This is a genomic window from Pseudomonas sp. SWRI68, from assembly GCF_014269165.1.
Classification (GTDB): Bacteria; Pseudomonadota; Gammaproteobacteria; order Pseudomonadales; family Pseudomonadaceae; genus Aquipseudomonas; species Aquipseudomonas capeferrum.
Window position 1 is genome coordinate 1 of the sequence record NZ_JABWRU010000029.1, and the last position, 56863, is coordinate 56863.

Genomic DNA, 56863 nt, shown 5'->3' on the forward strand with positions numbered 1-56863 from the left:
TCCACTACTACAACCATGACCGCATCAAGCTGAGGCTCAATGGCCTGAGCCCTGTCGAGTACAGGACCCAGGCGGCAGCATAGAACTGTCCAACTTTTTGGGGGCAGTCCAGATAGTGGTGGGCCTGTGGGAGCGGGCTTGCCCCGCGAAGACGCCCCCCCCAGATAAACTCGATTAAAAGCCTGACTAATAATCAGCATAAGGATTACTTCTTTGTCATCATCCCCATAAGTGGATAAAAATCGATCAAAGCACAATTACAAAAAATGCCTGGATCGATCAATGGCCAACCAACCTAGCTCCGCCCCCGCCCAGCTCCGCCGTGTCCTCGGCCTGCCCGCCCTGGTGTTTTTCGGCCTTGTCTACATGGTCCCGCTGACCATCTTCACCACCTACGGCATCGTCACCGAGCTCACCGGTGGCCGCACCGCTGGCGCCTACCTGGTCACGTTGCTGGCCATGTCGTTCACCGCCACGTCTTACAGCTTCATGGTCAAGCGCTTCCCGGTCGCGGGTTCGGCGTACTCCTACAGCAACATGGCGTTTGGCTCAAACGTGGGCTTTCTCGCCGGCTGGTCGCTGCTTCTCGATTACCTGTTCATCCCGATGATCAACTACCTGCTCATCGGCCTGTTCCTCAACATCGCCTTCCCCGCCATCCCAGCCTGGTCCCTCATCCTTGCCTCGATCGCACTGGTGACCGTACTCAACGTGATCGGTATCCACTCGGTGGCCAAGGCCAGCAACCTCATCGTCGGCGCGCAGATCGTGTTCATCGGGGTGTTCGTGGCGCTGTCTTGCCAGACCCTGGCCGGCCAGCCGGTGGACTTGCTGTCACCGCTGATGGGTGACGGCACCCAGCCTGGTTTTGGCCCGCTGATGGCCGGTGCTGCAGTACTGTGCCTGTCGTTCCTCGGTTTCGATGCTGTCTCGACCCTGGCCGAAGAATGCCGCGACGCCCGCCGCGACGTGCCACGGGCAATCATCCTGACCACGCTGTGTGCCGGCGTGCTGTTCACCGTACTGGCCTACGTCAGCCAACTGGTGTTCCCGGGCAGCACCTTCGTCAATGCCGATGCGGCGGCCAACGAGGTGATGTTCAAAGCGGGCGGGCAGTTCCTGGCCAACTTCTTCACGGCTGCGTTCGTTGCCGGCAGCCTGGGTTCGGCGCTGGCCTCGCAGGCGGCGGTGTCGCGCATCCTGTTCACCATGGGGCGTGACAAAGTGCTGCCACAGCGCACATTCGGGTATCTGTCGCCACGCTTCGGCACGCCAGTGTTCGCCATCCTGCTGGTGTCGGCGTTCTCGTTGCTGGCGCTGGTGATCGACCTGGCCACCCTCGCCTCGTTGATCAGCTTTGGCGCGCTGGTGGCGTTTTCGGCGGTTAACCTGGCAGTGGTGAAGACGCACCTGATGAACGACAGCGCGCAGCGTAACCTTAAAGGCTTGCTGTGCTATGGCGCGGTGCCGCTGGTGGGGTTGAGCCTGACATTGTGGCTGTGGACCAGCCTGTCGGCGCTGACGTTGGTGATTGGGCTGTGCTGGTTTGCGTTGGGGCTGGCGTATCTGGCGGTGCTGACGGCTGGCTTCCGCCGCCCGGTGCGCTTGGTGGATTTCACCGAAGCCACCTGACCTAAGCTGAACGTGCTCTTGTAGGAGCGGCCTTGCGTCGCGAAAGGGCTGCGCAGCGGCCCCCGGATTTCAGCGTCGCCGCTAATATCGATGGGGCCGCTACGCAGCCCTTTCGCGACGCAAGGCCGCTCCTACAGGCCGCGCCTGTCCTTCAGACCGATGGCTGGGTCAAGGGCGCCGGGGTAGTCCAAAGGCTACCCAGGTTCTGCAGCAACGACCCGGCAATCCCCTGCTGCCCCAGATACTGCAGAATCAACGGCGCAAACTGCCCGATCATCCCGGTATCCATCCCCAGCGCCTTGAACGCACTGTCCAGGTCGCTGCGGTTTTCCACGTTATTGCCCAGCGCATTGCTCAACGCCGACTGGCTTTCGCTGTTCTTGCCCAGCAGTTCACCCAGCCCGCTCAACCCGCCCAGCGCATTGGCACCCGACAGCAGGTCCAGCCCGGGCACGGCTTTGGTCAGTTGGCCGTAATCGTCAGAACTCAGGTTGTTGCGCGCCAACCCCAGCATCGCCCCTGCCCCGCCCACGGCCTGCTCCGGCGTGATGTTCAGTTCGCTGCCCAAAGTGTTGAGCAAATTGGCCTGCGCCTCGGGCGCCTGCACCTGGCCCTGTTGGTTCTGGTTCTGCATGGCCGACACGGCATTGGCGGCATCGCTGAGGTTGAAGGCGAACACCGGGCTTGCGGCCAGGGTCATCAGGGTTGCCAGGGTGAGAGCTTTCATCGGGAGGGACCTCGTAGGCCGGAATGGCCTGGGAAACGAGGCATTCGACTGAAAGATTGAAGGTTTGTTCCAGGCCGCAGATCGGGATCCTGTGGGAGCGGGCTTGCCCCGCGAAGGGCCGCACAGCGGCCCCCGCTAACAGACTGGCCCAGTCAGTGCCTTCTGTTCCGAGCAAGCTCGATGTCATCCATGATCGCCTTGGCAAACGCACTCAGGTAATCCGCAGCACCGAGCAGCTTGTGGTCATCCTCCATATCCCCTTCGTGCACCAGGTGCTTGATGTACCCCAGCAGTACCGAAACCTGCTCATAGGCATGCTCGAACGGCACACCAGGCATCACCCGGAACAGATGGCTGGGCTGTTCGCCAGCCTCGCAGAAGGTCTTGGCGCCAACCGTAACGTTTGCTTGTCTATCGTCGCTCATCGCACTACGCCCTCCTTCACATACGCGCCAGCGCGTGCTCGATCAACGCGTGGGCGGTATCGGCGGAATGGATTGCATTGGCCAGCATGTGCAGGCCCGGCTCACCGGTATGGATGCGGCGGTACTCGTCGACGGTTTCCGAGATGCCCAGCAGCATCTCGCTGGCGACAGACAAGGCGTCGAGCGGGAGCAGGTCGGGGTGGATGGAGGAATAGAGGGTGTTGAACAGTTTGAGGCGGGGTGGATCGGGGACGATTTTTTTCATGATTCAACTCGATGGTGATGGGAAAGCCACCAACCTCGTTTCCACACGAATGGAGGCAGCTGAACGCGGGGTGGAAAACCGGTCATCGAGCAACCCGGTAGGCCAAACGGCCTCCCGCGCACAGCCGCCATAACGGCATGTCGATCGATGACTACCAGGGTTTCCACACCCCCATCGCTGAACCGTTCAGCGACCCAACGAGCCTACGGACCGGGGTTCACAGGGGCAATCAGACGCGATTCGACAGACTGCGTAGGGTATTTCCTGCTGATTCGTAGAGTAAGCAGGAAATGGCCCATAGCCACGTAGGCAATTTCCGCATACCTATCATTTTTGCCAGTAGCCGACCACTCCATTCCTGACCAATATCCTGTTATAGGCCCATCAGCGGTGACTGATAACAGGAGCGCTTCATGAAAAACCAGGCGAACGCTACACAGTTCTTCTACCAGAACGGAAAGCTCATCACCGTCAGTCAGGGAGCGCAGAAGCGTGCCATCTTTGCTTACGACGACGTGCCACTTGCGGAGCTTCACACCGACTTGAAAGCAAGCGCGACCCGAGTGTTTACAGACAAAAGCGGCTCAGTACTAGGTATGAGTAGCGAAGTAGAAACTGCAGCACTGGCCTATGCGGCTTATGGGCATGATGCTGCCAAAACCAGAATGCTCTCCTTATTCTCCTTATTAAGATTTAACGGCCAGTACCGGACAGACGAGGGACACTATCTGCTCGGCAACGGTTACCGATCTTACAGCCCAGCCCTGATGCGATTTTATTCGCCAGACAATCTAAGTCCTTTTCAAGAGGGCGGCTTGAATAGCTACTGCTATTGCCTGGGAGATCCCGTCAACCAATCAGACCCAACAGGTCACTTCTCGTTATTTAAGCCATCCACTTGGATAAGCACAAGAAGCAGTCGAATTGATAAACGAAAACAACAAGTATCCGACCGCCGCGAGAAGCTCATGCTTGACAGGTCAGCGGTTATTCAACTGACCGAGGAACCAACGACCATAGAAAACCTGACAGCAATCAATAAACTACAAAACCAAATAAGCACCGATGCAAAATACGTCAAGAAAAAGCTCAAAAATCTAAAGAAGTATGGCCAAGCACCCACAGAATCTACCGACCAAATGGCCATTAGAGTCAGATATCTCGAATACAAAAAAAACAACGATCAACACATAAATCAAATGAAAATCCAATCAGCACGCAACGGTAGCCCGATGAACCTTTTCAACCATCGCGAAGGCAAAACAGACCCAGACCTATACTATCGCGCCGAAGAGCTACGAAAAGCCAAGATCTAAAAACAATTGGCAACTCGCTGATCTTGGGTTCTAGGAGGCCAACGCCATGATTAAGTCAGTGAATAAATCGTTCTTCTTCTACCAAGACAGTAGGCTCGTTACCGTGAAGCAGGGTAAACATCATCGCGCCATCTTCCGCAGCGCGGAGATGCCACTGGCCGAGCAGCAGACGGGTGAAATGTCAGGTAACGCGCTACTGGCAACCGATGACAAAGGCTCTGTTCTACAGGTGCAAAGCGAAAGTGACGAAGCCGCGCATAGCTATTCAGCTTATGGACACGCCCCCGCCCTGCTCCCCCGTCGTCACTCGCTCGGTTTCAATGGTGAGCGTATCGAGCCCCAAACCCTAGGCTATCTACTGGGTAACGGCTATCGGCTCTACAGCCCCGAGCTCATGCGCTTTCTTGCACCTGACAATCTCAGCCCTTTCGACGAAGGCGGCATGAACCCTTTCGCCTACTGCCATGGAGACCCCTTGAACTATACCGACCCTACCGGCCACGTCACAATTCAAGGAATTACTTCAGTATCCAGAAGAAAAATTGAAATTTTCAGCACAACGCCAAAAAAACAATGGCTCAACAATCAAGAAATTTTCAACCAAAGTGGCAACACAGCGAATTTAAGTTTACCACCTAAAACTGCCACCTACACATTGACTCGCACTCATCTTCATTCAATCAAACAACGGAATGGCACGCACCTGTTTCTTGTCGGGGATGACTATGGAAAATTCGCTAGCAACCTGAGTGAAATCAAAAGCCTTCAAGCCGCGCCCAAGCTGTTTGAAAAAATCGACCAACGCAAGCTCAACATTCAAATCAATATTTTGGAGCGTCAAAATTCCTTTATGCTCAAGGCTGGAAAAAGACGCCATGATCAGCTACACGATCTGAACGACCATTCAGTGCAGATCCGAAAAGACTATAAACCTATTCGGCCGCAGCTCTAACTGGCCTGCCGGTAAACGAAGCCCCAGGCACGGGGCTTCGTTTATATCCTTCACGCCGCACTAAACGTCTTGTGCGGATCAATCACAAACTTCTTCGGCACCCCAGCATCAAACTCGCCATACCCTTCCGGCGCCTGATCCAGGCTGATCACCTGCACGCCAACCACTTCAGCAATATTGATGCGATCCCACATGATCGCCTGCATCAGCTGTCGGTTGTACTTCATGGTGGGGGTCTGGCCGGTGTGGAAGCTGTGCGATTTCGCCCAGCCCAGGCCAAAGCGGATGCTCAGCGCGCCGATCTTGGCAGCGGCATCTACCGCGCCCGGGTCTTCGGTCACGTACAGCCCTGGGATACCGATGTTGCCGGCAACGCGGGTCACTTGCATCAGCGAGTTCAGCACAGTAGCCGGGGCTTCGTGCTTGGCACCTTCGTGGCCATGGCCGCGTGCCTCGAAGCCGACGGCGTCAACGGCGCAGTCCACTTCCGGCTCACCGAGGATATCGACGATCTGCTCGTGCAGCGGGGTGTCCTTGGACAGGTCGACCACTTCGAAGCCCTGCGACTTGGCGTGTGCCAGGCGCAATGGGTTGAGGTCGCCGACGATGACGCAGGCAGCGCCCAGCAGGCGGGCCGAGGCAGCAGCAGCCAGGCCGACCGGGCCGGCACCGGCAACATAAACGGTGCTGCCTGGGCCAACGCCGGCCGTCACAGCACCGTGGTAGCCAGTCGGCAGAATGTCGGACAGGCAGGTCAGGTCACGGATCTTTTCCATGGCCTTGTCGCGATCCGGCAGTTTCAGCAGGTTGAAGTCAGCGTACGGCACCAGCACGTATTCAGCCTGGCCGCCGGTCCAGTCGCCCATGTCGACATAGCCGTAGGCGCCACCGGCGCGGGCCGGGTTGACGGTGAGGCAGACGCCGGTGTGCATCTCTTTGCACGAGCGGCAGCGGCCGCAGGCGACGTTGAACGGTACCGACACCAGGTCGCCCTTTTTCAGGCGTTCGACGTCACGGCCCAACTCGACGATTTCACCGGTGATTTCGTGGCCCAGCACCAGGCCGACCTGGGCAGTGGTGCGGCCGCGGACCATGTGCTGGTCGGAGCCGCAGATGTTGGTGGAGACCACCTTGAGGATCACCCCGTGCTCGATCTTCTTGCCACGCGGGTCCTGCATTTTCGGGTAGTCGATATTGCGTACTTCGACCTTGCCGGCGCCGAGATATACCACTCCACGATTGCCAGACATGCTCTTACCTCGCTTGGTTTTTATTTATGCAGCGTTGGTTGAAGCGCCGCCATCCATGGGCGGCATGTGTTACTGGAATGCAGGGAATTGTGGGCCTGATGAGGCGCAAGGCACTGACTGGAAGCGACAGGGGGATGCCTTTTTACGGCAGACCAAATGCAGGGGGCCGCTTCGCGGCCCTTTCGCGACGCAAGGCCGCTCCTACAGGAGATCGCGTACCCCTGTAGGAGCGGCCTTGCGTCGCGAAAGGGCTGCAAAGCAGCCCCAAAATAGTCAGAGCACCACTGTCCGATTGGCGTTAAGGAACACCCGCCGTTCAATGTGATACCCCACCGCCCGCGCCAGCGTCAGGCATTCGATATCCCGTCCCTTGGCAATCAGGTCCTCGGGGTAATGGCTGTGGTCCACCACTTCGACGCCCTGGGCAATGATCGGCCCTTCGTCGAGGTCGTTGTTGATGTAGTGCGCCGTGGCGCCGACCATCTTCACGCCTTTGTTGTACGCCTGGTGGTAAGGCTTGGCGCCCTTGAACCCTGGCAACAGTGAGTGGTGAATATTGATCGCCCAGCCATCCAGGCGTCGGCACAGCTCGGGCGACAGCACCTGCATGTAGCGGGCAAGGATGACCAGCTCAGCGCCAGACTCCTCGATCACCTGCAACACCTTGCGCTCTTGCCCAGCCTTGTCGTTGGGGTCGAGTGCAAAGTGGTAATAGGGGATCTTGTGCCAGTGCGCCAGTGGCTCCAGGTCGGGGTGGTTGGACACCACCGCGACCACGTCCATGCTCAGTTGGCCAATGCGCTGGCGATACAGCAGGTCGTTCAGGCAGTGGTCGGCCTTGGACACCATGATCACCACCTTGGGGCGGTGGTTGGGCGCGGTCAGCTCGAAGGCCATGCCGAACGCTTCACTGCGCTCGGCGAGGCCGGCACGGAAACCGACCTCGTCAAAATCGTCCGGCTGGCGGAATTCGACGCGAATGAAGAAGCGCCCCGACTGCCGGTCATCGAAGGAGTGGTGCTCCGTCACGTAGCAGCGCTGCTCGAAGAGGTAACGCGTCACCACGTCGACGGTACCGAGCATGCTCGGGCAGTCGGCGGTGAGAATCCAGGTATCCGGTGCCCGACTCATGTCTTTCTCCTTAGGCTTCGATGCTCAGGCCGTATTCGGCCGAAGCGTCCTGCAGCCACAGCCACCAGTAATCGGCGAAGCTGCGGCGAATCACCAGTTCCCAGGTGTCTTCGGCGGTGCGGCGGATCACCAGTTGCGACTTGGCGAATACGGTGCCGACAGCCTTGCCCACCGGGAAGTTGTTCGGGTGCACATCATAGCTGGTGGACTTCATCAGCACTTCGCGCACATTCGGGCCGCGCAGTTCCAGCAGGCTCTGCCCACCGCTGACGTTGACCACCTGGATGTGCAGGCCTTCGAGGGCCGCGCGCAGTTTTTGCTCGACGGCGAACTCCTGGCCGCCCGGGACGATCAGCAGCCACTCGTCGGGGCCCATCCACTGCAGCGACATCTCGTTGTTGGCGACCACGGTCAGGGCCACCGGCAGCTCCAGGCCCAAGGCCTTGTGCACGCCTGCGGCAAAGGCCGGGTCATGGCCATTGCCGCGCAGGGTCAGGTGGCCGAGGAATTTCTTTTCACGCAGGGTCACACCTGCGTTCTTGCGGCCCTTGCCAACCAGGCTGGCCAGGTCGGCGTGGTGCAGCGGCGACTGGGCCTTGGCTTCGGCGCCGGGGTTTTGCTGGAAGACGTTGATAGCGCTCATTTCTTACCTGCCTTGAATTCTGTTGTCCGTAAGACCAGAGGTCAGATGCAATGCCCGAATGCTAATGGGGGCCCAGTGGGAGCGGGCTTGTCCCGCGAAGGGGGCGGTGAGGCCACCAGCGCATTCGCGGGGCAAGCCCGCTCCCACAAGGTTTGCATTCCAATTCAGGCCTACCGGTGGGCCTTAGACGTTCTGCCGCTCACCCTTCGGATCGAAGAACACCGAAGACACGATCTCCGCCTCGATCACGCTGCCGTCGGCCTGCGGCGAGAACACACGCTCGCCCATGCGCTTGAGGCCGCCCTTGACCACACCCATGGCGAACGAATAGCCCAGGGAGTTGGCTGCGTAGCTGGAGGTAACGTGGCCGACCATGTCCATCGGGATCGGTTGCTTGGGGTCGAACACCAGCTGAGCACCTTCCGGCAGCCACTGGGTCGGGTCCACAGGCTTGAGGCCGACCAGTTGCTTGCGGTTGTCGCGCAGGCAGTCCTCGCGGTTCATGCCACGCAGGCCGATCCACGAGAACGGCTTGTTGCGGCCCACGCACCAGCTCATGTTGAGGTCGTCCGGGTTCATCGAGCCGTCCGTGTCCTGGCCAACGATGATGAAGCCCTTCTCGGCACGCAGTACGTGCATGGTCTCGGTGCCATACGGGGTCAGGTTGTATTGCTTGCCTGCCTCGATGATCTTTTCCAGTACGCCCATGGCGTAGTTGGCCTGCACGTTGACTTCGTACGACAGCTCACCGGTGAACGAGATACGGAACACCCGGGCCGGTACGCCGCCAACAGTGCCTTCCTTCCAGGTCATGAACGGGAAGGCGTCCTTGTCCAGGTCGATGTCGTCGGTCAGCGCGCTCAGCAGCTTGCGGCTGTTGGGGCCGGACAGGGTCATGGTCGCCCAGTGGTCGGTGACCGAGGTGAAGTACACCTTCATCTCTGGCCATTCGGTCTGGTGGTACAGCTCCAGCCACTGCAGCACACGGGCGGCGCCGCCGGTGGTGGTGGTCATGTAGAAGTGGTTGTCGCCAACGCAGGCGGTGACGCCGTCGTCGAAGACCATACCGTCTTCCTTGCACATCAGGCCGTAACGGGCCTTGCCCACGTCGAGCTTGGTCCAGGCGTTGCTGTAGATGCGGTTGAGGAACTCGCGTGCATCCGGGCCCTGGATGTCGATCTTGCCCAGGGTCGAGGCGTCGAGCAGGCCCACGCTGTCGCGCACAGCCTTGCACTCGCGGGCCACGGCGGCGTGGATGTCTTCACCGGCTTTGGGGAAGTACCACGGGCGCTTCCACTGGCCGACGTCTTCGAACTCGGCGCCGTTCTTCACGTGCCAGCCATGCAGGGCGGTGAAGCGCACAGGCTCGAACAGGTGGCCACAGTGCCGGCCCGCTACCGCACCGAAGGTCACCGGCGTGTAGTTCGGGCGGAACATGGTGGTGCCCATTTCCGGAATGGTGATGCCGATCGAACGGGCGGCGATGGCCAGGCCGTTGATGTTGCCCAGCTTGCCCTGGTCGGTACCGAAGCCCAGCGCGGTGTAGCGCTTGACGTGCTCGACCGACTCGAAGCCTTCACGGGTGGCCAGTTCGATACCGGCGGCGGTCACGTCGTTCTGCTGGTCGACGAACTGCTTCGGCCCCTTGGTGCCCTTGTCGTGCGGCACCTGGAACAGCGCCACGGTGGCCTCTTCCTTGCGTGCCACTGTTTTCGGCAGGGTGCCGGCAGTGGCCTTGAAGCCGGCTTCGGTGGCTGCGCGCACGCCGCCTTCGAAGCCGTCGGCAATCACATCACCGAGGGCATAGATGCCGTGGATACCGCCGACGCACACGCGTTTCTGCGGTGCATCACCCGGCACGAAGCCGAGGATGTCTTCACGCCATACCGGGCGACCGCCCAGGTGCGAAGCCAGGTGGACGATCGGGCTGTAGCCGCCGGAGGTAGCGATCAGGTCGCACTCAAGGGTTTCGCCAGGGCTGGTGACTTTATGTGCCTGCACGTCGATGGCGGCCACGCGGGCGCCGGTCACGTGCTTGCTGCCCTTGGCCTCGACCACGGCGCTGGAGGTGAGGATGCGGATGCCCTTGGCACGTGCTTCCTCGACCAGCGAACCGCGCGGGTTGTGGCGGGCGTCGGCGATGGCGACCACTTGCAGGCCAGCGTCGTGCCAGTCCAGCGCGGCGCGGTAGGCGTGGTCGTTGTTGGTCGACAGCACCAGCTTGCGGCCCGGGGCCACGCCGTAGCGGCGCACGTAGGTGGAGACAGCACCGGCCAGCATGTTGCCCGGCACGTCGTTGTTGCCGTACACCAGCGGGCGCTCGTGTGCGCCAGCGGCCAGTACCACACGGCCGGCACGCACACGGTGCACGCGGTGACGCACCTGGCCGATCGGGGCGCGGTCACCGAGGTGGTCGGTGAGGCGCTCGTGGATGGTCAGGAAGTTGTGGTCGTGGTAGCCGTTGACCGTGGCGCGTGGCAGCAGGGTCACTTCCGGCAGGCTTTCCAGCTCTTTGACGATGCTGCTCACCCACTCGGCGGCAGGCTTGCCGTCGAGGGTCTCGCGGCTGTCGAGCAGGCTGCCACCGAACTCTTCCTGCTCGTCGGCGAGGATCACCCGCGCACCGCTGCGGGCAGCGGCCAGGGCGGCAGCCAGGCCAGCAGGGCCGGCACCGACGATCAGCACGTCGCAGTGCTGGTTCATGTAGTCGTAGCTGTCCGGGTCGTTCTGCAGCGGTGCACGGCCAAGGCCTGCCGCCTTGCGGATGTACTTCTCGTAAGTCATCCAGAACGATTTCGGGTACATGAAGGTTTTGTAGTAGAAGCCCGGCGGCATCATGCTGCCGCCGACCTTGCCGAGGATGCCCATGACGTCATTGTTGACGTTCGGCCAGCCGTTGGTGCTGGTGGCGACCAGGCCGGCGTACAGCGCCTGCTGGGTGGCACGCACGTTAGGGATCTGGGTGGCTTCGCTGGAGCCGATCTGCAGGATGGCGTTCGGCTCTTCGGTACCGGCGGCGATGATGCCGCGCGGGCGCGAGTACTTGAAGCTGCGACCGACGATATCGACGCCGTTGGCCAGCAGCGCGGCGGCCAGGCTGTCACCGGCATAACCCTGGTAGGTCTTGCCGTTGAAGGTGAAGTTCAGGACCTTGCTGCGGTCGATACGGCCGCCGCTGGCGAGGCGATAGGTCTGGCTCATACTTTTTCCCCTTGGCCTTTGACGGTCGACGGTGCGCTGTTCTGCTTGCCGTTGGCGGTCACCTGCGGCTTCTCGCCAATCTTGTAGGTTTCCAGAATCTCGTAGGTCACGGTGTCGCGGGTGACGTTGAAGTACTGACGGCAGCCGGCAACGTGGTCCCACAGTTCATGGTGAATACCGCGCGGGTTGTCGCGGAAGAACATGTAGGTGCCCCACTCTTCGTCGGAGCAGGCGGCAGGGTCCAGCGGGCGGGCGATGTGCGCCTGGCCGGAGGCGTGGAACTCTTCTTCGGAGCGCAGCTCGCCGCAGTGGGGACAGAAAATATGCAACATGACGGTGTCTCCGGTTAGTGGGCGACGGCGGCGGCGCCGTGTTCGTCGATCAGTGCGCCGTTGTAGAAACGGTCCATGGAGAACGGCGCAGCCAGCGGGTGCATCTCGCCTTTGGCCAGGCTTGCGGCAAAGACGTTGCCCGAACCCGGGGTCGCCTTGAAGCCGCCGGTGCCCCAGCCGCAGTTGAAGAACATGTTCTTGACCGGGGTCTTGGAGATGATCGGGCAGGCGTCCGGCGAGGTGTCGACGATGCCGCCCCACTGGCGGTTCATGCGTACGCGCGAGAGGTTGGGGAACATCTCGACGATCGCCTGCAGGGTGTGCTCGATCACCGGGTACGAACCGCGCTGGCCGTAGCCGACCCAGCCGTCGATACCGGCGCCGATCACCAGGTCGCCTTTGTCGGACTGGCTGATGTAGCCGTGCACCGCGTTGGACATGATCACGCTGTCGATGATCGGTTTGATCGGCTCGGACACCAGTGCTTGCAGCGGGTGCGATTCCAGCGGCAGACGGAAGCCGGCCAGCTTGGCCATGTGCCCGGAGTTACCGGCAGTGACCACACCGACGCGCTTGGCGCCGATGAAGCCTTTGTTGGTTTCCACGCCGATGACCGCGCCGTTTTCCTTGCGGAAACCGATCACTTCGGTCTGCTGGATCAGGTCGACGCCCAGGGCATCGGCGGCACGGGCGTAACCCCAGGCCACGGCGTCGTGACGGGCGACTCCACCACGGCGCTGAACGGTAGCGCCGAGGATCGGGTAGCGGGTGTTCTTGGAGCAGTCCAGGTACGGGATTTCGGCTGCGACCTGGGCGGTGTTCAGCAGTTCGCCATCGACACCGTTGAGGCGGTTGGCACTGACGCGGCGCTCGGAGTCACGAATGTCCTGCAGGGTGTGGCACAGGTTGTAGACGCCGCGCTGAGAGAACATCACGTTGTAGTTGATGTCCTGGGACAGGCCTTCCCACAGTTTCATGGCGTGCTCGTACAGCTGCGCCGACTCGTCCCACAGGTAGTTGGACCGCACGATGGTGGTGTTACGGGCGGTGTTGCCGCCGCCCAGGTAACCTTTCTCGATCACCGCGACGTTGGTGATGCCGTGTTCCTTGGCCAGGTAGTAGGCCGTGGCCAGACCATGGCCGCCACCGCCGACGATGACCACGTCGTAGACCTTTTTAGGGGTCGGCGTGCGCCACATGCGCTGCCAGTTTTCGTGGTGGCTGAGGGAGTGCTTGAAAAGGCCGAAGCCCGAGTAGCGTTGCATGGTCGTTTACTCCACTCAGCGGTAAACAGGGAAGTCTGCGCACAGGGCGGCGACGTTCTTCGCCACATCGGCTTCAACGTCGGCATCACCGAGGTTGTCGAGGATGTCGCAGATCCAGCCAGCCAGGGCCACACACTGGGCGACTTTGAAGCCGCGGGTGGTGACAGCCGGGGTGCCGATGCGCAGGCCCGAGGTGACGAACGGTGACTGCGGGTCGTTGGGCACGGCGTTCTTGTTGACGGTGATGTGCGCGCGGCCCAGGGCGGCGTCGGCATCTTTACCGGTGAGGCCCTGGCGGATCAGGCTGACCAGGAACAGGTGGTTGTCGGTGCCGCCGGACACCACGTCGTAGCCGCGGTCGATGAACACCTGGGCCATGGCCTGGGCGTTTTCGATGACCTGCTGCTGGTAGCGCTTGAACTCAGGCTCCAGCGCTTCCTTGAAGCACACGGCCTTGGCGGCGATGACGTGCATCAGCGGGCCACCCTGGGCGCCTGGGAATACGGCAGCGTTGAGCTTCTTCTCGATCGCTTCGTTGGACTTGGCCAGGATCAGGCCGCCACGTGGACCGCGCAGGGTCTTGTGGGTGGTGGTGGTGACCACGTCGGCGTACGGCAGCGGGTTGGGGTACAGGCCAGCGGCAACCAGGCCGGCGACGTGGGCCATGTCGACGAACAGCAGCGCACCGACCTTGTCGGCGATGGCGCGAAAGCGTGGGAAGTCGAGGGTCTTGGAGTAGGCCGAGAAGCCGGCAACAATCATCTTTGGCTTGTGCTCGACTGCCAGGCGCTCGACTTCGTCGTAGTCGATCAGGCCGGTGTCGGTGTTGATGCCGTACTGCACAGCGTTATACAGCTTGCCCGAAGACGACACCTTGGCGCCGTGGGTCAGGTGGCCGCCGTGGGCCAGGCTCATGCCCAGGATGGTGTCACCGGCCTGCAGCAGGGCCAGGTAGACCGCGCCGTTGGCGGAAGAGCCGGAGTGCGGCTGGACGTTGGCGAAATCGGCACCGAACAGCTGCTTGGCGCGCTCGATGGCCAGCGCTTCGACTTTGTCGACGTGCTCGCAGCCGCCGTAGTAGCGCTTGCCTGGGTAGCCTTCGGCGTATTTGTTGGTCAGGCCGCTGCCCTGGGCCTGCATGACGCGCTTGCTGGTGTAGTTCTCCGAGGCGATCAGCTCGATGTGATCTTCCTGGCGCTGTTCTTCGGCATTCATCGCCGCCAGCAGTGCGTCGTCGTAACCCTGGATCTGGTCTTGCTTGCTGAACATCTTGTTGTCTCCCGGCAGCGATCGTTTCTTGTCTGTAAGGCACTGTGGCCCTTTGTGGCGATGGTATGACTGGCCGGGGTGGGTCAGATGCCTGCGCACGCCTTGCAATGGCGCGTTTACGACATTGGCTTTGTGTTGCTGTTGCCGGCCGCTTCGCGGGGCAAGCCCGCTCCCATTGATTGCTGTATGCAGGACTATTGTGGAAGCGGGCTTGCCCCGCGAAGAGGCCGACACAGATCCGACTGAAAGCAGGTTGTATAGGCAACTGCTGAATCGATAGTTTAGAGTGCAGTTCTGCGTCGTTCACAGGACCGTGTCATGACAGATAAGAGCCAACAATTCGCCAGCGACAACTATTCCGGCATCTGCCCCGAAGCCTGGGCCGCCATGGCCAAGGCCAACATGGGCCACGACCGCGCCTATGGCGACGACCAGTGGACCGAGCGGGCCGCCCAGTACTTTCGCGAGCTGTTCGAAACTGACTGCGAAGTGTTCTTCGCCTTCAACGGCACCGCCGCCAACTCCTTGGCCCTGGCCTCGCTGTGCCAGAGCTACCACAGCGTGATCTGCTCCGAGACCGCCCACGTCGAGACCGACGAATGCGGCGCGCCAGAGTTTTTCTCCAACGGCTCCAAGCTGCTGACGGCGGCCAGCGTCAACGGCAAGCTGACCCCGCAATCGATTCGTGAGGTCGCCCTCAAGCGCCAGGACATCCACTACCCCAAGCCACGCGTGGTGACCATCACCCAGGCCACCGAAGTGGGCACCGTGTACCGCCCCGATGAGCTCAAGGCGATCAGCGCCACCTGCAAGGAGCTGGGCCTGAACCTGCACATGGATGGCGCGCGCTTTACCAATGCCTGCGCGTTCCTCGGTTGCAGCCCGGCAGAGCTGACCTGGAAGGCCGGCGTCGATGTGCTGTGCTTTGGCGGCACCAAGAACGGCATGGCGGTGGGTGAGGCGATCCTGTTCTTCAATCGCGACCTGGCCGAGGACTTCGACTACCGCTGCAAGCAGGCCGGGCAACTGGCCTCGAAGATGCGCTTCTTGTCAGCGCCCTGGGTCGGGCTGCTGGAAGACGGCGCCTGGCTGCGCCATGGCAACCACGCCAACCACTGCGCGCAGTTGCTGGCGTCGTTGGTGAGTGACTTGCCGGGGGTTGAGCTGATGTTCCCGGTGGAGGCCAACGGGGTGTTCCTGCAGATGCCAGAGCCTGCGATCGAGGCGTTGCGCGGCAAGGGCTGGCGCTTCTACACCTTTATTGGTAGCGGCGGGGCGCGGTTCATGTGCTCGTGGGACACCGAAGAGGAACGGGTGCGTGAGCTGGCGGCGGATATTCGCAGCATCATCACCGCCTGACAGGCCGCATTCGCGGGGCAAGCCCGCGCCTACAAGTACAGCGCCAATCTCAATGCCGGCGCTGTACGTGTGGGAGCGGGCTTGCCCCGCGAAGAAGCCAACACCGACCTAGAGCCTGAACCCACCCATCTGCCGCGCCAGGTCATCGGCCAAACCACGCAAAGCCTGGCACTCCTCGCGGCACCCTTGCACCTCAGCCGCCGTCTCCCGCGCCAGGTCGGAAATCCCCTGGACCGTGCGGTTGATCTCCTCAGTTACCGCCGACTGCTCTTCAGTCGCTGTGGCCACCTGATGGTTCATGTCACTGATATGTTCCACCTGATCGGTAATCGCCCCCAGTGACGCCCCGGTGCGCTGGCTCGATTCCACGCCACTGCCGGTCGCCTGCTGCCCCGCCTGCATCGAGCTCACCGCCGAACCCGCGCCCTGCTTCAGGCGTTGGATCATCTGCTGCACTTCATCGGTAGACAGCTGCGTGCGCCGCGCCAGCGTTCGCACTTCGTCGGCCACCACGGCAAAGCCGCGCCCCATTTCCCCTGCCCGCGCAGCCTCGATGGCCGCATTCAGCGCCAGCAGGTTGGTTTGCTCGGAAATACTACGGATCACCGCCAATACTTCATCGATCGAGGCGACTTCGTCGGCCAACTGCTCCACCGCATCCGCCGCCTTGCCGATATCCCCCGACATACCCTCGATGCCCTGAATCGAACGGCGCACCACTTCACGCGCCTGCAAGGCCTCATCACGCGCCGACTGCGAGGCCTGCGCCGCATCACCGGCATTGCGGGCAATGTCCTGCACCGTCAGCCCCATTTCGTGCACAGCGGTGGCCACCATCTCGGTCATTTCCTGCTGCCGTCCGGAACGATCGGCGGTGTTGTCCACCACCTGGGTCACCTGCTCGACGGCCCGATGCAGCCGTTCAGAAGTCTGCAACACCTCGCCAATCAGGCTGCGCTGGCTGTCGAGAAAACGATTGAAGCCCCGCGCCAGGTCACCCAGCTCGTCCTGGCGCGAATCATCCAGGCGATGGCTGAGGTCACCGGCGCCACTGCCGATCTGCACCAGCGCGGCAGTGACCCGGCGGATAGGCCGCACCAGCCCACGTGCCAGCAACACCACCAGCAACAATGACAGCAGCGCCACGCCGCCACCGATCAACGTGGTCAGCCATACCGCCTGACGCATCTGCGCGTAGATCTCGGCCTCCGGCACCTCGGCGACCAAAGTCCAGTTCAGGTCGCGCAGTGGCAGGCCCAACGCCAGATAATCTTCGCCATCGCGCTGGAAGCGGCTGGTGCGCAGGCCCGGCTCACCATTCATCACTGCCTTGGCGGCGTGCGCATCGAGCTGATCGACCAGTTGGCGCTTGCCGCTGAAGGCGTTGTCCGGGTGCACCTGGATCAGCCCATCGTTGCGCACCAGAAACACCTTGCCGTGCTCGCCAAAGCTGAAGTCATGGATCAGTTTCGACAGCTCGGCCATGCGCAGGCCCATGCCGGCGACGCCAACCAGCTTGCCGTCCTTTTCCACGCGATAGTCGATGAACAGCGCCAGCTCACCGGTGGCACCGTCGATGTCGATATTGATCAGGCGCTCGGCGCCACTGTCGATGTAGCCGTAGAACCACTTGTCCTTGGGGTTGGCACGGCTGAGGGTGCGGTCCAGGCCATTTTCGTTGTAGTAATGGCCGGTTTCTGTGGCGGCGAACAGCGTGGTGAAGGCCTTGTTGCGCTGCTTGGCAGCGTCCAAGTATTCGATGAAGCGCGGTGCTTGCGCAGGGTCTTCGCCCGCGGCAAGCCAGTCGCGCAGCAGGGTGTTGCCGGCAATGTCGGCCGCAGCCACCAGCGGCTGGCCGAGCATGCGCTCGATGTCGTTACGGATGGCTTCGACACTGGCCGGCAGCGCCGTGTCGACCAGGTAGCGTTCGGTCAAGCGGTTGAACGCCACTGTGAAGATGATCACCACTACCAGGATGCTCGCCAGCAGGGCCGCGCCCATGCTTGCGATCAATTGCCACTGGATGCTTCGCCGCCAGATACGCATGCCCTTGCTCCCCGCCAATTATTGTTTTGCGGGAAGTGTATACACTTACGTATCCAGTTATTCCAGTGATCTGGGACATTGCTTGGGGACCTTGGGGCCGCTGTGCGGCCCCAGGTGCCCATCAGGATTCGGCAATAGTCCGAACGATCGCGTCCACCGTGGCGTCGATCTGCGCCTGGGTGCGCGCAAGCGTCTGCTGATGCTCCTTCTGCAGCTCAACCTGCTTGGAGCACAGGTTCAGGGCAGCCAGCACCAGCAGTTTGTCGCCGATCAAGGTCGGGTACGAACGCTTGGTCTCGGCCAAGGCGGTGTTGAGCATTCGCACCGCCTGCGCCAAGGTTTCTTCCTGGCCTTCAGGCGCCTTGATCGAATAGTCGCTGCCAAGGATCGACACGACATTGACCGGCTGCGCATTCAAGCTCATGCGTTGACGACACCCGCACTGGCGCGATCAACCAGCGCCTGGATGCGCGCGGCAGTGGCGCCGTTCTTTTCTTCCTGCTCCATCAGCGACAGCTGCAGGGTTTCGTTTTCTTCCTTGGCCTGGGCCAGTTGCTGGCCGAGGGTGGTGTTCTGCTCGGTGAGTTGAGCGTTTTTATGCATCAGGTCGCTGACCAGTTGCTCGATTTGATTCAGGGAGGCTTCAAGCATGGGGTCTATCTCAGGTTGTTGCAGAGGGCGCACACGATAAAGAAAAGTGTCAGTCCTCGCCATTAAATATCGGATTCTTAAGGTTTCTGCTGCGCAGATTGACAGGGTATCGGGCCGCTTGTTCCGACCTGGGTCAACCGCCGGTCAGGAAAAAGTTAGCGCGCTCACAAATTTCACCGGTCTCGCTCAAGACTGACCAGTCACGACCGATAGCCAGGCAAGTCATATTTCGTCGTGCTGTGTGCGACCCTCCCCTGCCTGGATCCCTCCATGTCCCTACGCAACATGAACATCGCCCCGCGCGCGCTGCTCGGCTTCGCGCTGATCGGCCTGCTGATGCTCGGCCTCGGCATTTTCTCGCTCATGCAGATGGGCAACATCCGCCAGGCGGGCGTCGCCATCGAGAGCATCAGCGTGCCCAGCATCAAGATGCTCGACGAACTTACCGCGCTGAACCTGCGCATGCGCACCCTCTCCTATCGGCTGCTGATCAACCGCGAGCCAGAGACCCAGCGCGACACCCTCAACCTGCTGGACCAACGCAACGCCCAGATCGACCGCGCCCGCCAGGCCTACCAGCCGATGATCGGCGCACCCGACGAGCAAGCGGCCTTCGACCAGTACAGCCAGTTGCTCAGTCAATACCGCCAGCTGGAGGCGCGCATGCGCAGCATGAGCCAGGCGGGCCGCACCGACGAGTTGCGCGACCTGCTCAACCGCGACCTGCTGGCCAACTCCGAGCAGATCAACAAGGTCATGGACACCCTGGTGCGCATCAACACCGACCAGACCCGTGCCACCAACGAAACCGCAGCCAGCCAGTATGCTGCCGCCTTCGCCCTGGTCATCGGCCTGTTGATCGCCGCCACCGTGCTGACGCTGCTGTGCGCGTTCCTGCTGACCCGCAGCATCGTCAAGCCGATCGAAGAGGCGCTGCAATGCGCCGAGCAGGTGGCCGACGGTGACCTGACCCATGTCATCCGTGCCGAAGGCACCGACGAAGCCGCCCGCCTGCTGCGCGCCATGGCCCGCATGCAAGACAAGCTGCGCGACACCCTGCAATTGATTGCCGGCTCCGCCACCCAGCTGGCGTCTGCAGCGGAAGAGCTCAATAGCGTCACCGACGAGAGCGCCCGTGGCCTGCAGCAACAGAACAACGAAATCGAACAGGCCGCCACTGCGGTCACCGAGATGACCAGCGCCGTGGAAGAAGTGGCACGCAACGCGGTGAGCACCTCGCAGGCCTCGGGTGAAGCCAGCCGTTCGGCGGGCGACGGGCGCGACCTGGTGCTGGAAACCGTCGGCGCCATCGAGCGCATGAGCGGCGATGTGCAAGCCACTGCCACGCTGATCACCCACCTGGCCGAGCAATCGCGCGACATCGGCAAGGTGCTCGATGTGATCCGCGGCTTGGCCGACCAGACCAACCTGCTGGCGCTCAATGCCGCGATCGAAGCAGCCCGTGCCGGTGAGGCGGGCCGTGGCTTCGCCGTGGTGGCGGATGAAGTGCGGGCACTGGCCCATCGTACCCAGCAGTCGACCAGCGAAATCGAGCGGATGATTGGTAGCATCCAGGGCGGTACCGAGGAGGCGGTGGCGTCGATGCGCACCAGCACCGAACGCGCCGAGTCGACCCTGAACATCGCCCGTGGCGCGGGCATGGCGCTGGATACCATCGCCGGTGCGGTGGCGCAGATCAACGAGCGTAACCTGGTGATCGCCAGCGCGGCGGAAGAACAAGCACAGGTGGCGCGCGAGGTGGACCGCAACCTGGTGAATATCAATGATCTGTCGGTACAGAGTGCAACCGGGGCGCATCAGACCAGCGCAGCGAGTGCCGAGCTGTCGCGGTTGGCGGTGGATTTGAACAACCTGGTGGCCCGCTTCCGCACCTGACAGTACTGGGGCCGCTTTGCGGCCCATTCGCACTCTCATGGCCTGCGGATAACCTGTGAGAGCAACTGCCTTGCTCAAAATTCTAAAACAGCCAGCCCCGTGGGAGCGGGCTTGTCCCGCGAACACGGGCGAAGCCCGTGCCATGCTCTGCGGTGCCTGCTTCGCGGGACAAGCCCACTCCCACAGGGATCATGGTACGCCTTGTGATGCCCCCTGAAATAAGATTCAGAGGAACATTAGGTGAGCTGGCAGTGGCGTGCGGCGGGGAATGTTGGAGCGTGCTCAATCCCATCTTCTGCGCCGTGGCCGTTTCTCTCAGCCTGGTGGGTTGTACTTGCTGACTACGGTAACCCATGAGCGCAAGCGGACCTTCACCCACCTTCATCTCGCCCGTGGCGTGATCCAGCAACTCAGACAGGCTGAGCTCGATGGGCATTGCCAATCCCTCGCGTGGGTGGTCATGCCGGACCATGTGCACTGGCTGATCGAGTTACGAAGCGGCACCTTGTGTCGCCTGATGCGCAGATTCAAGTCACGCAGCAGCCATGCGCTTTATCAGCGGGGCATGCGGCGCGAAAAGATATGGCAGCAGGGCTACCAGGACCGAGCCTTGCGCCGGGAAGAAAGTGTGCTGCAGGTAGCGAGGTACATCGTTGCCACCCCCATCAGAGCAGGATTGGTTGACCGTGCGGGTGATTATCCGCATTGGGATGCAGTCTGGGTCTGATGCCATTCGCGGGGCAAGCCCGCTCCCACAGGCCTATGGGAGCGGGTTTAGCTACGAAGAACCCACACTATTGAAGCTGGATCAGTAATCGATCCGCACATCTCCTTTAGGCACGCTGCAGCACGAGAGGATGTAGCCCTCGGCCTCGTCTTCTTCGGTAATACCGCCGTTGTGCTCCATCTCCACTTCGCCGCCCAGCTTGAGCACCTTGCAGGTACCGCAAATGCCCATGCCGCAGGCCTTGGGGATCATCAGCCCGACCTTCGCCGCTGCCGCATGCACGGTCTCGCCCGGGGCAACGCGGATGCTCTTCTCGCTGCCGATGAACTCCACCAGGTTGAGGTCGGAGACATCCACTTCCGGCGCGTCGGCGGCCTGCTCGGCATGCTCCACCGCATCGGCCTTGGCCTCTGCCGGCGTCGCGCCGAACGACTCCTCATGGTAGTTCTTCATGTCGAAGCCGACGGCTTCAAGCATGCGCTTGACCGCGCTCATGTACGGCGTCGGGCCGCAGCAGAACACCGTGCGCTCCATGTAGTCGGGCGCGATCAGCTCCATCAGCCGCTGGTTCAGGTACCCGCGGTAACCCGCCCAGGGCTCGCCCAGCCCGTGCTTCTCGCAAATGATGTGCAAGCTGAAGTTGGGGATGCGCGAGGCCATCTGCTCCAGCTCGCGGTGGAAGATGATGTCTTTCGGCGAACGGGCGCTGTGCACGAAGACCATGTCGACATTGGCGTTGGTGTCGTAGAACCATCGCGCCATGGACATCACCGGGGTGATACCAACACCGCCCGAGAGGTACAGCACCTTGCCCGAGGGGAAGTCGATGGCGTTGAACAACCCCACCGGGCCGTGCACCGGCAGCTCTGCGCCTTCGTGCATGGTGTCGTGCAGGTGGTTGGAGACATGCCCGCCTGGCACCCGCTTGACCGTGATCGAGAAGCTGTACGGCACCGACGGCGAACTGGAGATGGTATAGGAACGCATCACCGGTTTGCCTTCGATCTCAAGTTCCAGGGTAACGAACTGCCCTGGCTTGAAGAAGAACATGATCGGTTGGTCGGCCATGAAGCAGAACGTGCGCACGTCCCAGGTCTCCTGGATGACCTTAACGCAGCGCACGATGTGGCGGCCGTTGGCCCAGGTCTGGGTGGTGACCGGATTGAGGAAGGTATCGGACATGTTCATCTCCAGCAGCCGACAATTGGCCTTTTTATGGCTGCGATAATGCGCAAGCTGAAGGCGACGTACATTCCTGCCTGCGACATCGGCGTACTTATCGCGACCAGCCCCATGCTACAAGGGCTAGGGCGTCGTAATTCAAATCGGCCATGTCGCCCATGGATACGGTTCACGACGCCTTCGGACGCACACTCCACGGCAAAAGAACACGCTGTTTTTTTTACGACAGCCTTGCGGCACCACAACAATGATTAGCCACCTTTTGCCGGCCGCACGCGGCCCCGAGGACCACACGATGGACGTCACCGCAACCCTGAGCCTGGGCGATCCACTGGAAGCAGCACGCAAGGCTACCGCCGAGATGCTGCAGACCCGCGAGCGAACCTACTCGCTGCCCCAGCCTTTCTACACCGACGAGCGTCTGTTCCAGATCGACATGCAGGAGATCTTCCACAAAGAGTGGCTGATCGCTGGCATGACTTGCGAGATTCCGGCCAAAGGCAACTTCATTACCCTGCAGATCGGCAAGAACCCGATCATCGTCATCCGTGGCGCCGAAGGTAAGGTGCATGCCTTCCACAACGTCTGCCGCCATCGCGGTTCGCGCCTGTGCACCAGCGACAAGGGCAAGGTGGCCAAGCTGGTCTGCCATTACCACCAGTGGACCTACGAGCTGGACGGTCGCCTGCTGTTCGCCGGCACCGAAATGGGCGCCGACTTCGACATGAAGGAATACGGCCTCAAGCCGGTGAACGTGAAGGTTGCGGGTGGTTACATCTTCATCAGCCTGGCGGAAAACCCGCCAGCCATCGACGAGTTCCTGGCCACTTTGGACCATTACATGGAACCGTACGACATGGAGAACACCAAGATCGCGGTGCAGACCCAGTTGCTGGAAAAGGCCAACTGGAAGCTGGTACTGGAAAACAACCGCGAGTGCTACCACTGCAGCGGTTCGCACCCAGAGCTGCTGCAAACCCTGCTGGAGTGGGACGACACCAACGACCCACGCGCCAGCCAGGAATTCAAGGACCACGTGGCCGCCTCTGCCGCCGCCTGGGAAGCCGAGAAGATCCCGTACCTGCACAAGAGCCACGGGCTGCGTAACCGCATCGTGCGCATGCCGCTGCTCAAGGGCACCGTGTCGATGACCATGGACGGCAAGCAGGCCTGCCAGAAGCTGATGGGCCGCATCAAGAACCCGGACCTGGGTTCGATGCGCATCCTGCACCTGCCGCACTCGTGGAACCACTGCATGGGCGACCACCTGATCGTCTTCACCGTGTGGCCGATCAGCGCCCAGGAGACCCTGGTCACCACCAAGTGGCTGGTGCACAAGGATGCCGTCGAAGGCGTCGATTACGACCCGGAGCGCATGCGCAAGGTGTGGGACGCGACCAACGACCAAGACCGCCGCCTGGCCGAAGAGAACCAGCGCGGGATCAACTCCACGGCATACCAGCCAGGGCCTTATTCGAAGACCTATGAATTTGGCGTGGTGAACTTCATCGACTGGTACAGCCAGCGCGTGCTGGAGAACCTGGGGGCGGAGCCTGCGCCGTACTTGAAGGAAGTGCAGGCGCAGTAAGTATCCGTTCACATGCGGCTAGTGGTGACCCCACTAGCTTGCTCACTGCGTGTTGCGTCTTGCGTATTGCGTATTGCGGCTTGTCGTATGCTATTTCTCGATTCGGCAGACAGAGAGCGCTGAGAAGCGCGGTCGAGCGTCCATCTATTCATCCCGATCATCTCAGGGGTACCCTGCAGCCATGGTTTCGCCTGAGCGAGGTCCCAAACCTCCTTTACCGACGTTCCCAGGGAAATCACGGTAAGGGTTGACAATGCCCATGTCTGCCAATCTTTTCCTGGCTCCACCAGGCGACTGATCCCCACTGTGATCCCTGCAACGGCACTGGCGCCACTGACCACCGAAAGCGCCCAATCACTTCGCGATGAGACAGGCAAGAGCCCTACCGTGTCGTTGACAGCGGCTGCTTGTAGGGCCATGCCTCGATGAGCCTGACGTGTTCGCAACATTGATCGAAGCTTCAGACCACTGGTGAAGAAACCCGTTAAGTTGGTAAGAATGCTGAGGATAGGAAACAGGTACTCACTGGCTTCCTGGGCTTCCTGCCCTGTCGGATCGCGGTAGTTGATCGGGTCACCGAGGCAGTATGCATATGCGTTGAACCCACCCGCAGCGAACGGGCTGAGCCGATCTGGCGAGCGAAAGCGCATCAGTTGCGGGCTATAGGCACGATGCCCATTGCCCAGCAGGTAGCAGCCACTGGCTTGATCGAGGTGCGCATCAGAGAATGCTAGCCAAGGTCCAGCATCGGGTTGGAACCCAGCGTAGGGCGTATAGCGTCGATGCGGGGTAGCCTGCCCTCGCAGCACCGAGCGCTGGCGGTCAATTGCCAGCAGTGTGGTACCCGCCATTGCTACGCTCCCCAGGTCATTACCTGCCAGTACGTTAGCAAAGGGTACCTGTAGCGGTAACTGGCAAAAATGTCAGTTGCAGGGCAATGGTTTTCCACAGGCCAGGCGCCTACCTCGTTAGATCAATTTTTGATCAAAACTCTGCAAGCCTTGGCAGGCCTGGGCTGCAGCACTTCCCGAACAACTTGCCCACAGGTTCGCCAACAGACTTTGTGAGCAAGTCCACCCATTCGCTTAAACGCCCTGTGGATAACTACACCAACCCCTTGAATTGCGGTATTTCTGAAAGCGTTTGCTGAAATTGATCATTATTTGTACGTATCGCTGCAAGGCCCGAAGCCATTGCGCTGCAGCGAAGCACGAACACTTTATCCACACCTTGGCGAACAGATTCCGGGGGTAAAACGCGGCCCACCTGACATTTTTGCCAGTTTCCTCAACATCCCGCTCATGATTGATTGAAAACAATCCAGATGGCAGCAGCACGAGGTCACTTATGCACAGTCGCCTGAAAGGCACTGTGAAGTGGTTCCATGAGGCGAATGGAGTGGGCGTGATATCGGCTGAGGACGGCAGCGGGGACTATTTCGTGGCGCGGAGTGCAATTCTGATGGTAGGCAAGGCGCGGCTACTGGAGGGAGGGCGCGTAAGTTTTGAACCGGTGATCGACGGGCTGGCCTTTTGGGCATTCAATGTTGCCGAGCTACAGCCTTAGAAGGGCCTGCGGGTGCGCCATTCCCACAGAGTCCCTGCTGAGTCAATGAGATTAAATGCACGTCAGCGTAGAACGCCTTCCTCAACCAGCAGCTTGAGAATCGCCTCGGCGCCTTCTTGCGGCGATACATCCTTGAGCACCTTGCCCCCGCCGCCGCTGGCCTTGGCCGTGGCCGCCTTCATCCGGTCGGCACCGCTCTTGGCCTTGATCACCTTCAGGCGCTTGGGCCGTGGGCGGGCAGGTTGCAGCTCAGCCTCGCCCAGCAGCTCGTCTTCGACAATGGCCACGTCACGCGCCGCCAGCACACCCCGCCGCGCCGGGCCGAAGGCACTCTGGCGCGGCTTGGGCGCTGCGTTATCCACAGTCGCCAGCAATGGCAGGCGCACCTTGAGGCGACGCCGCTGGCCCCGTGGTAGCGCTTGCAGTACCTGGGCGGTGCCGTTTTCGATGGACTCTACCTCTGCCAGGCCGACGATCAACGGCCAGCCCAGCTTCTCGGCCAGCAGAAACGGCAGCATGCCCGACCCTTCACCGGTTTCCGCCTGGCTGCCAGTCAGTACCAGCTGCGCGCCAGCATCACGTAAATAGTCGCCGAGCACGCCCAATACATCCGCACCTGCTGGCTGTTCCAGCACGTCCAGGTGCTCCAGGCCCATGCCCAGGTAGGCGCGCAGCGCCTCTTCACGAGGGTCGCCGGCATGTACCACCTGCAAGTTATCCCCAGCCAGCTGTAGACCCAGCTCCACTGCACGCGCGTCCTGCTCGGCGCGGCGGGCGCGCCCGGAGCTTGGGTGGGCACCGATCGAAACCAGGCTGATGACTTTCGTACTCATGCTCGTGCCCTTATGCCGCGTCGCGCTGGCCGCCGCTGCGGTAGTTGTCCACAGCCTCGACCAGTGCCTGGAGAATTGCCGAACTGTCGCCAATCACCGACAGATCGGCCCGTTTGATCATGTCGCAGCCCGGGTCCATGTTGATCGCCACCACTTTGTCGCAGGCGCCGATACCCTGCAGGTGCTGGATGGCGCCAGAGATACCCACCGCCACATAAACCCGCGCCGTGACCCAGGTACCGGTAGCCCCCACCTGGCGGTTGCGCGGCATGAAGCCGTCGTCCACCGCCACCCGCGAGGCGCCTTCGGTGGCACCGAGTGCCGCCGTGGCCTTGTGGTACAGGTCCCAGTCCTTGACGCCGTTGCCGCCCGAAACGATGAACTCCGCCTCGGCCATGGCGATGGTGGCCGGGTCGACCGCCACCGAGCCCAGGTCCTCGATACGCGACAGGCTGCGCACCACGCCTGTGGACAACTCCACCGGCAGCGCTTCGTGACGGGTTTCGCTGACCGGCTCGGCGCATTCCGCCGCCGCCAGGATCAAGCGCGGCACTGCACGCTGCAGGTCTTGCTGGCCGGCACCGGCGCGGCCGATGCACTGGCCATCCTTGACCTGCCACACCCGCGTCGCCGGGCGCTCGCCCAGGGCAGCGCCCAGGCGCCTGCCCAGCTCACCGCCACCGGTGCGGCTGTCGGGCAGCAGCCAGTGGCGCGGTGTGAACTGGTTATCCACAGCCCGCAAGCCTTGCACCAGTTGCTCTGGCGCGTAGCCTTCGAAAGCTTCGCCCTCGATGACCAGCAAGCGGTCGACACCGGCGTTGGCGAAGTTGCTTTCCTTGTGCTCGCCAAACACGATCGCCAGCACCGCGCCGTCGCTGCCTGCCAGGCTGTGGGCCAGGCCGAGCAAGTCGCGGTCGTGGCTGCCGAGGCGGCCGCCGACCATGTCCGGCACCACGGCGATGTAGTACGCCGGCGCCGGCACCTGGTGCAGCGGCAGTTTCACTTCAGCCGCCGCCGTGCGCCGCCCGCCCACACCGGTGCCCTGCTGGGCGCCGCTGCGGTCGATACGCTTGATGCCAGCGGGGCCGATAAAGCCTGCGGCAATCGCGTGGGGGTTCTTGCGGATGACACCGTTTGGCCCCATCCAAGTGGTTTGTTGCGTCTGCATCGCCGCGTGCAGCGGATGCAGACGGTTACGGGCGATCCACTCGGCGCGTGGGTCGCGGCGGATGATGTCGCTCATCAGTGCACCTCCGCAGGTTCACGTTTGGCCGCTGGCGACTTGGCGTTCGCAGGGGCTTGGTCTTCGATCAGTACATCCGCTACCAACTCGGCCAGGTCCTTGATCTGTGGGCGCGGTTCGACCACACCTTCGAGCATCGCGGTGCACTGTGGGCAACCGACTGCCACCAGCTCGGCCTCGGTCTCACGGATGTCGTCCATGCGCATGTCGGGGATACGTTGCTTGCCCGGGATGTCGGTGATCGGCGCACCGCCGCCACCGCCGCAGCAACGAGAACGGAAGCCCGACCGCTGCATCTCGCGCACTTCGATGCCAAGCGCCTTGAGCACATCGCGCGGCGCCTCGTATTCGCCGTTGTAACGGCCCAGGTAGCACGGGTCGTGATAGGTCACGCTGCCGCCCTTGTGCTGGCCGAGGTTGAGCTTGTTGGCCGCGATCAGTTCGGCGATGTAGGTGCTGTGGTGCTGCACCTGATACTCGCCGCCCAAGGCACCGTACTCGTTCTTCAGCACATGGAAGCTGTGCGGGTCGCAGGTGACGATGCGCTGGAAGCGGTACTTGGCCAGGGTCTGGATGTTGCGTTTGGCCAGTTGCTGGAAGGTCGCTTCATCGCCCAGGCGCCGCGCCACGTCACCGCTGTCGCGTTCTTCCAGGCCGAGCACGGCAAAGTCCACGCCCGAGGCCTTGAGCACTTTGACGAAGGCGCGCAGGGTGCGCTGGTTGCGCATGTCGAAGGCACCATCACCAACCCAGAACAGCACCTCGGTGGTGTTCACCTCCGACAGCAGTTTCAGGTTGAGGTCGGCCGCCCAGTTCATCCGCCCGCCAGGGGCGAAGCCGCCAGGGTTGTCGGTGGCGATCAGGTTGTCCAGCACCTCGGCGCCCTTGTTCGGGGTCGCGCCTTTTTCCAGGGTGAGGTGACGGCGCATGTCGACGATGGCATCGACGTGCTCGATCATCATCGGGCACTCCTCGACGCAGGCGCGGCAGGTGGTGCACGACCACAAGGTCTCGGCGTCGACCAGGCCGTTGACGATCGGCTGGTGCGGGTGGCCGCCATGCTCGCCAATAGGTTTGCCCGGGTAAGGGCTACCGGCAAACTTGGCGTCCGTGCCACCGGCCAGGCCGATGACCATGTCCTGGATGAGTTTTTTCGGGTTCAGCGGCTGGCCTGCGGCGTAGGCCGGGCACATGGCTTCACATTTACCGCACTGCACACAGGCATCGAAACCGAGCAGCTGGTTCCAGGTGAAGTCCACCGGTTTTTCCACACCCAGCGGTGCGTTCGGGTCTTCCAGGTCCAGCGGCTTGAGGCCGGTGGAGCGGCCACCGCCGAAGCGCTCGGCACGGCGGTGCCAGGCCAGGTGCAGGGCACCGGCGAAGGCGTGTTTCATCGGGCCGCCCCAGGTCATGCCGAAGAACAGCTCCGACACGCCCCACAGCACACCCAGGCCCAGTACGCCGACCATCACCCAGCCACCGGTGTTGGCGGGCAGGATGCCGGCCACCGGCAAGGTGGCGACGAAGAAGCTCGCGGCGAACACCAACAGGCTTTTCGGCAGCCGCATCCACGGGCCCTTGGACAGGCGCGAAGGCGGATTGAGGCGGCGTTTGAAGACAAACAACGCGCCTGTGAACATGATCACCGTCGCCACCAGCAAGGCGTAGCCGAGGATCTTGCTCTGCAGGCCGAAGCCGTGCACCAGGATCGCCAAGGCAGCCGACAGCACGAAGCCGCCCGCCGTGGCCACGTGGGTCGTGGACATGTACTTGTCGCGCTCGACCACGTGGTGCAGGTCCACCAGGTAGCGTCGCGGCATGGCCAGCAGGCCGCCGATCAGATTGACCTTGGACGGTCGGCCACGCCGCCACATGCGCACACGGCGCAGGGCGCCGAGCACCGCCAGGCCAAGGGCAGCGAACAGCAGAATGGGTAGAAGGGTGTTCAACATGGGAGGCTCCCACAAACAGCTGAATTCTTGCGCCCCTCTCAAAGGTGGGCGCGGACCCCTGTAGGAGCGGCCTTGCGTCGCGAAAGGGCTGCGCAGCGGCCCCGGCAATGTGTAGCACTGCTAAATGCCGGGGCCGCTACGCGACCCTTTCGCGACGCAAGGCCGCTCCTACAGGGGGGCCAGTCCCGCCCCTATAGGGGCGGTGCGATCAGAAGTCCTTGCACAGGCGCAAGGCGTCGTAGATCGCCGCATGCACGTTGCGCTGGGCCACGCAGTCGCCGATGCGGTACAGCAGGTAGCCCTCGCCCGGCTGGCTGAGGATCGGCTGCGGCTTGATGGCGAACAGCGCCTCCACATCGATCTGGCCCTTGTTGCGCGAGCCTTCCTTCAGCGCGTAGTACAGTTCTTCATCAGGCCGCACGCCGTTCTCGATCACTACCTGGTCGACCACGCGCTCTTCCTTGGCACCGGTGTACTCGTTCTCCAGCACTGCCACCAGCTTGTCGCCTTCGCGGTAGACCTTTTCCAGCATCATGTCGCCGGTCATGATCACTTCTTTCGGGTACATGCTGCGGTAGTAGGTCGGGAAGGTCGTACCCCCCATGGCCACACCCGGCTTGATGTCGTCGGTGACGATCTCGACCTGGCTGCCTTTGTCGGCAATGTAGTCCGCCGCCGACATGCCGGTGAACTCACAGATGGTGTCGTACACCAGCACGTTCTTGCCCGGCGCAACCTTGCCGTCGAGCACGTCCCAGCTGCTGACCACCAGCCCTTCGGCAGCGCCCCAGTGTTCGTTCTGCTCGACGAACGGATGGCCGCCCACCGCCAGCACGATCACGTCCGGGCGCAAGTCCTGGATGGCGTCCACGCTGGCTGCGGTGCCCAGGCGCAGGTCGACCTTCAGCCGCGCCAGCTCCAGTTGGTACCAGCGGGTGATACCGGCGATCTGGTCACGTTGCGGTGCCTTGGCAGCAATGGTGATCTGCCCGCCGATCTGGTCTTTCTTCTCGAACAGGGTCACATCATGGCCACGCTCGGCAGCCACGCGGGCGGCTTCCATGCCGGCCGGGCCGGCGCCAACCACCACCACCTTGCGTTTGACGCCGGTGGTCTTCTCGATGATATGCGGCACACCCATGTACTCACGGGAGGTCGCGGCGTTCTGGATGCACAGTACATCCAGGCCCTGGTACTGGCGGTCGATGCAGTAGTTGGCACCGACGCACTGTTTGATCTGGTCGATCTGGCCCATCTTGATCTTGGCGATCAGGTGCGGGTCGGCCATGTGCGCACGGGTCATGCCGACCATGTCCACGTAGCCGCCTTCGAGGATGCGCGTGGCCTGGTTCGGGTCCTTGATATTCTGCGCGTGCAGCACCGGGACCTTGACCACTTCCTTGATGCCGGCCGCCAGGTGCAGGAACGGCTCCGGCGGGTAGCTCATGTTGGGGATGACGTTGGCCAGGGTGTTGTGGGTGTCGCAACCCGAGCCGACCACACCGATGAAGTCGAGCATGCCGGTGCCATCGTAGTAGGCGGCGATCTGCTTCATGTCCTCGTGGCTGAGGCCATCGGGGTGGAACTCGTCACCACACAGGCGCATGCCCACGCAGAAGTCGTCACCGACCTCGGCGCGCACGGCCTTGAGCACTTCAAGGCCGAATTTCATGCGGCCTTCGAAGGTACCGCCCCATTCGTCGGTACGCTTGTTGACCCGCGGGCTCCAGAACTGGTCGATCATGTGCTGGTGCACGGCCGACAGTTCGACGCCGTCCAGGCCGCCCTCTTTGGCACGCCGCGCAGCCTGCGCGTAGTTGCCGATGACGCGCCAGATCTCTTCCACCTCGATGGTCTTGCAGGTGGCGCGGTGCACCGGTTCACGGATGCCCGACGGCGACATCAGGGTGGGCCAGTTGAAGCCGTCCCAGCGCGAGCGACGGCCCATGTGGGTAATCTGGATCATGATCTTGGCGCCATGCTTGTGCATGGCGTCGGCCAGGTTCTGGAAGTGCGGGATGATGCGGTCGGTCGACAGGTTGACCGACGCCCACCACTCCTGCGGGCTGTCGATGGCGACGACGGACGAGCCGCCGCAGATCGCCAGGCCGATGCCGCCCTTGGCCTTCTCTTCGTAATACTTCACATAGCGGTCGGTCGTCATGCCGCCGTCAGTGGCGTAGACCTCGGCGTGCGCGGTGCTGAGCACGCGGTTGCGGATGGTCAGTTTGCCGATCTGGATCGGCTGGAACATTGCTTCGAATGCCATGACGCTATCTCCGGCTTACAACGGCTTTGTAACGAACAGGCCATCTTCGTGGCCTTCTTCCGACCCGCCGTAGACCTGTTCGGCCACGGTGCGGATCTTGCTGCCGCGGGCAGCGAGAATCTGGTCCATTGCGCCGGCGAACCAGCCGGTGAACATGTAGTCGACCTTGCGGCCAACCTTGCCGTACACGTACACGAACGCCGAGTGCTTGAGCTTGACGCTGCAGGTGCCTTTGTCCAGGTCGATGTCCTGGATCTCGAACAGGCCCCAGCCACGCTGGGACAGCCGCTTCATGTAGTGCTCGAACACCGCCACGCCTTCCAGGCCATGGCATTCGGCTTCTTTCTCGCACCAGTGCCAGGCGGACTTGTAGCCGGCCTTGTAGAGGATCTCGGCATAGGCGTCAGCGCCCAGCACTTCCTCGATGCCGATGTGGTTGTTGACGAAGAAATGGCGTGGCACGTACAGCATCGGCAAGGCGTCGCTGGTCCATACACCGGTCTCGGTGTCGACTTCGATTGGCAATTGCGGGGCGATCTTGGCCATGGAAACTCAACTCCATAAAATTTTTATCGGGATGCCCCGGCGTTGCTGGCAGGGGCTTTCAGGCTTGGAGAGCGGCTTACTCGCCCCAGACATCCTTGAGGACGTTTACCCAGTTCTCGCCCATGATCTTGCGCACCACACGCTCGGAGTGGCCGCGCTTGAGCAAGGTCTCGGTGAGGTTGGGGAACTCCCCGACGGTGCGAATGCCCAGCGGGTTGATGATCTTGCCGAAATTGGTCAGGCGACGGGCATAGCCCTTGTCGTGGGTCAGGTACTCGAAGAAGTCCTGGCCGTGGCCCTGGGTGAAGTCGGTGCCGATGCCGATGGCGTCTTCACCGACGATGTTCATGGTGTATTCGATGGCTTCGGCGTAGTCGTCGATGGTCGAATCGATGCCCTTGGCCAGGAACGGTGCGAACATGGTCACGCCGACGAAACCGCCGTGGTCGGCGATGAACTTCAGCTCTTCGTCCGACTTGTTGCGCGGGTGTTCTTTCAGGCCCGACGGCAGGCAATGGGAATAGCAGACCGGCTTCTTCGATTCGAGGATGACCTCTTCGGAGGTCTTGGAGCCGACGTGGGACAGGTCGCACATGATGCCGACGCGGTTCATCTCGGCGACGATCTCGCGGCCGAAGCCCGACAGGCCACCGTCACGCTCGTAGCAGCCGGTACCCACCAGGTTCTGGGTGTTGTAGCACATCTGCACGATGCCCACGCCCAGCTGCTTGAACACGTCCACGTAGGCGATCTGGTCTTCGAACGCGTGGGCGTTCTGGAAGCCGAAGAGGATGCCGGTCTTGCCCAGCTCTTTAGCCTTGCGGATGTCGGCGGTGGTGCGCACCGGCATGACCAGGTCACCGTTGTCGCGGATCAGCTTCTGGCTGGCGGCGATCTGGTCGACAGTGGCCTTGAAGCCTTCCCAGACCGACACCGTGCAGTTGGCCGCAGTCAGCCCGCCTTTGCGCATGTCCTCGAACAGTTCGCGGTTCCATTTGGCAATGATCAGACCGTCGATGACGATGCTGTCGGCGTGAAGTTCTGCTGGGCTCATCAGGCTGTCCCCTTTTATTGACTGGGTTCTTGAGTGGTCCGCGCCTGAAGCATGTGCCGGCGCTTTGGGGCCAGCATATGCCTGCGGCCCGAGGCGCCCCGATGCAAAAACGACAGGGGGTTTGCCGAAAGCGTCAATGCGCAACAACAGGCGCTCTGCGGCGCTGTCTGGCGATGAGAGACAGTCTCGATAACGACATGTTCGAGGCTTTCATGAACATTTCGTCAGGGAGCTACCACGTCGCCTTCGGCTGAGCGAGAATCCCTGCGATTCGTCAGCCTGTTGAGGAGAAAAGGATGAAATCAATGGCATGGCTGGTACTGCTGGCCGTCGTTTCGGGCGCCCAGGCCGGTGAGGAAGAGAGCACCCCCTGCGACAACGTCGAGACCGACCAGCAGAGCTACGCGTGTGCGGCGTTCAACAAGCAGACCGCCGAGCGTGAGCTGAAGTCGGCTTACGATGACCTGACCCAGCGCATTCGCGACCAGTATGCCGACGAAGCCGACCAGGCCACCGCCTTGGTCGGGCGCATGGAGGCGGCAGAAAAGCTGTGGGCGCAGCTGCGCGATGCTGATTGCAAGGTCGAGACCTATGCCGAAAAGCCTGGCAGCAAAGCGTTCGAGGCAGCGTGGAATACCTGCGTGGCGCAGCGCAGTGATGACCGGTCGGAGTATTTGCAGTCCGTTGGCCAGCAGTAAACCTGCCCCGCGAAAAGGCCGGTATGACAACCCTCAAACCACCCGGGCCAACCGATCCTCCCGCGGGCAGCGCTGGTACCGCGCGCGGTAACAGCGGGTAAAGTACGACGCCGACTCGAACCCGCACGCCACCCCCACCTCCAGCACGCTCATGTCGGTCTGGCGCAACAGCTGCCGCGCCTTGTCCAGCCGCAAGCGCAGGTAAAAGCCACTGGGCGTGTCATCCAGGTGCAGGCGAAACAGCCGCTCCAACTGGCGCCGCGTCACCTGCACGGCATCGGCCAGCAGTTGGGTATTGAGCGGCTGCTCGGTGTTGCGCTCCATCTCGCCGATCACCTTCACCAGCTTCTTGTTGCTGATGCCATAACGGCTGGCGATCTGCATGCGCTGGTGGTCCTGTCGCGGGCGGATACGCCCGAGCACGAACTGCTCCGACACCTGCACCGCCAACTCACTGCCGTGTGCCTGCGCAATCAGGTCGAGCATCAGGTCGATCGAGGCAGTGCCGCCGGCACAGGTGATACGCCGCCGGTCGATCTCGAACAGCTCCTGGGTCGCCTGCAGGCTCGGGTAGCGCTCCTTGAAGGCTTCCAGCGCCTCCCAGTGCACCGTGGCCCGGTGGCCGTCGAGCAGGCCGGCCTCGGCCAGCACCACCGCACCGGTATCGATACCGCCAAGGATGACCCCTTCGTGATCCAGACGGCGTAGCGCCTGCTGCAGTGGCGGGCCGAAGCAGGCCAACGGCTCGAAACCGGCGACGATCAGCACAATGGCGCCCGCCTCACCAGCGCCCAGCGCCGCATCGGCGTTCACCGACATCCCATTGCTGGCCTGCACCGCCCCGCCGTCCAGGCTGAGCACGCACCAGCGATACAACGGGCCGCGAAAGCGGTTGGCCACGCGCAGCGGCTCCAGGGCACTGATGAAGCCCATCGCCGAGAACCCCGGCAGCAGCAGGAAGTGAATGGTATCCGCCATTGAATGCTCCACAAGAGAGGTGGTCGCCAGGGTGCAAGTGTTGGTCGCCAGGGTGCGATTTTCCACCCCGCCAGCGGCGTAGTTTAAGCAAACGGTCCGCAGAGGCCGCCCACCATAACAATATGCACTGCCGATGGAGAGCCACCATGCACAGCTTGATCCGCCGCAGCCTGTTGACCCTTGCCGTGAGCAGCATCGCCTCTACCCCGCTTTTTGCCGCCGAGCCCGCCGCCTGCCAGAACGTGCGCCTGGGCGTGGTCAACTGGACCGACGTCATCGCCACCAGCGCCATGGCCCAGGTGCTGCTCGACGGCCTGGGTTACCAGACCAAGCAGACCAGCGCTTCGCAGCAGATCATCTTTGCCGGTATCCGCGACAAACGCCTGGATATGTTCCTGGGTTACTGGAACCCGATCATGACCCAGACCATCACCCCGTTCATCGACGCCAAGCAGGTGAAGGTGCTCGACAAGCCGAGCCTGGAAGATGCCCGGGCAACCCTGGCAGTGCCCAAATACCTGGCCGACAAGGGTTTGAAGAACTTCGCCGACATCCACAAGTTCGAAAAGGAGCTGGGTGGAAAAATCTACGGCATCGAGCCGGGCTCGGGCGCCAATACCCAGATCAAGGCGATGATCGCCAAGAACCAGTTCGGCCTGGGCAAGTTCCAGCTGGTCGAGTCCAGCGAAGCCGGCATGCTCGCTGCGGTCGACCGCGCCGTGCGGCGCAAGGAGGCGGTGGTGTTTTTCGGCTGGGCGCCGCACCCGATGAACGTGAATATCGACATGGCCTACCTGGGTGAGAGCCAAGGCGCCCTCGGCCCTGACGAAGGCCGGGCCACGGTGTGGACGGTGACCGCGCCGGACTACGCCGAGCGCTGCCCCAACGCCCACCGCCTGCTGGCCAACCTGACGTTCAGCGCCGAGGACGAGAGCCGCATGATGCAACCGCTGCTCGACCACAAGGATGCACTGGCGTCGGCCCGCCAGTGGCTCAAGGACCACCCTGAAGACAAGGCCCGCTGGCTTGAGGGTGTGACCACCTTCGACGGCAAGCCGGCGGCGGACAACCTCAAGCTTACTGCCAACTGATGCGGCCCTTTCTCGCCGATAGCCCCCACTGACAGGTCAAACCGGTCGGTGTAGGAGCGGCCTTGTGTCGCGAAAGGGCCGCAAAGCGGCCCCAGGATTCTGCACGCCGCATAGACCCTGGGGCTGCTACGCAGCCCTTTCGCGACACAAGGCCGCTCCTACAGAGATCCTGTTACCCAGATATAACAAGGAACCGCCATGAACCACGACGTCATCATCACCTGCGCCCTCACCGGCGCCGGCGACACCGCCGCCAAAAGCCACCTGGTCCCGGTCACGCCCAAACAGATCGCCGAGTCCGCCGTAGAAGCCGCAAAAGCCGGCGCCACCGTGGTCCACTGCCACGTCCGCGACCCGCAAACCGGTCGCTTCAGCCGCGACGTGAACCTCTACCGCGAAGTCATGGAACGCATCCGCGAAGCCGACGTGGACATCATCGTCAACCTCACCGCCGGCATGGGCGGCGACCTGGAAATCGGCCCGGGCGAATCGCCCATGGAATTTGGCCCTGGCACCGATCTGATCGGCCCGCTGGAACGCCTGGCCCATGTCGAAGCCCTGCTACCGGAAATCTGCACGCTCGACTGCGGCACGCTCAACTTCGGCGATGGCAATTCCATTTATGTTTCCACCCCTGCGCAGCTGCGCGCTGGGGCCAAGCGCATTACCGAACTGGGGGTGAAGGCCGAACTGGAAATCTTCGACACCGGCCACCTGTGGTTCGCCAAGCAGATGATCAAGGAAGGCTTGCTCGAAGACCCGTTGTTCCAGCTGTGCCTGGGCATCCCGTGGGGCGCACCGGCAGACACCACGACCATGAAGGCCATGGTCGACAACCTGCCCGCCAACGTCACTTGGGCCGGCTTCGGCATCGGCCGCATGCAGATGCCGATGGCGGCCCAGGCCGTGCTGCTCGGCGGCAACGTGCGCGTTGGGCTGGAAGACAACCTGTACCTGGACCGCGGCGTACTGGCCAGCAACGGCCAACTGGTCGAACGCGCGGTGGAGATCATCTCCCGCCTCGGCGCCCGTGTCCTGACCCCGGCCGAGGGCCGGGCAAAAATGAACCTCGAACGCCGCTGATCCGCTCTGGAGACCGATATGCCATTCATCACCAAGATCAACACCTTCGCCGCCCTGGGCAGTGGCGTGATCGGCAGCGGCTGGGTTGCCCGCGCCCTCGCCCACGGGCTCGATGTGGTCGCCTGGGACCCGGCACCGGGCGCCGAACAGGCCCTGCGCCAACGCATCGCCAACGCCTGGCCGGCGCTGGAAAAACAAGGCCTGGCACCGGGTGCATCGCAAGATCGATTGAAGTTCGTCAGCACCATCGAGGCGTGCGTGCGCGATGCCGATTTCATCCAGGAAAGCGCCCCAGAACGCCTGGACCTCAAGCTCGACCTGCACGCCAAGATCAGCGCGGCGGCCAAGCCGAACGCGATCATCGGCTCCAGTACTTCGGGGCTGCTACCCAGCGAATTCTATGAGTCCTCGACCCACCCCGAACGTTGCGTGGTCGGCCACCCGTTCAACCCGGTGTACCTGCTGCCATTGGTAGAAATCGTCGGTGGCCGCGACACCGCGCCAGAGGCGATCGAGGCGGCGAAAACCATCTACACCGCCCTGGGCATGCGCCCGCTGCATGTGCGCAAGGAAGTGCCCGGTTTTATCGCCGACCGCCTGCTCGAAGCGCTGTGGCGCGAGGCGCTGCACCTGGTCAACGACGGCGTGGCGACCACCGGCGAGATCGACGATGCCATCCGCTTTGGCGCCGGCCTGCGCTGGTCGTTCATGGGCACCTTCCTGACCTACACCCTGGCCGGTGGCGACGCCGGCATGCGTCACTTCATGGCCCAGTTCGGCCCCGCCCTGCAACTGCCGTGGACCTACCTGCCGGCACCGGAGCTGACCGACAAACTGATCGACGATGTAGTGGACGGTACCTCGGAGCAGTTAGGCGAGCGCAGCATCGCCGCGCTGGAGCGCTATCGTGATGACACCCTGCTGGCAGTGCTGGAGGCAGTGAAGACCAGCAAGGCCGCACATGGCATGGCCTTTGGCGATTGAGGAGCAAGCAATGCCCGCACTGATCACCTACCGCACCCCAGTCCAGGAGGACTGGGTCGATTACAACGGGCACCTGCGCGATGCCTATTACCTGTTGATCTTCAGCTATGCCACCGATGCGCTGATGGAGCACATCGGCCTGGACGCCGATGCGCGAGGCCAAAGTGGGCATTCATTGTTCACACTCGAAGCGCACATCAATTACCTGCATGAGGTAAAGCTCGGTACCGACGTATGGGTGCAGACGCAGATCATCGGCTTCGATAAAAAGCGCCTGCACCTGTACCACAGCTTGCACAGGGCGGGGTTTGACGAGGCGTTGGCGGCCAGCGAGCAGATGCTGTTGCATGTGGACCTGGCGGGGCCGAAAGCGGCCCCTTTTGGCGATAACAGCATTGCTTCACTACATACCCTGGTAGGGCAACAACACGATGCCCCCCCTGCTGATTTTGTCGGTAGAGCCATACACTTGTAAGGGCGCTATTACCGCGAAGGTCGCGGCGTGATTGAAGTGTGGCCTGCCGGACACGGCGCGTGTGGACTCACTTGGAAGCCCTGCCTTCCAGGAGTTCAATCCGCGTCACTTTGCGCTGCAGGTCATTAGGGTAGGGCACGATGTCCATCCCCTCCGGGACCTCCTGGCCATCCCTGGAGAGTGAACGAATATCGAAGTCACCTATATAATAGTGACTCACATAGGTATGCCAGGCGAACGCGTTACCGACCCGCAGGGTCTTTCCCGGCGTGAAGTTGCGCACGCTGAGCGAACGAACCTTGTAATTCCAAGCCAAGCCACAGGCGTTCGCAATTAACGTGGTACGGACCCCTGCAGGTAACGCGAACGCGCAACTGTCACCTTGCATATTAAAGTTATCAAATACGGTTACCTGAACGTCAACGACCGGCATCGGCGGATAGGTATTCTCGACCGCTTCTCTGCGCTCGTTGAAAACCCGTGCGACATCATGATGTTCGAACGTCCCCATCCTCACGCCGTCGTAATAAAGCCTGGGGTTGGAAAAATAGGGAATTGCGCCCCAGGTCGTCACCATGATCGTATGAAATTTCGGATTGTCATGAGCATAACCATGATTGTAGCCAGCGCCTGGGTTGCCCCCCCAACCATGCCCAGCCCCCAAATGGTGACCGAATTCATGAGCCAGTACCTGCGGGTGACCTACGATAGAGTAACCGCCGCCGGCGACTTCGCCACCTGTCCCGGCGTAAGACGTATATAAACTTACCAAATCGGCACGGAGGCGTTCGCGTGCGGTCACAACCTGTCGGTTCAATTCACGACCGGCGATCCTGAAGTCTGCAAACTGCTCTCCCCCCGTTTTAGTGCCTTCGGCGTAATCGGGGTCAATAAAGCCTGCAATTTCAAAGGTAATCGGAACCCGAGAATTGATCATCGCCTGATTTGCGTTCTGCATGCCCTGCGCCAATTGCGCTCTGTAGGTGGGCGTTACCCTGCGGCGCTCATTGGTGGTGAAAAAAAGCACACGAATTACGCTGTGCGCTGATTGCGCCGGCTTGCCCACGGACTCACCCAGAACCCGATTATCCAAGTTTGCAGTAGCATCGGTTTCAGGCGGCAATTTGGCCTCATCTACCTTGACCAAAACATGATGCCCAGCCCCCACAGACTCCAAACGATACAGCTGCCCGTCCACACGCAAGGTGCCGACCAGTTGATCACCCTGACGGACCAGAGATATCCAGGTGAAAGGGTCAAAATCGACACCCGAGCTGGAAGTGGCAGCCTGACTGCGTTGCGTTGACACATCACCTACCCAACCCGACATACCTGGGGCTGGCGGATCAGCACGCCTCAACGTGAACTCTATCGTCTTGTCGTTGCCCACCGGAACGCGCAACGTCCTGGTGTGGGCGGATATCAAGGAAGCATTGACCTTGATGGCTTGGACTTGCTGAGTAGACGGGTCGTTCAGCAACATGGCCAGAGAGGGATAGATGCCAGGTGCCTTCTGGAGCGTTTGCAGATCGTCTGAGGCCACTTCGAACAACAGAGGGGACTGGGTTTCGGGCGTCGTGATCGGAGCGGAAGAAGAAACGCAGCCTGCCAATAACGAAGTACTCAGCACCATTAACAAAGCTGCACAAAACCCTGTGTTCATGACGCCACCTCGATGCGTGAGAGTTGGCAACATTTAGGGGGTATTCGGCGGGCCCGACAACTAGCAAATTTGTCAGGTCGCTGGAAAAAAATAACCCCGGAAAGCCGTGAGCATCCGGGGCCAAGAGCGAGCAACATCCACTGTGAACGAGCGAGGGTGACCAAACCCTCCGTTGCGGTAGATGGCTTGAGTGTGCGCACTTCATGGCGGGGAGATTTAGCCGTAAACGACCTGTTCTTAGCCAAAGCAGTCATGCCGACATTCTGTGGTTGCGGCCCTGTCGCAGGGGACACAGAATCGGTCGTAAATCACAGCAGCACTCTCTTAGCGATAAAAGGGACAACAGCCATGATGCATGCGGATTTGATTGATCAGGACGACCTCGCCGGCCACTTGCGCGCGCGCGGTTTCGAGATTCCCGCCGGGGCCAGTGCCGAGCAGGCTTGCGAGGCGGTGGTGCGCGGTTTGACCGAGCCTAATGCACGGGCGCTGAAGGGCATGGTCGAGCAGATGTATACCGGGAGCGCGACGATCCTGCCGGCGGTGCGCCAGGCGATCGATAAACAGCTATTGCCAGCCTTGGCGAGCTTCAACAACCGGGGCTGAAACCTCACTTTGCAGGGTCTCTACCGGCCCCTTCGCGGCGATTCGACGCGAAGGGGCCGGTGTCGTATCAGAGCCTTACACTGGCAAACGTCGACTCGTTGCGCGCCTGGCTCAAAGCCGCCAACGGGCCGCTATGCGGTGCCAAGGTCAAGGCCTGCGGGATCGGCATCATCGCTACCTGCTGGGCCGTGTTGGAGCCCACGCGCTCATCACGCGGCGGGATGCCAAAGTACTCGCGGTAGCACTTGGAGAAGTGCGGCGTGGAGACAAAGCCGCACACCGAAGCCACTTCGATGATCGACATCGGCGTCTGCTTGAGCAACTGCCGTGCGCGGATCAGGCGCAGCTTCAGGTAGTAGCGCGACGGCGAGCAGTGCAGGTACTTCTGGAACAACCGCTCGAGCTGGCGCCGCGACACCGCCACATACACTGCCAATTCGTCGAGGTCGATCGGCTCTTCGAGGTTGGCCTCCATCAGCGCGACGATTTCCTGCAGCTTCGGCTGGTTGGTGCCGAGCATGTGCTTGAGCGGCACACGCTGGTGATCCTGCTCATTGCGAATGCGCTCGTAGACGAACATCTCGGAAATCGCCGCCGACAGCTCACGGCCGTGATCGCGGCTGATCAGGTGCAGCATCATGTCCAGCGGCGCGGTGCCGCCAGAGCTGGTGAAGCGGTTACGGTCGAGGGTGAACAAACGGGTGCTCATGTTCACCCGCGGGTAGGCCTCCTGCATGGCCGCCAGGCATTCCCAGTGCACGCTGCAATCGAAACCGTCGAGCAGCCCGGCGCAGGCCAGTGCCCAACTGCCGGTGCACACGGCGCCCAGGCGACGCGACTGACGGGCCTGCGCCTGTAGCCAGGTGACGTGTTCACGGGTGACGGTGCGCTGAATGCCGACGCCACCGCAGACGATCACCGTGTCGATTGGCGGTGCGCTGTGCATGGCCGCATCGGGGGTGATCTGCAGGCCATCGCTGGCCCAGACCTGGCCGCCATCGACGGTCAGGGTGTGCCAGCGATAAAGCTCGCGGCCAGAAAGCTGGTTGGCCATGCGCAGCGGCTCGACGGCCGATGCCAGGGAAATGAGGGTGAAGTTGTCCAGTAGAAGAAACCCGATGGACTGGGGGGCTGTGCGGTTCTGGGTTGGGGTCCCGGAGGTGTACGACGTCATCGCGATTTCTCCTCACACAAATGCAGGGTGTGCCTCAGGCGGGCACTGATTTCTTGTTATGGCCCCTGTTTCGTGTTGCAGGGGCTTGTAACCAAACACAACGCAAACGCCGTGCCGGAACTTGAACGGCTATCCGAAAAAACCTGAAAACGACGCCTTCATCAGGCAAATCAGGCCCTTCGATCACGCCGGTCAAACTTCCAGAACCGGCGTGCTAGGCGTGCTACGTGTAACTGCTGAGCACTTTGGTGACAGATGCCCCGGGGGTTGCCCAGAAACGACACTCTTAAGTGTCACCGACAATGCCCACACTCATCGCGACATCTGACGGCCGGTCATACACAAACGCCCCATAACGGGGCGTCGTGCTGCCATCAGAGCGAGATTAGCGCATCAGCATTCGATCGCGCTGACGGCCAGGCCACCACGCGAAGTCTCTTTGTACTTGTCGTGCATGTCGGCGCCCGTATCGCGCATGGTGCGGATCACCTGGTCGAGCGAAATGAAGTGTTCGCCGTCGCCGCGCAGGGCCATCTGCACCGCGTTGATTGCCTTCACCGCAGCAATCGCGTTGCGCTCGATGCACGGCACCTGCACCAGGCCACCGACCGGGTCGCAGGTCAGCCCAAGGTTGTGTTCCAGGGCGATTTCGGCGGCGTTTTCCAGTTGTGCCGGCGTGGCCCCCAACACTTGGGCAAGGCCTGCAGCAGCCATGGCGCACGCTGAACCGACCTCGCCCTGGCAGCCGACTTCGGCACCGGAAATCGAAGCGTTCTTCTTGCACAGGATGCCCACGGCTGCGGCCCCGAGGAAGAAGTCGGTCACACTCGACTCATCCACCGCATCACTGAAGCGCATGTAGTAGTGCAACACTGCCGGGATGATGCCGGCCGCCCCGTTGGTGGGCGCGGTGACCATGCGCCCGCCGGCGGCGTTCTCTTCGTTGACCGCCAGGGCGAACAGGTTGACCCACTCCATGGCGCTCAGCGTCGAGCCGATCACATTAGGTTTGCCGACCTCCTGCAAACTGCGGTGCAGCTTGGCGGCGCGGCGGCGTACGTTGAGGCCGCCGGGCAGCGTGCCTTCGTACTTCAAGCCGTTGCTGACGCAGTCCTGCATGGCTTGCCAGAGCGTGCGCAGGCCGGCGTGGATCTCTGCCTCGGTGCGCCAGACCTTCTCGTTGGCCATCATCAATTGCGACACGCTGAGGTCGTTTTGCTTGCACAGCCGCAGCAGCTCGGCGGCGCTGTTGAAATCGTAAGGCAACACCGTCTGGTCGGCGTCCAGCACGCCACTGGCGGCCTGGGCGGCATCCACCACGAAACCGCCCCCTACCGAGTAGTAGGTGTCACGGTGCAGCTCGCCCTGCGCGCCCTCGGCGACCAGGGTCATGGCATTGGGGTGGTACGGCAGGTTCTCGTCCAGCAGCAGCATGTCGCGGGCCCAGACGAACTCGATGGGCAGCCGGCCGTCCAGCAGCAGGGTGTTGGTTTCGCGCAGGTCGGCAATGCGTGGGACGATCTGGGTCGGGTCGATAGCGTCAGGCCAGTCGCCCATCAGGCCCATGATGGTGGCGTTGTCGGTACCGTGGCCGATGCCGGTGGCCGAGAGTGAACCGTAGAGCCGCACCTCGATGCGCTTGACCTGTTCCAGTTCGCCGCGCTCACGCAGCCCCTGGACAAACAGAGCGCCTGCACGCATGGGGCCGACGGTGTGGGAGCTGGAAGGCCCGACACCGATCTTGAACAGGTCGAACACGCTGATGGCCATTGTCGAATCACCTCTTGCTGGGCTTGTCTCTGCGCGCCATGCGCAGGGCGGGGCAACTGCTAGGCTGAAGCTGCGAGCCGCCATGAATGCACGCATCATCGGGCTTTTGCCTACCCCCTCGCCGTCTGCAACCGACGTACTTTTGTCCAGCTGCGCCGCGCTGTTTTTACCTGAGGTGCTGCCACCATTACGCCGCTTTCCAGTGGCCGGGTGACGCAAAAACGCGGCCGAGGGGGTGGAAAAATCCATATGCGACATCGCCTGTACTGGATACGACCCGTTGCGTACTGGATACGACCCCACCAGTAGGCGATTGCCCGGCGCTGGAGGATTATCGAAAGCGACTCGTAAAGCACGGCCACGCAACCTGCCCTCTGCAGGCCTGGTCGACCGGACCTTCAGAAAGCCCGGCGACCCATGCGAACCCGAAGACAAAATCTCAGGAGTCCATCCATGAAAGGTTCACCCTCGCTGTTGCTGGTTGCGTTGTTGTCCGCACCGATACTGGCCCAGGCCGCCGAGCCTGAGCAGTGCCAGACGGTACGTTTTTCCGATGTCGGCTGGACCGACATCACCGTGACGACAGCCACCACAAGCGTTGTGCTCGAAGCCCTGGGTTACAAGACCCACACCACCATGATCTCGGTACCGGTGACCTACAAGTCGCTGGCCACCGGCAAGGACCTGGACGTGTTCCTCGGCAACTGGATGCCGACCATGGAGAACGACATCAAGCAGTACCGCGACGCCGGCACCGTCGAGACCGTGCGCGCCAACCTGGAAAACGCCAAGTACACCCTGGCCGTGCCCCAGGCGCTGTATGACAAGGGCCTGAAGGATTTTGCCGACATCCCCAAGTTCAAGCAGGAACTGGACGGCAAGATCTACGGCATCGAACCGGGCAACGACGGCAACCGCACCATCCAGAGCATGATCGACAAGAACGCCTTCGGCCTGAAGGACGCCGGTTTCAAGATCGTGCAATCCAGCGAAGCAGGCATGCTGTCGCAGGTTGACCGGGCGCAGAAACGTGGCGAGCCGTTGGTGTTCCTGGGCTGGGAACCGCACCCGATGAACACCCGCTTCAAGATGCAGTACCTGACCGGCGGGGACGACTACTTTGGCCCCGATTTCGGCAAGGCAACCGTATTGACCAACACCCGCAAGGGCTATGTGCAGGAATGCAGCAACGTTGGCCAACTGCTCAAGAACCTGTCGTTCGAGCTCAAGGATGAAAGCACCATGATGGGCTATGTCCTGGACGACAAGATGAAACCCGAAGCAGCCGCCAAGAAGTGGCTCAAAGACAACCCCGGCAAGCTGGATACCTGGCTGGCCGGCGTGACCACCGTTGATGGCAAACCCGGCCTTGAGGCGGCCAAGGCCAAGCTCGCGCAATAACGAACCACGCAATAGCGCTACCTCGGGGCGGGACCGTGCCCGCCCCGGACTGATTTCAATCTTTGCAGGTGGAAGCTCGCTATCATGCTTATCGATCAGAAAATACCCCTGGGCCAGTACATCGCGTCGTTCGTCGAATGGCTGACCCAGAATGGCGCCGATTACTTCGACGCCATCGCGCAAGGCCTGGAGTTCATGATTCATGGCGTCACCAGCGCCCTGACCTGGTTCAACCCATTCGTCCTCATCGCCCTATTCGCCGCCCTGGCGCACCTCATCCAGCGCAAGTGGGCGCTGACCGCATTCGTCGCCCTGTCGTTCCTGCTGATCCTCAACCTGGGCTACTGGCAGGAGACCATGGAAACCCTGGCGCAGGTGACATTTGCCACGGTGGTCTGCGTGGCCTTCGGTGTGCCGCTGGGCATCCTCGCCGCGCATAAACCGATGTTCTATACCGCCATGCGCCCGGTGCTCGACCTGATGCAGACGGTGCCCACCTTCGTTTACCTGATCCCGACCCTGACCCTGTTCGGCCTGGGCGTGGTCCCAGGGCTGATCTCGACGGTGGTGTTCGCCATTGCCGCGCCGATTCGCCTCACCTACCTGGGCATCTGCGATGTGCCACAAGAGCTGCTCGACGCCGGCAAGGCCTTTGGCTGCTCGCGTCGCCAGCTGCTGACCCGCATCGAACTGCCGCACGCGATGCCGAGCATCGCCGCCGGTGTGACCCAGTGCATCATGCTGTCGCTGTCGATGGTGGTGATCGCGGCCCTGGTGGGCGCCGATGGCCTGGGCAAACCTGTGGTCAACGCACTGAACACCGCCGATATCTCCCTGGGCTTCGAAGCGGGCCTGGCGATCGTGCTGCTGGCGATCATGCTCGACCGTATCTGCAAGCAACCGGAAGTCACGGTAAGGGGTGAAGCATGAGCATCATTCGTTTCGAAGACGTCGACGTCATCTTCTCCAACAAACCGCGCGAGGCGCTTTCGCTGCTCGACCAGGGCAAGACCCGTGAGCAGATCCTCAAGCAGACCGGCCTGGTGGTGGGTGTCGAAAAAGCCAACCTGGACATCGAGAAAGGCGAGATCTGCGTGCTCATGGGTTTGTCCGGTTCGGGCAAGTCGAGCCTGCTGCGCTGCATCAACGGCCTGAACACCGTCAGCCGCGGCAAGCTGTTCGTCGAGCATGAAGGCAAGCACATCGACATTGCCCACTGCACCCCGGCAGAGCTGAAGATGATGCGTACCAAGCGCATCGCCATGGTGTTCCAGAAGTTCGCCCTGATGCCCTGGCTGACCGTGCGCGAGAACATCAGCTTTGGCCTGGAGATGCAGGGCCGCCCAGAGAAGGAGCGGCGCAAGCTGGTTGACGAGAAGCTCGAACTGGTGGGCCTGACCCAGTGGCGCAACAAGAAGCCCGATGAGCTGTCGGGTGGCATGCAGCAGCGTGTGGGCCTGGCCCGGGCGCTGGCGATGGATGCCGACATCCTGCTGATGGACGAACCGTTCTCGGCGCTCGACCCGCTGATCCGCCAGGGCCTGCAGGACGAACTGCTGGAGCTGCAACGCAAGCTGAACAAGACCATCGTGTTCGTCAGCCACGACCTGGACGAAGCGCTGAAACTGGGCAGCCGTATCGCGATCATGAAGGACGGCCGGATCATCCAGTACAGCAAGCCCGAGGAGATCGTACTCAACCCCGCGGACGACTATGTGCGCACCTTCGTTGCCCACACCAACCCGCTCAACGTGCTGTGCGGGCGCAGCCTGATGCGCAGCCTGGACAACTGCAAACGGGTCAATGGGTCGGTGTGCCTGGACCCGGGTATCGACTCATGGCTGGACATTGGCGAAGGCGGCTTGCTCAAACGTGCACGCCAAGGCCAGAACGGCCTGGATATGCAGAATTGGGCGCCAGGGCAGAATGTAGAACTGCTGGAGCGCAGGCCTACGGTGGTGCACGCCGATATCGGCATGCGTGAGGCGCTGCAGATTCGTTATCAGACGGGCAACAAGCTGGTGCTGCAGGATAACGACAAGGTGGTGGGGATTCTTGGGGATACCGAGCTTTATCACGCGTTGTTGGGCAAGAACCACGGGTGATGCTGTTGGGGCCGCTGTGCGGCCCTTTCGCGACGCAAGGCCGCGCCTACAGACTGCGCTGCTCATGAACCTGTGGGAGCGGGCTTGCACAGCGAATGGGCTGCAAAGCAGCCCCAATCAATGGATCAGCGAACGACGATCCCGCGCGAAGCCATGTAGGCCTTGGCCTCCGGCACCGTGTACTCGCCAAAGTGGAAGATACTGGCCGCCAGCACCGCACTGGCATGCCCTTCCACAATCCCGTCAGCCAGGTGCTGCAGGTTACCCACCCCACCCGAAGCAATCACCGGAATCCCCAGCGCATCGCTGATGGCCCGGGTAACCCCCAGGTCAAAGCCGTTCTTCATGCCGTCCTGGTCCATGCTGGTCAGCAGGATCTCGCCGGCACCCAGGCCTTCCATCTTCTTCGCCCACGCCACGGCATCCAACCCGGTCGGCTTGCGCCCGCCGTGGGTGAAGATTTCCCAGCGCGGTGCTTCACCGGGTGCGGACACCTTCTTGGCATCGATGGCGACCACGATGCACTGCGAACCGAAACGGTCTGCCGCCTCGCCCACGAACTCCGGGTTGAACACTGCGGCGGTGTTGATCGAGACCTTGTCGGCACCGGCGTTGAGCAGGTTACGGATGTCCTGCACAGTGCGCACGCCACCGCCCACGGTCAGCGGGATGAACACCTGGCTGGCCATGCGCTCGACGGTATGCAGCGTGGTATCGCGGCCATCGACGCTGGCGGTGATGTCGAGGAAGGTGATTTCGTCGGCACCCTGCTCGTTGTAGCGACGGGCGATTTCCACCGGGTCGCCGGCATCACGGATGTTCTCGAACTTGACGCCCTTGACCACACGGCCGTTGTCCACGTCCAGGCAAGGGATGATGCGTTTAGCTAAAGCCATGACTTCTCCTGGAACGGCAGCTTCGAGCTTCGAGCTTCGAGCTGCAAGAGAACAGCCTATCGCGGTCTGGCCTTTCTCTTGCGGCTTAGAGCTTACAGCTTGCCGCTGCGCTTAATAGTTGTCGCAGAAGGCCTGGGCCTCGGCGACATCGAGGGTGCCTTCGTAGATGGCACGGCCGGTGATGGCGCCGATGATGCCTGGGGCCTTGGCGTCCAGCAGGGCCTTGATATCGCCCAAGTTGTGGATGCCGCCGGACGCGATCACCGGAATGCGCGTGGCTTCGGCCAGGGCTTTGGTGAAGGGCACGTTGCAGCCCTGCATCATGCCGTCCTTGGCGATGTCGGTATAGACGATCGCCGACACACCATCGGCCTCGAAGCGCTTGGCCAGGTCGATGACCTGAACAGTGCTGACTTCAGCCCAGCCGTCGGTGGCAACGAAGCCGTCCTTGGCGTCCAGGCCAACGATGACCTTGCCCGGGAACGCCTTGCAGGCCTCGGCAACGAACGCTGGCTGCTTGACCGCCTTGGTGCCGATGATGACGTAGCTGACACCCGCCTTGACGTAGTGCTCGATGGTTTCCAGCGAGCGGATGCCGCCGCCGATCTGGATCGGCAGGGTCGGGTAACGTTTGGCGATGGCGGTCACCACTTCGCCGTTGACCGGCTGGCCTTCGAAGGCGCCGTTGAGGTCGACCAGGTGCAGGCGGCGGCAGCCACCCTCGACCCACTTGGCGGCCATGCTCACCGGGTCGTCGGAAAATACCGTGGAGTCTTCCATGCGGCCCTGGCGCAGGCGCACGCAAGCACCGTCCTTCAGATCGATAGCGGGGATAATCAGCATCTTGGGAACCTGTCTATTTGTTGGGTTTCAGGGCTTCTCGAGTGCCCACAGGTCGCTCTCGATGCTCTCGAACCGCTCCTTGAGGTGCAGCTGAACATCGGCAATCGCCCTGTTGTAGTAATGGGGTGCAATCTCTTTGCTGAACAGGTCGAGGACCTCGGCCACTTCGAACGAGCCCAGCTGCAACTCGAAACGGTCTTCGAGAAAGCGCTTGAGGGTGTCGAGCGCCTCGCGCTCCTGCTCGGCGGCCAGGGTGATGACCGGGGCCTTGGTCTTCGCTCTGCTCATTTACCAGCGCCCGTCCCAGGCGACGAAGTTCTGCAGCAACTGCAGGCCATGGGTATGGCTCTTCTCCGGGTGGAACTGCACGGCAAAGCGCGAACCGTCGGCCAGCGCGGCGGCGAAGTCGACGCCATAGTGGCCGCGACCGACCACCTGGGCCGGCTTGCCAGCATCGATGTAGTAGCTGTGCACGAAGTAGAAGCGCGCGCGGTCAGGGATGTCGTGCCACAACGGGTGATGGATGGTCTGGCTGACTTCGTTCCAGCCCATGTGCGGCACCTTCAGGTGCTCGCCATCTTCTTGCAGGCCCTTGCCGAAGAAACGCACCTGGCCGGGGAACAGGCCGATGCAGTCGACGCCGTTGTTTTCTTCGCTGTGTTCGAGCAGCGCTTGCATGCCGACACAGATGCCCAGGAACGGGCGGTCCTGGCTGACCTCGCGCACCAGGCTGTCAAAGCCCAGGCGGCGGATTTCGGCCATGCAGTCGCGTATCGCACCCACGCCAGGGAACACCACACGGTCGGCCTCGCGGATCACCGCAGCGTCGCTGGTAACCAGGACTTTGCCAGCACCGACGTGCTCGAGTGCCTTGGCCACCGAGTGCAGGTTGCCCATGCCATAGTCGATTACGGCTACCGTCTGCATTTACAGGCATCCCTTGGTGGAAGGCATCTGCCCGGCCATGCGCTCGTCCAGCTCCACGGCCATGCGCAGGGCGCGACCGAAGGCCTTGAACACGGTCTCGATCTGGTGGTGGGTGTTGTGGCCACGCAGGTTGTCGATGTGCAGGCTCACCAAGGCGTGGTTGACGAAGCCCTGGAAGAACTCCTGGAACAGGTCGACATCGAAGCCGCCGACGCTGGCGCGGGTGAACGGCACATGCATCTGCAGGCCTGGGCGGCCGGAAAAATCGATGACCACGCGCGACAGCGCTTCATCCAGCGGGACATAGGCGTGGCCGTAGCGGCGGATGCCTTTCTTGTCACCGATGGCCTGGGCGAATGCCTGGCCCAGGGTGATACCGACGTCTTCGACGGTATGGTGATCGTCGATGTGCAGGTCACCCTTGCACTCGATGTCCAGATCGATCAGCCCATGCCGGGCGATCTGGTCGAGCATGTGTTCAAGGAAAGGCACACCGATATCAAATCGGGCCTTGCCGCTGCCATCTAGGTTGATCGAGGCCTTTACCTGGGTTTCCAGGGTATTGCGCTCGACGGAAGCCTTACGTTCGACCATCACCAGCTCCGCAAAATCATAGGGCGAAAAGGGGTCCATTATAGGCCCAGAACGCGCCAGCTTGAAACGCGGATGACATATGGCAGGGCAAGCAATTGCGGGGGCTGGATGCTGTTACAGGTCTATACAAGCAGGGATCCCGGGGCTGCTTTGCAGCCCCAGGCCCACCCTCAATGGAACAGCACAGCCGTCTTCTGCAGGGTAATCCACACGCCCCACGCCAACGGCACTAACACCGCCGCCCAAGCCAGCAGTACCCACGGCAAGCTCCCAGGCGCCGCATGCCACTCCAGCGACCGCGCACCATCAGCGCCCTTGTCATGGCTCAACGCACGTTCGGCAGCCAGTTGCGCGTCGCTCATGAAGTACTTGTCTGCCACCGGCCTAATCAGCATGTTGCAGATGAACCCCAGCACCAGCAGCCCAGAGAGGATGTAAAGGGTCATGTCGTAAGCCGCCGCCCGTTCCACGCCCGCCGCCAGCTGAGACTCACGCAGGTAGGTGATCAGCACCGGCCCAAGCACACCCGCCGCCGCCCAGGCGGTCAGCAGGCGCCCATGAATCGCACCGACCATCTGTGTGCCGAACAGGTCGGCCAGGTACGCCGGCACCGTGGCAAAGCCACCGCCGTACATCGACAGGATGATGCAGAACGCCGCCACGAACAGCGCCACGTTGCCCAGGTGGCCCATGTTCGGCACCAGGCTGTAGAGGCCAACGCCCAGGGCGAAGAAGGCGAAGTAGGTGTTTTTGCGCCCAATGTAGTCAGAGAACGACGCCCAGAAGAAGCGCCCGCCGATGTTGAACAGGCTCAGCAAGCCGGTGAAGCCCGCGGCGATCGCTGCAATCTGCGCCAGCTGCGCGGCATTCAACTCACTGAAACGCAGTTCGTTGCCCAACAACTTGCCGGCGAACACTTCCTGCAACAGCGGCGACGCCATGCCGAGAATACCGATGCCCGCCGAGACGTTCAGGCACAGCACCAACCACACCAGTGCGAACTGCGGGGTTTTCCAGGCAACGCTGACGTGCACATGGCGGTCGGTGACCATGCCATTGCCGGCCTTTTTCGCCGGCGCCGTCCAGCCCTCGGGCTTCCAGCCGGTCGGTGGCACGCGGTAACCCAGCGCGCCCGCCGACATGAACACGAAGTAGATCGCCGCCATGACCACGAAGCTCTGCCATACGCCAACATCCTGCGTGCTGCCGAAGTGGCCCATCAGCGCGGTCGCCAGCGGTGCACCTACCATCGCGCCGCCGCCGAAGCCCATGATCGCCATACCGGTGGCCATGCCGCGTTTGTCCGGGAACCACTTGATCAGGGTCGAGACCGGCGAGATGTAACCCAGGCCCAGGCCGATACCGCCAATCACGCCTGAGCCCAGCCACATCAGCCACAACTGATGGGTCTCCACGCCAATCGCCGAAATCAGCATGCCGCCGCACCAGCACACAGCCGATACCAGCCCGGCCTTGCGCGGCCCGGCGTGTTCCAGCCAGCCACCCAGCACCGCCGCCGAGCAACCGAGGAACACGAAGAACAGCGTGTAGATCCAGCTCAGCATCGAAATCGGCCAGTCACACTCGGCACTGAACAGGCGGGCGATGAAGCCCATGTCGGCCGAGCAGGCGACCGGGGCGGTGATGCCGATGGCTTGCGACAGCGGCAACCAGAACACCGAAAAGCCGTAGGCCATGCCGATACACAAGTGGATAGCCAGGGCCGCCGGTGGCACCAGCCAGCGGTTGAAGCCCGGGCGGGCGATGATGCGCTCCTTAGACAGGAAGCTCGGCGCGCCGGCCAAGGTGCCCGCCGTGACGGTACTGCTCATGGGTTTGATCCTTTGTTATTGGGCCTGGACTGGGCAAGCGAACCGCGACAATGGGTCGCGGGCACACAAAAAACGGCGCAAGGTTACCAGCATCAGGTGGCATGAAAGCAATCTGATATCGTGGATTTTTCAGCAGCTGAAACGGTACGAACGGGCTCGCCCAATCCTGTGGGAGCGGGCTGCCTCCGCGAAGAGGCCGGCTGACGAAAGCCGCACAATCTGAGCCATTCGTAGGTAAATGCCCTGTATCTCTTGTCGGATACGCAGATATAAGCACTGCGGCGCTATACTCTGCCGCTGAATTTCAAACTGGACTACAAGGACTCGCCCATGAAAGCGTTCGGCAAAATCCTGGGACTGGGGCTTCTCGGGTTGCTGCTGATCATCGTGGCGCTGGGCTTCGCCCTGACCCACCTCTTCGATCCCAACGACTATAAAGACGAGATTCGCCAGCTGGCGCGCGACAAAGCTCATGTCGAGCTGACCCTCAACGGTGATATCGGCTGGAGCCTGTTCCCGTGGCTGGGCCTGGAGCTGCACGAAGCAAGCATCGCTACCTTGAACAAGCCCAAGGAGCCGTTTGCCGACCTGCAGATGCTCGGTTTGTCGGTGCGTGTGCTGCCGCTGCTGCGCCGCGAGGTGCAGATGAGCGATGTGCGCGTCGAAGGCCTGAACCTGACCCTGGCCCGTGACGAACACGGCCACGGCAACTGGGAAGACATCGGCAAGCCATTGCCGGCTCAGCACGACGCGCCGGCCACCACACCGGCCCAGCCGTCGACCGAGCAGGCACCGGCACAAGCCGAAAGCGGCAGCGAGCGTGCGGTCAAACTCGACATCGACAGCCTGACCGTGAACAACGCCCGCGTGCAGTACACCGATGCCAAGAGTGGGCAAAGCTACAGCGCCGAAAGCATCCAGCTGAGCACCGGCCCGGTCCACGAAGGGGCGAACATTGCGCTCAAGGCCAGTGCATTCCTGAGTGCCAGCCAGCCGAACATCAAGGCACGCACCGAGCTTGCCGGCGAGCTGCGTTTCGATCGCAAGCTCAAGCGCTACAACTTCGAAGACATGCGCTTGTCGGGCGAAACCTCGGGCGAACCGCTGGCCGGCAAGACCATGACCTTCGCCGCCCAGGGCCAGTTGCTGGTCGACCTGGCGGCCAATGTGGCCTCGTGGAACGGTCTGAAAATTTCGGCCAACCAGCTGCGTGCGCTGGGCGAGCTGAACCTGCGCGAGCTGGACAAGGCACCGCAACTGAGCGGCGGCCTGTCCATCGCCCAGTTCGACCTGCGCAGCTTCCTCGACGGCGTCGGCCACCCGCTGCCCGCCACCAACGACCCGGCTGCCTTCACCAAGCTGGAACTGGTCACCCGCCTGCAGGGCACACCAAACAGCCTGGCCCTGGCCGACCTGGCGGTGAAGCTGGACGACAGCACCTTCACCGGCCGCGTAGCCGTCGAAGACTTCGCCAAGCAAGCCCTGCGCCTGCAACTCAAGGCCGATACCTTCGACGCCGACCGCTACCTGCCGGCCAAGAGCGAAGAAGCCAAGGGCGCTACCGCCGCCCGCCAGGCCGAGGTCAAGCAACAGGAAGCGAGCGCCGTGGCCGGTGCCGGCAGCTCACCGCTGCCCAACGCCCCGACCCAGGTCGCCTGGAGTGACGACAAGCTGCTGCCGGTAGACCGCCTGCGCGCCCTCGACCTGCAGGCCGACCTGGCATTCGGCGCGCTGACCCTGGACAAACTGCCCATTCAGGACGCCCAGCTCAAGGCCACCGGCCAAGGCGGCCTGGTGACCCTGCAGACCCTGCGCGGCGAGCTGTACAACGGCACCTTCGAGGCCAAGGGCACTGTCGATGTACGCCCCGCCGTGCCGCAACTTGGCGTCAGTACCAAGATCGACCGGGTACCGGTGGAGCACTTCATCAAGACCGAGGGCAAGGAGCAGACGCCACCGGTCAAGGGCCTGCTGACCCTGACCAGCGACCTGACCGCCACCGGCAACAGCCAGAAGGCACTGGTCGATACCCTCAATGGCAACGCCAACTTCACCATCAACGACGGCGTGCTGGTCAATGCCAACCTGGAACAGCAACTGTGCCAGGCCATCGCCACGCTCAACCGCAAAGCGCTCAGCGGCGAGCCGCGCGGCAAGGACACGCCCTTCCAGGAACTGCGCGGCAGCCTGGTGGTGCGCAATGGCGTAGCCAGCAACCCAGACCTCAAGGCACGCATCCCGGGCCTGACCGTCAACGGCCACGGCGACGTCGACCTGCGCGTACTGGGCATGGACTACAACGTTGGCGTGATCGTCGAGGGCGACCAGCGTGCCATGCCGGACCCGGCCTGCCAGGTCAACCAGCGCTATGTCGGTGTTGAAGTGCCGCTGCGCTGCCGCGGCCCACTGGAGCTTGGCGCCAAGGCCTGCCGCCTGGACCAGGACGGCCTGGGCAAGGTCGCCGCGAAACTGGCCGGCAACCGCCTGAAAGACAAGATCGATGAAAAACTCGAAGAGAAACTCGGAGACAAAGTGAGCCCGGAAGTAAAAGACGCGCTCAAGGGGCTGTTCAAGCGATGAGCCCCGAGCAGTTCTCCAGCGCCGTGCTGGACTGGTATGACGAGCACGGCCGACACGACCTGCCCTGGCAACAGGGCATCACCCCATACCGGGTGTGGGTGTCGGAAATCATGCTGCAGCAGACCCAGGTCAGCACCGTGCTCAACTACTTCGACCGCTTCATGCAGGCCCTGCCCACTGTGCAGGCGCTGGCCGAGGCGCCGGAGGACGAGGTGCTGCACCTATGGACGGGCCTGGGCTATTACACCCGCGCCCGCAACCTGCAAAAGGCCGCGAAGATCGTCGTCGAGCAGCATGGCGGCGAGTTTCCGCGCAGCGTCGAGCAACTGACCGAACTGCCGGGCATCGGCCGCTCCACCGCCGGTGCCATCGCCAGCATCAGCATGGGCATCCGCGCGCCGATCCTGGACGGCAACGTCAAGCGCGTGTTGGCCCGCTACACCGCCCAGGCCGGCTACCCTGGCGAGCCCAAGGTGGCCAACCAGCTGTGGGCCAGCGCCGAACGCTTCACCCCGCTGACACGCGCCAACCACTACACCCAGGCGATGATGGACATGGGCGCCACGCTGTGTACCCGCAGCAAGCCCAGTTGCCTGATCTGCCCGCTGCAGCGTGGCTGCGAAGCGCACCTGCACGGCGAAGAAACCCGCTACCCAGAGCCCAAGCCACGCAAGGCGCTGCCGCAACGCCGGACGCTGATGCCACTGCTGGCCAACCACGAAGGCGCGATCCTGCTTTACCGTCGCCCTTCCAGCGGCCTGTGGGGCGGTTTGTGGAGCCTGCCGGAGCTTGAGAACATCGAGCAGCTCGACGACCTCGCCTACCAGCACGGCCTGCGCCTGGCTGGCAGCCAAGCCCTGGATGGCCTGACCCACACCTTCAGCCATTTCCAGCTGGCGATCGAACCTTGGCTGGTACGGGTCGACCCGGTCGGCCAGCACGTGGCCGAGCCCGACTGGCTCTGGTATAACCTCGCCACCCCGCCGCGCCTGGGCCTCGCCGCCCCGGTCAAGAAATTGCTCAAACGCGCGGCCGACGAACTGATTGCAGGAGACGCCCGATGACCCGCACCGTGATGTGCCGCAAGTACAAAGAAGAACTCCCAGGCCTGGAGCGCCCGCCCTACCCCGGCGCCAAGGGCCAGGACATCTTCGATCACATCTCGCAGAAGGCCTGGGCCGACTGGCAGAAGCACCAGACCATGCTGATCAACGAAAAGCGTCTGAACATGATGAATGGCGAGGACCGCAAGTTCCTCCAGGCCGAAATGGACAAGTTTTTCGCCGGCGAAGATTATGCCCAGGCGGAAGGCTACGTTCCGCCGGCCGAATGACCCCAGAAAACGTAAGCGACGGAATTAATTTAAAATTTTTTCAAAAAGTCGTTGACGGACGGTCTGGAAATCTATTTAATTCACCTCGTCGCCCAGATAGCTCAGTCGGTAGAGCAGAGGATTGAAAATCCTCGTGTCGGCGGTTCGACTCCGTCTCTGGGCACCACCTTAAGCTTCTGGTGGTTGCAAAGTTACCCGAAGCGACAACAAGAAACCCGCCAAGTGCGGGTTTTTTGTTGTCTGCGATTTTTGTGTCAGGATCGGCTCGCGAGCCTCGAAAGTTTGGGATGCCGGGTTTGTCATGGCATCTGTAGCGCTCGATCTCACAGGCGCAGAAAATTCTAGGGGAACGTGCATATCACAACCCGCCACCACCGCCACGTTGACCAACATCAAAAAGCCACCCATCGCTCACCCTTAAAATGCCAGGTGGACATTCGACTACCCGCAAGGACTTCCATGAGCGAAGAATCCACCCTCCTGCTCCCCGCCCCCCGCGAACCCACCCCC

52 protein-coding genes and 1 tRNA gene are annotated in these 56863 nt (G+C 62.1%); 22 read left to right on the forward strand and 31 right to left on the reverse strand.

Features of this window, described 5'->3' with window-relative positions; genetic code table 11:
• Positions 1 to 83: IS3 family transposase (locus HU770_RS25030; RefSeq protein ID WP_186653653.1), on the forward strand; the 83-nt coding region annotated here is incomplete at its 5' end.
• 199 nt (positions 84 to 282) lie between these two features.
• Complete coding sequence (locus HU770_RS25035) at positions 283 to 1632, forward strand: APC family permease (RefSeq protein WP_186666131.1); 1350 nt, start codon at positions 283 to 285, stop codon at positions 1630 to 1632.
• Positions 1633 to 1783: 151 nt separating this feature from the next.
• On the opposite strand, the gene HU770_RS25040 is transcribed toward HU770_RS25035, so the two are convergent.
• The 3 genes from HU770_RS25040 to HU770_RS25050 form a co-directional block, all read right to left on the reverse strand.
• Positions 1784 to 2359 carry a DUF2780 domain-containing protein gene (locus HU770_RS25040; protein WP_186658539.1) on the reverse strand — a complete coding sequence of 192 codons (576 nt, stop codon included), beginning with the start codon at positions 2357 to 2359 and terminating at the stop codon, positions 1784 to 1786.
• Between the two features lie 152 nt (positions 2360 to 2511).
• On the reverse strand, positions 2512 to 2784 hold the full coding sequence (locus HU770_RS25045) for a DUF3077 domain-containing protein (protein ID WP_186666132.1): 273 nt from the start codon (positions 2782 to 2784) through the stop codon (positions 2512 to 2514).
• A gap of 16 nt (positions 2785 to 2800) precedes the next feature.
• Entirely contained in the window at positions 2801 to 3049 is a 249-nt protein-coding gene (locus tag HU770_RS25050) for a hypothetical protein (protein WP_156311249.1), read from the reverse strand.
• Positions 3050 to 3462: 413 nt separating this feature from the next.
• On the opposite strand from HU770_RS25050, the gene HU770_RS25055 reads away from it, so the two are divergent.
• Together HU770_RS25055 and HU770_RS25060 are read left to right on the forward strand one after the other, a co-directional pair.
• Positions 3463 to 4365, forward strand: a complete 903-nt coding sequence (locus tag HU770_RS25055; RefSeq protein ID WP_186666134.1) for an RHS repeat-associated core domain-containing protein — start codon at positions 3463 to 3465, stop codon at positions 4363 to 4365.
• 46 nt (positions 4366 to 4411) lie between these two features.
• A complete protein-coding gene (locus HU770_RS25060; protein ID WP_186658528.1) occupies positions 4412 to 5317 on the forward strand; it encodes an RHS repeat-associated core domain-containing protein in 906 nt (301 codons plus the stop codon).
• 50 nt (positions 5318 to 5367) lie between these two features.
• Here HU770_RS25060 and fdhA read toward each other — a convergent pair whose 3' ends face one another.
• The 7 genes from fdhA to HU770_RS25095 all read right to left on the reverse strand — a co-directional run bounded on the left by fdhA (position 5368) and on the right by HU770_RS25095 (position 14408).
• Positions 5368 to 6567 (reverse strand): formaldehyde dehydrogenase, glutathione-independent, encoded by a 1200-nt coding sequence (gene fdhA / locus HU770_RS25065; protein ID WP_033703138.1) that lies wholly within the window; start codon positions 6565 to 6567, stop codon positions 5368 to 5370.
• Between the two features lie 273 nt (positions 6568 to 6840).
• Positions 6841 to 7698 (reverse strand): formyltetrahydrofolate deformylase, encoded by an 858-nt coding sequence (gene purU, locus HU770_RS25070; RefSeq protein ID WP_186658525.1) that lies wholly within the window; start codon positions 7696 to 7698, stop codon positions 6841 to 6843.
• 10 nt (positions 7699 to 7708) lie between these two features.
• Positions 7709 to 8341, reverse strand: a complete 633-nt coding sequence (gene soxG, locus HU770_RS25075) for a sarcosine oxidase subunit gamma family protein (RefSeq protein WP_186658521.1) — start codon at positions 8339 to 8341, stop codon at positions 7709 to 7711.
• Positions 8342 to 8524: 183 nt separating this feature from the next.
• Positions 8525 to 11542 carry a sarcosine oxidase subunit alpha gene (locus HU770_RS25080; protein ID WP_033703143.1) on the reverse strand — a complete coding sequence of 1006 codons (3018 nt, stop codon included), beginning with the start codon at positions 11540 to 11542 and terminating at the stop codon, positions 8525 to 8527.
• Positions 11539 to 11874 (reverse strand): sarcosine oxidase subunit delta, encoded by a 336-nt coding sequence (locus HU770_RS25085; protein WP_027594307.1) that lies wholly within the window; start codon positions 11872 to 11874, stop codon positions 11539 to 11541. Before HU770_RS25085 ends, HU770_RS25080 begins: the two co-directional genes overlap by 4 nt.
• Before the next feature lie 14 nt (positions 11875 to 11888).
• Positions 11889 to 13139 (reverse strand): sarcosine oxidase subunit beta family protein, encoded by a 1251-nt coding sequence (locus tag HU770_RS25090; RefSeq protein ID WP_008089646.1) that lies wholly within the window; start codon positions 13137 to 13139, stop codon positions 11889 to 11891.
• A gap of 15 nt (positions 13140 to 13154) precedes the next feature.
• Positions 13155 to 14408: a serine hydroxymethyltransferase gene (locus HU770_RS25095; RefSeq protein WP_047582966.1), complete on the reverse strand. Its 1254-nt coding sequence runs from the start codon at positions 14406 to 14408 to the stop codon at positions 13155 to 13157.
• A gap of 318 nt (positions 14409 to 14726) precedes the next feature.
• Here HU770_RS25095 and HU770_RS25100 point away from each other — a divergent pair, with 318 nt between their 5' ends.
• Entirely contained in the window at positions 14727 to 15767 is a 1041-nt protein-coding gene (locus HU770_RS25100; RefSeq protein ID WP_033703145.1) for a low specificity L-threonine aldolase, read from the forward strand.
• 108 nt (positions 15768 to 15875) lie between these two features.
• Here the strand turns inward: HU770_RS25100 and HU770_RS25105 are convergent, their stop codons facing one another.
• The 3 genes from HU770_RS25105 to HU770_RS25115 form a co-directional block, all read right to left on the reverse strand.
• The gene (locus tag HU770_RS25105; RefSeq protein WP_186666136.1) at positions 15876 to 17813 is read right to left on the reverse strand and encodes a methyl-accepting chemotaxis protein; all 1938 of its coding nucleotides are present in this window, start codon (positions 17811 to 17813) and stop codon (positions 15876 to 15878) included.
• 121 nt (positions 17814 to 17934) lie between these two features.
• Positions 17935 to 18237 carry a cell division protein ZapA gene (locus HU770_RS25110; RefSeq protein ID WP_033703147.1) on the reverse strand — a complete coding sequence of 101 codons (303 nt, stop codon included), beginning with the start codon at positions 18235 to 18237 and terminating at the stop codon, positions 17935 to 17937.
• Positions 18234 to 18464, reverse strand: coding sequence for a hypothetical protein (locus HU770_RS25115; protein ID WP_033703149.1), 231 nt, complete (start codon positions 18462 to 18464; stop codon positions 18234 to 18236). The genes HU770_RS25110 and HU770_RS25115 overlap by 4 nt, the downstream gene beginning before the upstream one ends.
• Before the next feature lie 270 nt (positions 18465 to 18734).
• Between HU770_RS25115 and HU770_RS25120 the strand changes: the two genes are divergently transcribed.
• Together HU770_RS25120 and HU770_RS25125 are read left to right on the forward strand one after the other, a co-directional pair.
• Positions 18735 to 20360 (forward strand): methyl-accepting chemotaxis protein, encoded by a 1626-nt coding sequence (locus HU770_RS25120; protein WP_033703150.1) that lies wholly within the window; start codon positions 18735 to 18737, stop codon positions 20358 to 20360.
• Between the two features lie 271 nt (positions 20361 to 20631).
• Positions 20632 to 21087: a transposase gene (locus HU770_RS25125; protein WP_186661755.1), complete on the forward strand. Its 456-nt coding sequence runs from the start codon at positions 20632 to 20634 to the stop codon at positions 21085 to 21087.
• Positions 21088 to 21168: 81 nt separating this feature from the next.
• Here the strand turns inward: HU770_RS25125 and gbcB are convergent, their stop codons facing one another.
• Positions 21169 to 22269: a glycine-betaine demethylase subunit GbcB gene (gbcB, locus tag HU770_RS25130; RefSeq protein ID WP_033703152.1), complete on the reverse strand. Its 1101-nt coding sequence runs from the start codon at positions 22267 to 22269 to the stop codon at positions 21169 to 21171.
• A gap of 295 nt (positions 22270 to 22564) precedes the next feature.
• Between gbcB and gbcA the strand changes: the two genes are divergently transcribed.
• Positions 22565 to 23857, forward strand: coding sequence for a glycine-betaine demethylase subunit GbcA (gene gbcA, locus HU770_RS25135; RefSeq protein WP_047582963.1), 1293 nt, complete (start codon positions 22565 to 22567; stop codon positions 23855 to 23857).
• Positions 23858 to 23865: 8 nt separating this feature from the next.
• On the opposite strand, the gene HU770_RS25140 is transcribed toward gbcA, so the two are convergent.
• Complete coding sequence (locus HU770_RS25140) at positions 23866 to 24708, reverse strand: RHS repeat-associated core domain-containing protein (protein ID WP_186666138.1); 843 nt, start codon at positions 24706 to 24708, stop codon at positions 23866 to 23868.
• 496 nt (positions 24709 to 25204) lie between these two features.
• Here HU770_RS25140 and HU770_RS25145 point away from each other — a divergent pair, with 496 nt between their 5' ends.
• On the forward strand, positions 25205 to 25423 hold the full coding sequence (locus tag HU770_RS25145) for a cold shock domain-containing protein (protein ID WP_186666152.1): 219 nt from the start codon (positions 25205 to 25207) through the stop codon (positions 25421 to 25423).
• Positions 25424 to 25485: 62 nt separating this feature from the next.
• Here HU770_RS25145 and HU770_RS25150 read toward each other — a convergent pair whose 3' ends face one another.
• The 6 genes from HU770_RS25150 to HU770_RS25175 form a co-directional block, all read right to left on the reverse strand.
• Positions 25486 to 26256 (reverse strand): electron transfer flavoprotein subunit beta, encoded by a 771-nt coding sequence (locus tag HU770_RS25150; RefSeq protein WP_186661444.1) that lies wholly within the window; start codon positions 26254 to 26256, stop codon positions 25486 to 25488.
• Positions 26257 to 26266: 10 nt separating this feature from the next.
• A complete protein-coding gene (locus HU770_RS25155; RefSeq protein ID WP_033703157.1) occupies positions 26267 to 27499 on the reverse strand; it encodes an electron transfer flavoprotein subunit alpha/FixB family protein in 1233 nt (410 codons plus the stop codon).
• Positions 27499 to 29451 carry a dimethylglycine demethylation protein DgcB gene (dgcB, locus tag HU770_RS25160; protein WP_186666160.1) on the reverse strand — a complete coding sequence of 651 codons (1953 nt, stop codon included), beginning with the start codon at positions 29449 to 29451 and terminating at the stop codon, positions 27499 to 27501. The genes HU770_RS25155 and dgcB overlap by 1 nt, the downstream gene beginning before the upstream one ends.
• Before the next feature lie 208 nt (positions 29452 to 29659).
• Positions 29660 to 31720 carry a dimethylglycine demethylation protein DgcA gene (gene dgcA, locus HU770_RS25165; protein WP_033703159.1) on the reverse strand — a complete coding sequence of 687 codons (2061 nt, stop codon included), beginning with the start codon at positions 31718 to 31720 and terminating at the stop codon, positions 29660 to 29662.
• A 15-nt stretch (positions 31721 to 31735) separates the two neighbouring features.
• Positions 31736 to 32266 carry a DUF5943 domain-containing protein gene (locus HU770_RS25170; protein ID WP_033703161.1) on the reverse strand — a complete coding sequence of 177 codons (531 nt, stop codon included), beginning with the start codon at positions 32264 to 32266 and terminating at the stop codon, positions 31736 to 31738.
• A 76-nt stretch (positions 32267 to 32342) separates the two neighbouring features.
• On the reverse strand, positions 32343 to 33320 hold the full coding sequence (locus HU770_RS25175) for a dipeptidase (RefSeq protein ID WP_033703163.1): 978 nt from the start codon (positions 33318 to 33320) through the stop codon (positions 32343 to 32345).
• Between the two features lie 296 nt (positions 33321 to 33616).
• Between HU770_RS25175 and HU770_RS25180 the strand changes: the two genes are divergently transcribed.
• The gene (locus HU770_RS25180; RefSeq protein WP_186661426.1) at positions 33617 to 34018 is read left to right on the forward strand and encodes a lysozyme inhibitor LprI family protein; all 402 of its coding nucleotides are present in this window, start codon (positions 33617 to 33619) and stop codon (positions 34016 to 34018) included.
• A 33-nt stretch (positions 34019 to 34051) separates the two neighbouring features.
• Here the strand turns inward: HU770_RS25180 and HU770_RS25185 are convergent, their stop codons facing one another.
• Entirely contained in the window at positions 34052 to 34996 is a 945-nt protein-coding gene (locus tag HU770_RS25185; RefSeq protein WP_186666162.1) for a GlxA family transcriptional regulator, read from the reverse strand.
• Between the two features lie 146 nt (positions 34997 to 35142).
• On the opposite strand from HU770_RS25185, the gene choX reads away from it, so the two are divergent.
• From choX to HU770_RS25205, 4 genes are all read left to right on the forward strand, one after another.
• Entirely contained in the window at positions 35143 to 36087 is a 945-nt protein-coding gene (gene choX, locus HU770_RS25190) for a choline ABC transporter substrate-binding protein (protein WP_186661422.1), read from the forward strand.
• 198 nt (positions 36088 to 36285) lie between these two features.
• Positions 36286 to 37170: a 3-keto-5-aminohexanoate cleavage protein gene (locus HU770_RS25195; protein ID WP_047582960.1), complete on the forward strand. Its 885-nt coding sequence runs from the start codon at positions 36286 to 36288 to the stop codon at positions 37168 to 37170.
• A gap of 18 nt (positions 37171 to 37188) precedes the next feature.
• Entirely contained in the window at positions 37189 to 38154 is a 966-nt protein-coding gene (locus HU770_RS25200) for an L-carnitine dehydrogenase (protein WP_033703169.1), read from the forward strand.
• Positions 38155 to 38164: 10 nt separating this feature from the next.
• Entirely contained in the window at positions 38165 to 38629 is a 465-nt protein-coding gene (locus HU770_RS25205) for a thioesterase family protein (protein ID WP_156311255.1), read from the forward strand.
• A 67-nt stretch (positions 38630 to 38696) separates the two neighbouring features.
• On the opposite strand, the gene HU770_RS25210 is transcribed toward HU770_RS25205, so the two are convergent.
• Entirely contained in the window at positions 38697 to 40292 is a 1596-nt protein-coding gene (locus tag HU770_RS25210; RefSeq protein WP_186666164.1) for a reprolysin-like metallopeptidase, read from the reverse strand.
• 348 nt (positions 40293 to 40640) lie between these two features.
• On the opposite strand from HU770_RS25210, the gene HU770_RS25215 reads away from it, so the two are divergent.
• Positions 40641 to 40898 carry a hypothetical protein gene (locus tag HU770_RS25215; RefSeq protein WP_033703173.1) on the forward strand — a complete coding sequence of 86 codons (258 nt, stop codon included), beginning with the start codon at positions 40641 to 40643 and terminating at the stop codon, positions 40896 to 40898.
• 67 nt (positions 40899 to 40965) lie between these two features.
• On the opposite strand, the gene HU770_RS25220 is transcribed toward HU770_RS25215, so the two are convergent.
• Both HU770_RS25220 and HU770_RS25225 read right to left on the reverse strand, forming a co-directional pair.
• Positions 40966 to 42072 (reverse strand): GlxA family transcriptional regulator, encoded by a 1107-nt coding sequence (locus tag HU770_RS25220; RefSeq protein ID WP_033703174.1) that lies wholly within the window; start codon positions 42070 to 42072, stop codon positions 40966 to 40968.
• Positions 42073 to 42465: 393 nt separating this feature from the next.
• Positions 42466 to 43842: an L-serine ammonia-lyase gene (locus HU770_RS25225; RefSeq protein ID WP_186661418.1), complete on the reverse strand. Its 1377-nt coding sequence runs from the start codon at positions 43840 to 43842 to the stop codon at positions 42466 to 42468.
• 453 nt (positions 43843 to 44295) lie between these two features.
• Here HU770_RS25225 and HU770_RS25230 point away from each other — a divergent pair, with 453 nt between their 5' ends.
• The 3 genes from HU770_RS25230 to choV all read left to right on the forward strand — a co-directional run bounded on the left by HU770_RS25230 (position 44296) and on the right by choV (position 47348).
• Positions 44296 to 45243, forward strand: coding sequence for a choline ABC transporter substrate-binding protein (locus HU770_RS25230; RefSeq protein WP_186661415.1), 948 nt, complete (start codon positions 44296 to 44298; stop codon positions 45241 to 45243).
• A gap of 81 nt (positions 45244 to 45324) precedes the next feature.
• Positions 45325 to 46173 (forward strand): choline ABC transporter permease subunit, encoded by an 849-nt coding sequence (gene choW / locus HU770_RS25235; protein ID WP_177326490.1) that lies wholly within the window; start codon positions 45325 to 45327, stop codon positions 46171 to 46173.
• A complete protein-coding gene (gene choV, locus HU770_RS25240; protein ID WP_033703178.1) occupies positions 46170 to 47348 on the forward strand; it encodes a choline ABC transporter ATP-binding protein in 1179 nt (392 codons plus the stop codon). The genes choW and choV overlap by 4 nt, the downstream gene beginning before the upstream one ends.
• 125 nt (positions 47349 to 47473) lie before the next feature.
• On the opposite strand, the gene hisF is transcribed toward choV, so the two are convergent.
• The 6 genes from hisF to HU770_RS25270 all read right to left on the reverse strand — a co-directional run bounded on the left by hisF (position 47474) and on the right by HU770_RS25270 (position 52440).
• Positions 47474 to 48244: an imidazole glycerol phosphate synthase subunit HisF gene (gene hisF / locus HU770_RS25245; RefSeq protein ID WP_186661414.1), complete on the reverse strand. Its 771-nt coding sequence runs from the start codon at positions 48242 to 48244 to the stop codon at positions 47474 to 47476.
• Positions 48245 to 48355: 111 nt separating this feature from the next.
• Positions 48356 to 49087, reverse strand: coding sequence for a 1-(5-phosphoribosyl)-5-[(5-phosphoribosylamino)methylideneamino]imidazole-4-carboxamide isomerase (gene hisA / locus HU770_RS25250; RefSeq protein WP_033703180.1), 732 nt, complete (start codon positions 49085 to 49087; stop codon positions 48356 to 48358).
• Between the two features lie 27 nt (positions 49088 to 49114).
• Positions 49115 to 49375, reverse strand: coding sequence for a DUF2164 domain-containing protein (locus HU770_RS25255; RefSeq protein ID WP_033703181.1), 261 nt, complete (start codon positions 49373 to 49375; stop codon positions 49115 to 49117).
• Positions 49376 to 50014 carry an imidazole glycerol phosphate synthase subunit HisH gene (gene hisH / locus HU770_RS25260; RefSeq protein ID WP_033703182.1) on the reverse strand — a complete coding sequence of 213 codons (639 nt, stop codon included), beginning with the start codon at positions 50012 to 50014 and terminating at the stop codon, positions 49376 to 49378.
• Positions 50015 to 50608, reverse strand: a complete 594-nt coding sequence (gene hisB / locus HU770_RS25265) for an imidazoleglycerol-phosphate dehydratase HisB (RefSeq protein ID WP_186666167.1) — start codon at positions 50606 to 50608, stop codon at positions 50015 to 50017.
• A 170-nt stretch (positions 50609 to 50778) separates the two neighbouring features.
• Positions 50779 to 52440, reverse strand: a complete 1662-nt coding sequence (locus HU770_RS25270; protein ID WP_186666169.1) for an OFA family MFS transporter — start codon at positions 52438 to 52440, stop codon at positions 50779 to 50781.
• Positions 52441 to 52770: 330 nt separating this feature from the next.
• Between HU770_RS25270 and HU770_RS25275 the strand changes: the two genes are divergently transcribed.
• The 4 genes from HU770_RS25275 (at position 52771) to HU770_RS25290 (ending at position 56519) form a co-directional block, all read left to right on the forward strand.
• Complete coding sequence (locus tag HU770_RS25275) at positions 52771 to 55020, forward strand: AsmA family protein (protein ID WP_186666178.1); 2250 nt, start codon at positions 52771 to 52773, stop codon at positions 55018 to 55020.
• Positions 55017 to 56084: an A/G-specific adenine glycosylase gene (gene mutY, locus HU770_RS25280; RefSeq protein ID WP_033703185.1), complete on the forward strand. Its 1068-nt coding sequence runs from the start codon at positions 55017 to 55019 to the stop codon at positions 56082 to 56084. Before HU770_RS25275 ends, mutY begins: the two co-directional genes overlap by 4 nt.
• Positions 56081 to 56353, forward strand: a complete 273-nt coding sequence (locus tag HU770_RS25285) for an oxidative damage protection protein (protein ID WP_033703186.1) — start codon at positions 56081 to 56083, stop codon at positions 56351 to 56353. The genes mutY and HU770_RS25285 overlap by 4 nt, the downstream gene beginning before the upstream one ends.
• A 90-nt stretch (positions 56354 to 56443) precedes the next feature.
• Positions 56444 to 56519 (forward strand) — tRNA-Phe (locus tag HU770_RS25290).
• Positions 56520 to 56863: the final 344 nt, after the last annotated feature.

Excerpts from the sequence above, each read along its gene's own strand:
- HU770_RS25145 (WP_186666152.1), top strand. The coding sequence starts at position 25,205 with ATGCACAGTCGCCTGAAAGGCACTGTGAAGTGGTTCCATGAGGCGAAT.
- HU770_RS25225 (WP_186661418.1), bottom strand. The coding sequence starts at position 43,842 with ATGGCCATCAGCGTGTTCGACCTGTTCAAGATCGGTGTCGGGCCTTCC.
- hisB (WP_186666167.1), bottom strand. The coding sequence starts at position 50,608 with ATGGTCGAACGTAAGGCTTCCGTCGAGCGCAATACCCTGGAAACCCAG.
- dgcA (WP_033703159.1), bottom strand. The coding sequence starts at position 31,720 with ATGGCATTCGAAGCAATGTTCCAGCCGATCCAGATCGGCAAACTGACC.
- choV (WP_033703178.1), top strand. The coding sequence starts at position 46,170 with ATGAGCATCATTCGTTTCGAAGACGTCGACGTCATCTTCTCCAACAAA.
- HU770_RS25270 (WP_186666169.1), bottom strand. The coding sequence starts at position 52,440 with ATGAGCAGTACCGTCACGGCGGGCACCTTGGCCGGCGCGCCGAGCTTC.
- HU770_RS25230 (WP_186661415.1), top strand. The coding sequence starts at position 44,296 with ATGAAAGGTTCACCCTCGCTGTTGCTGGTTGCGTTGTTGTCCGCACCG.
- HU770_RS25110 (WP_033703147.1), bottom strand. The coding sequence starts at position 18,237 with ATGAGCTTGAATGCGCAGCCGGTCAATGTCGTGTCGATCCTTGGCAGC.
- HU770_RS25180 (WP_186661426.1), top strand. The coding sequence starts at position 33,617 with ATGAAATCAATGGCATGGCTGGTACTGCTGGCCGTCGTTTCGGGCGCC.
- HU770_RS25120 (WP_033703150.1), top strand. The coding sequence starts at position 18,735 with ATGTCCCTACGCAACATGAACATCGCCCCGCGCGCGCTGCTCGGCTTC.
- HU770_RS25140 (WP_186666138.1), bottom strand. The coding sequence starts at position 24,708 with ATGGCGGGTACCACACTGCTGGCAATTGACCGCCAGCGCTCGGTGCTG.
- gbcA (WP_047582963.1), top strand. The coding sequence starts at position 22,565 with ATGGACGTCACCGCAACCCTGAGCCTGGGCGATCCACTGGAAGCAGCA.
- choX (WP_186661422.1), top strand. The coding sequence starts at position 35,143 with ATGCACAGCTTGATCCGCCGCAGCCTGTTGACCCTTGCCGTGAGCAGC.
- fdhA (WP_033703138.1), bottom strand. The coding sequence starts at position 6,567 with ATGTCTGGCAATCGTGGAGTGGTATATCTCGGCGCCGGCAAGGTCGAA.
- HU770_RS25060 (WP_186658528.1), top strand. The coding sequence starts at position 4,412 with ATGATTAAGTCAGTGAATAAATCGTTCTTCTTCTACCAAGACAGTAGG.
- HU770_RS25035 (WP_186666131.1), top strand. The coding sequence starts at position 283 with ATGGCCAACCAACCTAGCTCCGCCCCCGCCCAGCTCCGCCGTGTCCTC.
- HU770_RS25205 (WP_156311255.1), top strand. The coding sequence starts at position 38,165 with ATGCCCGCACTGATCACCTACCGCACCCCAGTCCAGGAGGACTGGGTC.
- HU770_RS25105 (WP_186666136.1), bottom strand. The coding sequence starts at position 17,813 with ATGCGTATCTGGCGGCGAAGCATCCAGTGGCAATTGATCGCAAGCATG.
- HU770_RS25040 (WP_186658539.1), bottom strand. The coding sequence starts at position 2,359 with ATGAAAGCTCTCACCCTGGCAACCCTGATGACCCTGGCCGCAAGCCCG.
- hisA (WP_033703180.1), bottom strand. The coding sequence starts at position 49,087 with ATGCTGATTATCCCCGCTATCGATCTGAAGGACGGTGCTTGCGTGCGC.
- HU770_RS25155 (WP_033703157.1), bottom strand. The coding sequence starts at position 27,499 with ATGAGCGACATCATCCGCCGCGACCCACGCGCCGAGTGGATCGCCCGT.
- HU770_RS25185 (WP_186666162.1), bottom strand. The coding sequence starts at position 34,996 with ATGGCGGATACCATTCACTTCCTGCTGCTGCCGGGGTTCTCGGCGATG.
- purU (WP_186658525.1), bottom strand. The coding sequence starts at position 7,698 with ATGAGTCGGGCACCGGATACCTGGATTCTCACCGCCGACTGCCCGAGC.
- soxG (WP_186658521.1), bottom strand. The coding sequence starts at position 8,341 with ATGAGCGCTATCAACGTCTTCCAGCAAAACCCCGGCGCCGAAGCCAAG.
- HU770_RS25220 (WP_033703174.1), bottom strand. The coding sequence starts at position 42,072 with ATGACGTCGTACACCTCCGGGACCCCAACCCAGAACCGCACAGCCCCC.
- HU770_RS25215 (WP_033703173.1), top strand. The coding sequence starts at position 40,641 with ATGATGCATGCGGATTTGATTGATCAGGACGACCTCGCCGGCCACTTG.
- HU770_RS25045 (WP_186666132.1), bottom strand. The coding sequence starts at position 2,784 with ATGAGCGACGATAGACAAGCAAACGTTACGGTTGGCGCCAAGACCTTC.
- hisH (WP_033703182.1), bottom strand. The coding sequence starts at position 50,014 with ATGCAGACGGTAGCCGTAATCGACTATGGCATGGGCAACCTGCACTCG.
- mutY (WP_033703185.1), top strand. The coding sequence starts at position 55,017 with ATGAGCCCCGAGCAGTTCTCCAGCGCCGTGCTGGACTGGTATGACGAG.
- HU770_RS25255 (WP_033703181.1), bottom strand. The coding sequence starts at position 49,375 with ATGAGCAGAGCGAAGACCAAGGCCCCGGTCATCACCCTGGCCGCCGAG.
- HU770_RS25170 (WP_033703161.1), bottom strand. The coding sequence starts at position 32,266 with ATGGCCAAGATCGCCCCGCAATTGCCAATCGAAGTCGACACCGAGACC.
- HU770_RS25050 (WP_156311249.1), bottom strand. The coding sequence starts at position 3,049 with ATGAAAAAAATCGTCCCCGATCCACCCCGCCTCAAACTGTTCAACACC.
- HU770_RS25090 (WP_008089646.1), bottom strand. The coding sequence starts at position 13,139 with ATGCAACGCTACTCGGGCTTCGGCCTTTTCAAGCACTCCCTCAGCCAC.
- HU770_RS25195 (WP_047582960.1), top strand. The coding sequence starts at position 36,286 with ATGAACCACGACGTCATCATCACCTGCGCCCTCACCGGCGCCGGCGAC.
- HU770_RS25210 (WP_186666164.1), bottom strand. The coding sequence starts at position 40,292 with ATGAACACAGGGTTTTGTGCAGCTTTGTTAATGGTGCTGAGTACTTCG.
- gbcB (WP_033703152.1), bottom strand. The coding sequence starts at position 22,269 with ATGTCCGATACCTTCCTCAATCCGGTCACCACCCAGACCTGGGCCAAC.
- HU770_RS25175 (WP_033703163.1), bottom strand. The coding sequence starts at position 33,320 with ATGAGCCCAGCAGAACTTCACGCCGACAGCATCGTCATCGACGGTCTG.
- HU770_RS25055 (WP_186666134.1), top strand. The coding sequence starts at position 3,463 with ATGAAAAACCAGGCGAACGCTACACAGTTCTTCTACCAGAACGGAAAG.
- HU770_RS25080 (WP_033703143.1), bottom strand. The coding sequence starts at position 11,542 with ATGAGCCAGACCTATCGCCTCGCCAGCGGCGGCCGTATCGACCGCAGC.
- hisF (WP_186661414.1), bottom strand. The coding sequence starts at position 48,244 with ATGGCTTTAGCTAAACGCATCATCCCTTGCCTGGACGTGGACAACGGC.
- HU770_RS25085 (WP_027594307.1), bottom strand. The coding sequence starts at position 11,874 with ATGTTGCATATTTTCTGTCCCCACTGCGGCGAGCTGCGCTCCGAAGAA.
- HU770_RS25200 (WP_033703169.1), top strand. The coding sequence starts at position 37,189 with ATGCCATTCATCACCAAGATCAACACCTTCGCCGCCCTGGGCAGTGGC.
- HU770_RS25095 (WP_047582966.1), bottom strand. The coding sequence starts at position 14,408 with ATGTTCAGCAAGCAAGACCAGATCCAGGGTTACGACGACGCACTGCTG.
- HU770_RS25285 (WP_033703186.1), top strand. The coding sequence starts at position 56,081 with ATGACCCGCACCGTGATGTGCCGCAAGTACAAAGAAGAACTCCCAGGC.
- HU770_RS25100 (WP_033703145.1), top strand. The coding sequence starts at position 14,727 with ATGACAGATAAGAGCCAACAATTCGCCAGCGACAACTATTCCGGCATC.
- HU770_RS25150 (WP_186661444.1), bottom strand. The coding sequence starts at position 26,256 with ATGAGTACGAAAGTCATCAGCCTGGTTTCGATCGGTGCCCACCCAAGC.
- dgcB (WP_186666160.1), bottom strand. The coding sequence starts at position 29,451 with ATGTTGAACACCCTTCTACCCATTCTGCTGTTCGCTGCCCTTGGCCTG.
- HU770_RS25275 (WP_186666178.1), top strand. The coding sequence starts at position 52,771 with ATGAAAGCGTTCGGCAAAATCCTGGGACTGGGGCTTCTCGGGTTGCTG.
- HU770_RS25115 (WP_033703149.1), bottom strand. The coding sequence starts at position 18,464 with ATGCTTGAAGCCTCCCTGAATCAAATCGAGCAACTGGTCAGCGACCTG.